The sequence below is a fragment of the Burkholderia sp. Bp9143 genome, from assembly GCF_003853645.1.
In the GTDB taxonomy this organism is placed as follows: Bacteria; Pseudomonadota; Gammaproteobacteria; order Burkholderiales; family Burkholderiaceae; genus Burkholderia.
The window spans coordinates 56,335-114,005 of the sequence record NZ_QTPO01000004.1 but is presented as its reverse complement, the minus strand read 5'-3'; the positions used below and the strand labels follow the sequence as shown (position 1 = coordinate 114,005).

The window sequence follows — 57,671 nt, the reverse complement described above, 5'->3', positions numbered from 1 at the left end:
AGATCAAGGCGCTCGAGAACGAACTCGGCGTGGAACTGTTCAAGCGGACCGCACGCGGCGCGGAACTGACCGTTGCGGGCGAGGTGTTCGCGGAAGAGGCACGGCGCGTGCTCGACGACGCGGAGCGCGCGGCGCGGGCGGCAAAACGGGCCGCGCGCGGGGAAATCGGCCAGCTTCGCGTCGGCTTTACCGGGACGGCGGCCTTCAATTCGAAGGTGGCGGACCTGATTCGCCGCTTTCGCGAAGCGTTTCCGGATACGGAGCTGACGTTGCAGGAGGCGACCTCGGGCGTGCTGCTCGAGGCGCTGGAGGCCGGGCGGCTCGACGTCGCGATCGTGCGTCCGGAGCGTCGTATCGCGGACACGTTGCAGGCAGCGGACTGGGACGAGGAGCCGATGTTCGTCGCGGTGCCGGTCGCGCATCGGCTCGCGCAGCGGCGTCGGATCGATCTGGCGGAGCTGGCCGACGAGGCGTTCGTGCAGGTGCCGCGCGAAGCGGGCAGCGCGCTGTTCGACGACATCGTCGCCGCGTGCAATGCCGCCGGCTTCCAGCCGCGCATGGCGCAGCCCGCGCCGCAAATCGCGTCGGCGGTGACGCTCGTCGCGGCCGGGCTCGGCGTGTCGATCGTGCCGAAGGCGATCACGCAGGTGCAGGTCGCGGGCGTCGTGTATCGGCCGGTCGCGGGCGATGGGCTGCGCGCGCGGCTCGCGATTGCATCGCGGCGCGACGATCCGTCGGCGGTGGTGCGCAATTTTTTGTTGCTGGCTTGGTAGCGCGGGACGGTGGTGTGGGATGCGTCTCGGCCACGCGCATCGCCGCGGCGTGTGGTGAATATTCTGATTGACGAACCGCGTACTTTGTCCGGAACGAACGCCGGCGCGGTTCCGTCACTTCGCGGCCACCCGCGATGCGGGTTTGATTCGTCTGTTCTCCGATGCGGCGTGGACTATAAATGGAGGCGTGTACCGGTGCTTGTCGGGCGCCCGCGCGTCTCGCGCGGGACAGCGCAGCGACTGCCCGGGGGAGGTGCACCGTGGTTCGCCAGACGCTTGCTCGCGCCGTGCTTCGCACCGCGTTGATCGGGGGGGTATTCGCCGTTGTTTTGGCGCCGCCACCGGCCGTTGCCGGGACCGTCGCGCCGCCACCATCCGTGATGAAGAACAGGCCCGCCGCGCGGCCTTACTCGATGCCGGTCGACTTCTCGGCGATCGTCGACCGCTACGGCCCGGCGGTCGTGACCATCATGACAGCTGCGACCGACCAGCAGGCAGGCGGTCCGTCCTTCGTGTACCTCGATCCCGACGATCCGCTTTCCGCGTTCTTCCGCCGAGGCGCGCCGCTGCCGCCCGTGCAAGGCGCACAGGCGCCTGTGCCCGATACGTCGCCGCGCGCGATCGCGGGCCTCGGCTCGGGCTTCATCGTCAGCGCCGACGGGGTGATCCTGACTTCCGCGCATGTCGTGGCGGATGCGACTGACGTGACGGTGCGACTGGCCGATCATCGTGAGTTGAAGGCGACGGTGGTGACCGTCGATCCGCAGAGCGACGTCGCCGTGCTGCACGTCGACGCGACGAAGCTGCCGGTCGTGCGTATCGGCGATTCGTCGCGGGTGCGTGCCGGCGAACCGGTGATGACGATCGGCGCGCCGGACGGTACGGGCAACACGGTCACGGCCGGCATCGTCAGCGCGACGTCGCATGCGCTGCCGGACGGCAGCGCGTTTCCGTTCTTCCAGACCGACATCGCGGTGAATCCCGACAACTCGGGCGGCCCTGTGTTCAACCGCACGGGCGACGTGATCGGCATCGCGCTACAGGTCTATACGGACGCCGATCGCTATGCGAGCACGACGTTCGCGATTCCGATCGCGCTTGCCGTCAAGGTGCGTGCGCAGGCGCAGGCGCAGATGCGGGCCAATGCGCAGGCGCAGCGCGCGTCGTCCGGCAACGCGCTCGGCGTCGACGTGCAGGATGTCGGCGTCGGGCTGGCCACCGCGTTCGGCCTGCCGCGTCCGGCGGGCGCGCTCGTCAACGGTGTCGATCCCGGCTCGCCTGCCGCCGCGGCCGGCGTGAGGCCCGGCGACGTGATCGTGAAGTTCGGCGGCAAGCCGATCGGCCGGTCGGCCGAGCTGAACGACCTGGCCGCCGCGTTGCCGCCCGGCGGAAAGGCGCCGCTGCGGCTGATCCGCAACCGCACGCCGATGATGCTGACGGTCAAGGGGGTGGGGACCGGCGACGCGATCGACAACGCGGCCGCGACGGGCAGCGCGGGCTCGGTCGGCGCGGCCGGTGCCGCCGGCGTGGCGATAGCCGCGGCACAGCCGGCAGACACCGGCGATCGGCTCGGGCTGACGATGCATCCGCTGAGCGACGCCGAACGGCGTTCGACCGGGCTTGCGGTCGGGATGATGGTGGATGCGGTGCACGGGCCGGCCGCGAGCGCGGGCATCCGACCGGGCGACGTCGTGCTCGAACTGAACGACACGCTGCTCGAAACGCCGGACGACGTGCAGCCGCTCGAAGCGAAAGGCGGCGTGATCGCCGTGCTGATCCAGCGCGACAACGCGCGCAAGTTCGTGTCGGTGCGCGCGCGGTAGGGCGTTGACGGGAGCGGGGGCGCGGTGTGCGTACGAATCTTCGACGCACGCGAACAGGACGCGTGAGCGACGGCACAGGAACGGCCTGCCGATTCGGTGCGATGCCATCGCCTCCTGGATCGGCAGGGCGCGACACGACGCGACGGCCGCCGGATCGACGGCGCGTCGCGTGAGCCTGGGCAACCCCTTACGGCTTCACCCCCATCACGAACTCGAACGTCGCCACGCCATCGACCCCTCCCGTCACGCGATCGCCCGGCTGCAGCGCACCGACGCCGGCCGGCGTGCCGGTGAAGATCAAATCCCCGGCCTTCAGCTCGACCGAGCGCGACACGTACGCGATCACGTCCGGCACGGCCCAGATCATGTCGGCGAGATCGCCTTGCTGGCGCGTTTCGCCGTTGACCGCGAGCCAGATCCGGCCGCTTGCCGGATGGCCGGTGGCGGTCGCCGCGCGCAGCGCGGTCACGGGGCCCGACGCGTCGAAGCCCTTCGCCCAGTCCCACGGGCGGCTCAGCTTCTTCGCCTCGGCCTGCAGGTCGCGGCGCGTGAGGTCGACGCCGACGCCGTAGCCCCACACGTGCGACAGCGCATCGGCCGGGTCGATCGAGCGGCCGTCCTTGCCGATCGCGACGACCAGCTCGATTTCGTGATGGAGGTCGCTGGTCAGCGGCGGATACGGGACGGTGCCGCCGGCCGGGACGATCGCGTCGGCCGGCTTCGTGAAGAAAAACGGCGGTTCGCGGTCGGGATCGGCGCCCATTTCGCGCGCGTGGTCGGCGTAGTTGCGGCCGACGCAGAAGACGCGGCGCACCGGAAAGCGCGCGGACGACTGTTCGACTTCGACGGAAGGACGCTCGGAAGCGTCGATGACGTATGCGGACATCGGATGGCCTCGTTCGATGAAAAGACGGATGCCGTTGCCCGCGCAATGCACCGCGGGCCGGCATGCATGGAACGATACCCGACGCTTGCGCGCCCGGATGCGACGCAACTGCGCTTTAACCGGACAAAACTACGCGTCGCCGGCCGCCGGCGCTTCGTCGGCGGCCGGCAGCGCGGCGTTCGCGTCCCGGTACGCCTTCGGCGACACGCCGACCCGCGCGCGGAAGCGCCGCGCGAAATACCCTTCGTCGCGGAAGCCGACCGAGCGCGCGATGTCGGCAATGCGCCGGCTCGTATGCGCGAGCAGCGATTGCGCGAGCGCGATCCGGCGCTCGGTCACGAGATCGGTGAAGGTGCTGCCGGTTTCCTTGCGCACCAGGTGCGCGAGGTAGTTCGGCGACAGGAACGCGGCCTCGGCGGTGGCCGCGAGCGTCAGGTCCTCGCGGGTCAGGTTCGCGCGCACGTGGCGCAGCACGCGCGCGAGCGCGTCGCGCCGGCCCGCCCGCTGGGCGCCGCGCTGCGCGAGCTTGTCGAGCGCGCCGGCGTACTGCGTGCAGACGAGCCCGATCAGCTGCAGCAGGTAGCCGCGCAGCAACGTGGTCGAGCCGAAGGTGCGCACGCGATCGGCATCGAGCATGCACAGCGCGAGGCGGCGTGCCTCGTCGAACGCGTCGCCGGTCAGGATGAAGTCGAGATGTTCCTGGAAGCGGAACGGCGACAGCTCCGGAAAGCGCTGCGCGGGGACATCCTCGAGATCGAGCGGATCGACGTCGAGGTCGGCGCGCAGGAACGCCTGGCTGAAGTTGATCACGATGAAGTGCGCGCCTTCCGGATGCGGAATCAGATGCTCGCGGTGCGGTAGCACGAACGCGAGCGCGCCGCGCGGGAACGGGCGCGTGACGCCGCCGATCCGCTGCTCGGTGTCGCCGCCGAGGTTGAACTGGATCTGGAAATACGCGTGCCGGTGCGGCTCGGTGATCGCCTGGCGCGACGCCTGGTCGCGGATGTAGAAATCGAGCCGGTCGCTGCGTTCGGGCATCCCGTACAGGCGCGGCGGGGCGGTGGAGGGCATGAAGGATTCTGCTGTTCGTGACGCGGTTGAGCCGCGATGGTACAGCGAACCGGGCGCGGCCGGAATCCGCGGGCAGATCCGCGGGCCGATCCGCGCAGGCCGGACGGGCGTGCCGGGCAGGGGCGTGCCCGCCCGGCGACCGGGCAATCAGACGGCCGGATGAAAGCCCAGGTAGCGGCAGCTCGCGCCGGCCTCGTCGGTGGCGAGCCGGCTGGATGCGCCGATCGATCGGAGCGTGTCGGCGGTCGCGGTGCGATTCGTGAGGAGCGTCCATGCCGTCGGCGCGGGCTCGGCGGACGCCGTCGCGCGCGCATCGTCGAGTGCGCTCAGCGCGGCCAGCAGCCTGTCGGCGGGCGGCGCATGAATCGCGAAGCCTTCGTTCGCGACGGCTGCCGTATCGATGCCGAGCGCCGCGCACAGTCGCGCGCGCAACGGCGTCTCGGCCGCGCTCGCGGCCCGCGCGCGCACGATGTTCTCGCGCGTGAGCGCATCGACGATCGTGCCGCCGCGGGCGAGCGGCGCCTGCTGCCATGCGTCGGGCGGGCACTGCTTGCCGTCCGGCATCAGCGGTACGAACGGATTGACCTCGGCCGGGTAGATCCGGCACACCAGCGGCCGTTCGTCGTAGATCCCGCAGCGCAGGTCGTCGAGCAGGTTCGGGCACGGCCCGGCATGCGATGCGGTGATCAGGGCGGTGATGCGTACCGGCAGCGTGCCGCTGAGCGCGGGCGACGAACGTGCCCGCTTGTACGCGGCGAACGCGTCGTCGGGGGGCGGTTCGACGGGCCATGGCACGGCGTCGCACAACAGTTCCACGTGGCCGCCGCGCCGCAGCCATGCAGTGGCCTCGGCGACGGTCAGCGGAATGCGCAGGTCGTGGCAGCAACGGCCGCAGCCGGTGCATGAAAAGTCGATGTCGTTCTGAGTCATTCGGATACGGAGCGGGATGCGACCGGCGTCGTCAGCCGGCGATCAGCGGCGCGACGCGCCGGCGCAGTTCCGGCACGACCTCTGCGTCGAACCACGGATGGTGCTTGAACCATGCCTGGTTGCGCGGCGACGGATGCGGCAGCGGCAAAACGTCGGGGCCGTAGTCGCGCCATGCCTGCACGGTGTCGGTCAGCGTTGCCTTGCGCGTGTCGCGCAGGAAATGCCGCTGCGCGTACTGGCCGATCAGCAGCGTCAGGCGGATCGACGGCAATTCGGCGAGCAACCGGTCGAGCCACAGGGGTGCGCATTCGGGGCGCGGCGGATTGTCGCCGCTCGCGCCGCGGCCCGGGTAGCAGAAGCCCATCGGCACGATCGCGAAGCGCGACGCGTCGTAGAACGTGTCGGCGTCGACACCGAGCCAGTCGCGCAGCCGCTTGCCGCTCGCATCGTCCCACGGGATGCCGCTCGCATGGACGCGGGCGCCGGGCGCCTGCCCGACGATCAGGATGCGGGCGTCGCGATGGGCGCGCACGACCGGGCGCGGGCCGAGCGGCAGATCGGCTTCGCACGCGCGGCACGCGCGGATTTCGGTGAGCAGCACGTCGAGCGGCGTGCGCATTCGTTTCGGCATCGATTCTGAACGGGGACGGAGTGGCGGCACGGATGCAAATGCGTCCTCGCGGCGCGGTGGGCCGCCGTGGACCGGCGCATCGCGTCAGGCGTTCCGCCGGGCGCGGCATGGCGCCGCGCGGCGGCCCCGGCATCCCGTGCCGGGATCACCCGCCCGCCGCACCGCCTTCGGCGACCGCAGCATCATACAACGCCGTCTGCGCGATCGCCGCGGCGATCGCCGCGTCGTCGTGCGTGCCGTCGAGCATGCCCCAGCGCCGGTATTGCGACAGGAACCACCGGCCTTCGTGCGGATCCGGCCGGTTCACGGCGCCGCCGTCGTGGAACCGGATCGGCAGCGGCGGCTGCGCGAACGGCCCCGCGCCGTAGTCGCCGAGCAGGCGCGGCGCGATCAGCCGCGCCGGCACGCCGAGCGCATCTGGCGATGCGAGCCAGCCGGCCGCGTCGCGGCGGTGCGCGGCATCGTCGAGCCACGCGCACGCATCGACGAGCGTGCGGATCAGCGCGCGCGCGGTGGCCGGATACAGCGCGACGAAATCGCGCCGGGTCGCGAGCACCTTCTCCGGATGATCGGGCCAGACCTCGCTGGTGACGGCGACGGTCCGGCCCGCGCCGCAGGCTTCGGCCACCGCGTGCCACGGCTCGCCCGCGCAGAAGCCGTCGAGCTCGCCGCTCGCGAGCGCCGCGACCATCTCGGGCGGCGGAATCACGACGCTGCGCACGTCGCGCAGCGGATCGACGCCGTGCGACGCGAGCCAGTGGTTCAGCCACATCGCATGCGTGCCGGTCGGGAAGGTCTGCGCGAGCAGCGGCTTGCGGCCGAGCGTCGCGAGGGCCGCGCGGACGTCGCCGCTGTCGCGGTACGCGTCGGCGAGGCCGCGGGCAAACGTGATCGCCTGGCCGTTGCGGTTCAGCACCATCAGCGCGGCCATGTCGGCCTGCGGGCCGCCGATGCCGAGCTGCAGCCCGCACACGAGCCCGTACAGCGCGTGCGCGGCGTCGAGTTCGCCGGTCAGCAGCTTGTCGCGCACGGCGGCCCACGACGGCTGGCGGCTCAGCTCCAGGGTGAGGCCATGGCGCGCGCCGAGATTCAGCTGTTGCGCGACGATCAGCGGGGCCGCGTCGCTCAGCGCGACGAACCCGAGACGAAGATGCGCGCGTTCCGGCGCGGCGGGAGGCGAAGGTTTCATGGCATTCATGACGGGTGGGTCGCATCGAGCAGTTGGCGCGCGACGTCGACGATGCGCAGGCCCTGATCCATCGCGCGCTTGCGCAGCAACGCATACGCATCGTGCTCGGACAGCCTGCGCTGATCCATCAGCAGGCGCTTCGCGCGGTCGATCAGTTTGCGTTCGGCGAGCTCGCGCTCGACATCGGCGAGCCGGCGGCGCAGCGCATCGTCGTGCGAGAAGCGTGCGAGCGCGACTTCGAGGATCGGTGCGAGGCGCTCGGCCGACAGCCCTTCGACGAGATACGCGCTGACGCCGGCGCCGACCGCCGCGTGAATCAGCGCCTGGTCGGCGTCGTGGCTGAACATCAGCACGGGGCGCGGCGCGGTCGCGTGCATCACGGCCAGTTGCTCGAGCGTGTCGCGCGACGGCGAATCGGTATCGATGATCACGACGTCGGGGCGCTGCTCCTCGACGGCGGCCGGCAGGCGCGCGGGCGTCGCGACGTCGTTGAGCATCTCGTAGCCGAGGCGCGCGAGCGCGTCGCCGAGCTCGCCGATCGGCTTGTCGGTGTCGGTGACGAGCAGCACGCGCAGGCGCAGGGGTGGAGCAGGCGTACTCATGAGGCAAACGGCGGCGGCAAAATCGTGGCGCGATACGCGGAGCGGGAGCCGTGGCCCCGTGCGGACATCGTGTCGGCACCGCGCGCGGCGCTCAGGCGGCCGGTGCGAGCCGCGCCGCTGCTTTCATGATAGATGGGCGGGCGGTGCCGCGTGGTGTCACGCATGCTACGCGGCCCGGGACAAGGTCGTTTCGACCGCGGCACCCGCGTCCGGCACGGCGTGCACGGCCGCTTCCCCGATCGCGCCGCCGACGAGTATCACGGCCGGGCTGCCGAGCCGTGCTGCCTCGATGCCGCGCGCGAGATTGCCGAGCGTGCCGGTCCAGCGGCGTTCGTCGGGCGTGCCGGCCCATTGCACGGCAGCCGCCGGTGTCGAGGCGGGCAATGCGGCGAGCAGGCCCGCCGCGATGCTGTCGACGCGGCTCATGCCCATATAGATCGCGAGCGTGGTGCCGGTCGCCGCGAGCGCCGCCCAGTCGGGCTCGCCGTGATCCTGGCGATGCGCGGTGACGAACGTGACGCCCTGACAGTGCTCGCGGTGCGTGAGCGAGACGCCGAGGCTCGCGGCGGCCGCGAAACCAGACGAAATGCCGTTGATGATGTCGACCGGAATCGCGGCGGCGCGCAGCGTCGCGAGTTCCTCGCCGGCGCGGCCGAACAGCAGCGCATCGCCGCCCTTGACGCGCACGACGTGCGCGCCGCGCAGCGCGTAGCGGCGCATCAGTTTCTCGATGAAGGCCTGCGGCGTGGAGCGGCAGCCGCCGCGCTTGCCGACGCGGATCACGCGCGCGTGCGGCGCAAGTTCCACGATGCCGGGCGCGACGAGATCGTCGAGCAGCAGCACGTCGGCGGCCGCCAGCGCCTTCACGGCCTTCAGCGTGAGGAGATCGGGATCGCCGGGGCCGGCGCCCAGCAGCGTGACTTTGCCAGTCGTCATGTCGTATTCCAGTGCCGCGTGAGTGCGGCGGTCGATAACGCGTTGTTGCTTGCGGCGGCGGCGGGCGGTCGAAGCGATCGCGACATCCGGCCGTGCCGCGCACGGGGGGACGTCGTTGTCCTGGTCTGCTGCGCCCGCCTGCGACGGCGGGCCTGATTTGCTGGGACTGCCCACCGGCGCCGTTGCCGGTGTTTGGACGGAGTTCAGCAATATCCGGGCCAACCTGCGCGAACCCGGCGGCGAGCGGGGCGATATGCGCGGCGATATGCACGGCGCGACGGCCACGACGGTTGCCGACCCGCATGCGGCCGAGGGGGGCGCGGCGCACGCGATGCCACATCGGCGTGCATCGCACCCCATCAGCGCGCACCGCGATGTCGCACGGCGACAGTGCTGCAGCGCACCACATCTGTGCCTCGCTGCCTCCCGACGCATCGTGCACGGCGCACCGCAGCGATGCGTGCGACGGTCGGCGAGCCTTGTGCGGCGGGGCTGCGCGTGCGATTCGGGCCGACATGGCACGGCGTTTGCGTAAGCTGGTTCGGGCGGATCAACGACGATTCGTCCGCAGTACCGATTACAGACGCGCCCGGCAACGGGCTTCATGGGCAACGGCGTCCTACACATCGGGTCTCGACGAGACCGGGTGTGCAGGACGCCGTTTTTCGTTTGGCGGATGACATGACCGACAAAGCTACCCGTATCGATCTCTTCAGCTTCCGCACCGCGCCGATGCGCGCGTTCCACATGACGTGGATGGCGTTTTTCGTGTGCTTCTTTGCGTGGTTCGCGTGCGCGCCGCTGATGCCGCTGATCGCGCGCGAATTCCACCTCACCGCGGCACAGGTCGCGAACATCAACATCGCCGCGGTGGCCGCGACGATCGCCGTGCGGCTGCTGGTCGGCCCGATGTGCGACCGCTTCGGCCCGCGCCGCGTGTATGCCGGGCTGCTCGTGCTCGGCGCGATTCCCGTGTTCGCGGTGTCGTTCTCGCACGACTACCTGACGTTCCTGATCTGCCGGCTCGGCATCGGCGCGATCGGCGCGGGCTTCGTGATCACGCAGTACCACACGTCGGTGATGTTCGCGCCGAACGTGGTCGGCACCGCGAACGCGACGACGGCCGGCTGGGGCAACGCGGGCGCGGGCGCGACGCAGGCGATGATGCCGCTGCTCGTCGCCGCCGGCCTGATGCTCGGCTTCGGCGACGACGCGTCGTGGCGCGTCGCGCTCGTCGTGCCGGGCGTCGCGATGCTCGCGATGGCCTGGGCGTACTGGCGCTTCACGCAGGACTGCCCGCAAGGCGACTTCGTCGCGCTGCGCAAGCAGGGCGTGACGGTCGACAGCGGCAAGAAGGGCGGCTGGGCGAGCTTCTTCGCCGCATGCGGCAACTATCGCGTGTGGATGCTGTTCGTCACGTACGGCGCGTGCTTCGGCGTCGAGGTGTTCATCCACAACATCGCGGCGTTGTACTACGTCGATCACTTCCAGTTGTCGCTGAAGGACGCCGGTTTCGCGGTCGGCCTGTTCGGGCTGCTCGCGCTGTTCGCCCGCGCCCTCGGCGGCTGGCTGTCGGACAAGATCGCCGCACGCCGCAGCCTCGACGTGCGCGCGACGCTGCTGTGCGCGCTGATCATCGGCGAAGGGCTCGGTCTGGTCTGGTTCTCACATGCGCAAGGCATCGGCATGGCGCTCGTCGCGATGCTGACCTTCGGCCTCTTCACGCACATGGCGTGCGGCGCGACCTATGCGCTGGTGCCGTTCATCGACCGCAAGGCGCTCGGCGGCGTCGCGGGGATCGTCGGCGCGGGCGGCAACGTCGGCGCGGTGGCCGCGGCCTTCCTGCTGAAGGGCGTCGGCGACGTGCAGCACACGCTGAGCCTGCTCGGGCTCGCCGTCACCGCGACCGCATTGTGCGCGATGGCCGTGCGCTTCAGCGAAGAACACAAGGCACGCGAGGCCGAGCTGCGCGACCGTGCGCTGGCCGCCGCGAACGCCGCGAACTGATCGACCGAAGGAAACGTCACCATGAAACTCATCGTCATCGGCCACGGGATGGTCGGCCACAAGCTCCTCGAATGCGTCGCCGCGCAAGCCGGCGCGGCGGGCGCGCTGCAGGTCACGGTGCTCGGCGAGGAACCGCGCCCGGCGTACGACCGCGTGCACCTGTCGGAATTCTTCGCGGGCAAGTCGGCGGACGATCTGTCGCTCGTCGAACCCGGCTTCTTCGAGCGTCATCCGCAGTTCGACCTGCGCCTGAACGCCCAGGTCGCGTCGATCGATCGTGCCGCGCACACGGTCACGCTCGCGTCCGGCGAAATGCTCGCGTACGACAAGCTGGTGCTCGCGACGGGCTCGCGTCCGTTCGTGCCGCCGGTGCCGGGCCGCGATCGCGCGGGCTGCTTCGTGTACCGGACGATCGAGGATCTCGAGGCGATGCAGGCGTGCGGCACCCACGCGAAGCGCGGCGTGGTGATCGGCGGCGGGCTGCTCGGCCTCGAATGCGCGAAGGCACTGCGCGACATGGGGCTCGACACGCACGTCGTCGAATTCGCGCCGCGGCTGATGGCGGTGCAAGTCGACGACGGCGGCGGCCAGATGCTGCGCGCGAAGATCGAGGCGCTCGGCGTGACCGTGCATACGGGCAAGAACACGCTGGAGATTGTCGACGGCGAGGAAGGCACGCACCGGATGGCGTTCGCCGACGGCTCGCATCTCGACACCGACATGATCGTGTTCTCGGCCGGCATCCGCGCACGCGACGAGCTGGCGCGTGCGTGCGGCCTCGAAATCGGCCCGCGCGGCGGCGTCGCGATCGACGACGCGTGCCGCACGAGCGACGCCGACATCTACGCGATCGGCGAATGCGCGGCCTGGAACGGGATGGTGTACGGCCTCGTCGCGCCGGGCTACGACATGGCACGCGTGGTCGCGAAGCAACTCGGTGGCGACGTCGCCGATGCGGCCGACGCCGCGTTCGCCGGTGCCGACATGAGCACCAAGCTGAAGCTGATGGGCGTGGACGTCGCGAGCATCGGCGACGCGCATGGCGCGACGGCCGGCAGCCGCACCTACCAGTACGCGGACGAGCGCCGCCAGGTCTACAAGAAGCTGGTGGTGTCGGACTGCGGCAAGTTCCTGCACGGCGCGGTGATGGTCGGCGACGCGGCCGAATACGGCACGCTGCTGCAGATGATGCTGAACCGCATCGAGCTGCCCGAGTCGCCGGAATTCCTGATCCTGCCGTCGTCGGACGGCGCGGCGAAGCCCGCGATCGGTGTCGACGCGCTGCCGGAAGGCGCGCAGATCTGCTCGTGCAACAACGTGTCGAAGTCGCAGATCTGCGCGGCGGTGGCCGACGGCGCGACGAGCCTCGGCGCACTGAAGTCGTGCACGGGCGCGGGTACGTCGTGCGGCGGCTGCGTGCCGCTGGTCACGCAGATCATGAAGGCCGAGATGAAGAAGCAGGGTCTCGCGGTCAACAACCATCTGTGCGAGCACTTCCCGCATTCGCGCCAGGAGCTGTTCCACCTGATCCGCGTCGAGCGCATCACGACGTTCGACGAACTGCTCGCGAAGCATGGCCACGGGCTCGGCTGCGACGTGTGCAAGCCGGCCGTCGCGGGCATCCTCGCGTCGTGCTTCAACGAGTTCGTGCTGAAGAAGGAGCATGCGGGGCTGCAGGATTCGAACGACTACTACCTCGCGAACATCCAGCGCGACGGCACGTACTCCGTCGTGCCGCGCATGCCGGGCGGCGAGGTGACGCCGGAAGGGCTGATCGCCGTCGGCCAGGTCGCGCAGAAGTACGGGCTCTACACGAAGATCACCGGCGGCCAGCGTGTCGACCTGTTCGGCGCGCGCGTCGAGCAGCTGCCGTCGATCTGGGAAGAGCTGATCGCCGCCGGCTTCGAATCGGGGCATGCGTACGGCAAGTCGGTGCGCACCGTGAAGTCGTGCGTCGGCTCGACGTGGTGCCGCTATGGCGTCGACGATTCGGTCGGCCTCGCGATCGACATCGAGAACCGCTACAAGGGCTTGCGCGCGCCGCACAAGATCAAGTTCGGCGTGTCGGGCTGCACGCGCGAGTGCGCGGAAGCGCAGGGCAAGGACATCGGGATCATCGCGACCGAGAAGGGCTGGAACCTGTACGTGTGCGGCAACGGCGGGATGAAGCCGCGCCACGCGGAACTGCTCGCGTCCGATCTCGACCGTGACACGCTGATCCGCTACATCGACCGCTTCCTGATGTTCTACGTGCGCACGGCCGACCGGCTGCAGCGCACCAGCGTGTGGCGCGACAACCTCGAAGGCGGGCTCGACTACCTGACCGACGTCGTCGTGCACGACAAGCTCGGGATCGCGGCCGAACTCGAGGCCGACATGCAGCACGTGGTCGACACCTACGAATGCGAATGGAAGAAGGCCGTCACCGATCCGGAAACGCGCAAGCGCTTCCGCCACTTCGTGAACAGCGACGCGCCCGACGCGACCATCGCGTTCGTCGAGACGCGCGGCCAGATCCGTCCCGCGACGCCCGACGAGCGCGTGGGCGGCAAGCCCGTTTCGATTCCCGTCGTCGCCGAACCTGCAACCGTCTGACCCTGACCGACACCAGCGTCTTTTCCAAGGAGCCCATCATGAACGATCGTCTTCCCCTGTCCTGGACCCGCGTGTGCCCGCTCGACGACATCGTGCCGAACACCGGTGTGTGCGCGCTCGTCAACGGCGAGCAGGTCGCGGTGTTTCACGTCGCGCATGCCGAAGAAGGCGGCGTGTTCGCGATCGACAACGTCGATCCGGTGTCGCAGGCGGCCGTGATGTCGCGCGGGCTGATCGGCAGCCTCGGCGAGCGCGTCGTCGTCGCGTCGCCGCTGTACAAGCAGCATTTCGACCTGCGGACCGGCGAATGCCTCGAATCGCCCGAGAAGTCGGTGAGCGCGTATCCGTCGCGGGTCGAGGACGGTTTCGTGTGGATCGCCGCCTGAACGCCCCGGAGCACGCATGACCGCCACCCCCGTCAAGAGCGTGTGCCCGTACTGCGGCGTCGGCTGCGGGATGGTGCTGCACGTCGAGGATGACGAAGTCGTCAAGGTATCCGGCGACTCCGACCATCCGACCAACTTCGGGCGGCTGTGCACGAAGGGCTCGTCGGCGCACGTCGCGTTGCGCCGTTCCGGGCGGCTCGACCGTGCGTTCGTGCGGCGTGCGCGCGAGGACGACCTCGTGCCGCTGCCGGCCCGTGACGCGATCGCCGAGACCGCGCGGCGGCTGCGCGCGGTGCTCGACGCGCACGGGCCCGATGCGCTGTCGTTCTACGTGTCGGGGCAGATGTCGATCGAGGCGCAATACCTCGTCAACAAGCTCGCGAAGGGCTTCGTCGGCACCAACAACATCGAGTCGAACTCGCGCCTGTGCATGGCGAGCGCGAGCACCGGCTACAAGCAGTCGCTCGGCGCGGACGGCCCGCCCGGGTCGTACCAGGACTTCGATCGCGCGAACCTGTTCTTCGTGATCGGCGCGAACATGGCCGACTGCCACCCGATCCTGTTCCTGCGGATGATGGATCGCGTGAAGGCCGGCGCGAAGCTGATCGTCGTCGATCCGCGCCGCACCGGCACCGCCGACAAGGCCGACCTGTTCCTGCAGATCCGGCCGGGCACCGATCTCGCGCTGACGAACGGATTGCTGCACCTGCTGCACGCGAACGGCCGCACCGACGCCGCGTTCATCGATGCGTACACCGAAGGCTGGGACGCGATGCCCGCGTTCCTCGCCGACTACACGCCCGAACGCGTCGCGGAAATCACCGGGCTCGCGGAAGCTGACATCCGCACGGCCGCGCAATGGATCGGCGACGCGCAGGAATGGATGAGCTGCTGGACCATGGGGCTCAACCAGAGCACGCACGGCGTGTGGAACACCAACGCGATCTGCAACCTGCATCTCGCGACGGGCAAGATCTGCCGCACCGGCAGCGGGCCGTTCTCGCTGACGGGCCAGCCGAACGCGATGGGCGGGCGCGAGATGGGCTACATGGGGCCCGGCCTGCCGGGCCAGCGCTCGGTACTGTCCGACGACGACCGGCGCTTCGTCGAGCACCTGTGGCGCGTGCCGGCCGGCACGCTGCGCAAGGATACCGGCAACGGCACGGTCGACCTGTTCGAACGCATGGCGGCCGGCGACATCAAGGCGTGCTGGATCGTCTGCACGAATCCGGTCGCGACCGTGCCGAACCGGCGGAACGTGATCGCGGGGCTGCAGGCCGCGGAGCTCGTGATCGCGCAGGATGCGTTCCTCGACACCGAGACCAACCGCTACGCGGACATCCTGCTGCCCGGCGCGCTATGGGCCGAGGGCGACGGCGTGATGATCAACTCCGAGCGCAACATGACGCTGATGCGCGCCGCGATCGCGCCGCCCGGCGACGCGCTGCCGGACTGGCGCATCGTCGCGGAAGTCGCGCGCGCGATGGGTTTCGGCGATGCGTTCGACTATGCGTCGGCGGCCGACGTGTTCGACGAGATCGTGCGCTTTTCGAATCCGGCGACCGGCTACGACCTGCGCGGCGCGAGCCATGCGGCGCTGCGCGAGGGCCCGGTGCAATGGCCGGTCGCGCCCGGCACCGCGCGCGAGCGGCACCCGATCCGCTACCTGAACGACGGCGTGAGCCAGACGCCGCGGCCGGCGGCCGACGGGCACGATGCGCCGCGCATCGCGTTCCCGACGCCGTCGGGCAAGGCGCGCTTCTTCGCGCGGCCGCACGTCGCGCCGGCCGAACTGCCGGACGACACGTTCCCGATCGTGCTGAACACCGGGCGGCTGCAGCATCAATGGCACACGATGACGAAGACGGGCAAGGTCGCGATGCTGAACAAGCTGAACCCGCGCCCGTTCGTCGAACTGCATCCGGACGACGCGAGCGCGCTCGGCATCGCCACGAAGGACAGCGTCGAGATTCGCTCGGCGCGCGGCCGCGCGGTGCTGCCGGCCGTCGTGACCGAGCGCGTGCGGCGCGGCAACTGCTTCGCGCCGATGCACTGGAATGACGTGTACGGCGACGACCTGTGCATCAACGCGGTGACGAACGACGCGATCGATCCGGAATCGCAGCAACCCGAACTGAAATATTGCGCGGTCGCGCTGACGCGTGTCGACACGGACGCGTTCGCGTCCGCCGACGACGACACGGCGCGACCCGATGCATCCGCTGCCGACGCGCGGCCCGCGCCGGCGACGGTGCAGATCGCGGCTTCACAGGAATCCGACATGGCAGACCTCGACACTTTCGCGGCCGCGCTCGGCGTGGCTGATCTCGCGCCGCCGCCGCTCTCCGATGCGGAGCGCCTGTACGTGGCCGGCCTCGTCAGCGGGCTGAAGGCGAGCGCCGGCCGGCGCGAAGGCAGCGTACCGGTGCTGCCGGCCGGCGCGCCGCTCGCGCCGCCGGTGCGGTTCTGGCTCGACGGGATGCTCGCGGGGCTGTTCAGCCGCTCGGTGCCCACCCACACGGCGGATGGCGCGGCGCCCGCGCTGCCGGCCGAGGCCGCCGCGCCCGGCGGCGTGCGGATCGTGCGCACGCGTCCGAAGGTCGTGCTGCTGTGGGCGTCGCAGACCGGCAACATCGAATCGCTGACCGAGGACTACGCGACGCAGTTGATGAACGCGGGCTTCGAGATCCGCACCGCGTGCATGTCCGACTATCCGGTCGCGTCGCTGGCCGGCGCGCAATACGTGCTGCTGATGACGAGCACGTTCGGCGACGGCGACGCGCCCGACAACGGCAGCGAGTTCTGGGATGCGCTGCAGGCCGGCAGCGCCGCGCGCCTCGACGGCGTGCATTTCGCGGTGCTCGCGTTCGGCGACCGCAACTACGACCAGTTCTGCGGGCACGGCCGCCGACTCGATGCCCGGCTCGCGGAACTCGGCGCGGCGCGCCTGTGCGCGCGCGTCGATTGCGACGTCGAATTCCAGCGCGATGCCGACCAGTGGCTCGAACGCGTGGTCGCCCGGATCAAGGAAGCGGATGCGGCACTGCACGCGGTGCCGAGCGCCGGATTGAGCCCGTCGGGGCTGCTGCCGACCAAGGCGCATCCGGCGCCGTCGAAGCTCGTCGCGAACCTGCGGCTCAACCGGCCGGGCGCCGCCAAGGACACGCGCTACGTGTCGCTGTCGACCGAGGGCGCGAACCTCGAATACGAAACCGGCGACGCGCTTGGCGTGTGGCCGACCAACTGCCCGGAGCTGGTCGACGAACTGCTGTCGGTCACCGCGCTGAAGGCCGACGCACCGGTGTCGGTCGCGGGTGTCGGCGACGTGCGACTCGGCGATGCGCTGGCGCGCCACTTCGACATCACGCGCCCGCACCCCGACACGCTCGCGTTCATCGCGTCGCGCAGCGCGAACGGCGCGCTGAAGGTGCTGCTCGGCGACGATCGCAAGGCCGACCTGAAGCAATGGTTGTGGGGGCAACAGCTCGCGGACGTGCTGCACGAGTTCCCGGTCGATCTGTCGGGCACGGAGCTGGTCGGGATGCTGAAGCGGCTGCAGCCGCGCCTGTATTCGATCGCGTCGAGCCCGAGCGCGCACCAGGGCGAGATCCACCTGACCGTGTCGGCTGTGCGCTATCACAACGGCCGGCGCGCGCGCAAAGGCGTCGCGTCGACGTTCCTCGCCGATCGCGCGGACGACGGCCGCGTGCCGGTGTTCGTGCAGAAGTCCGCGCATTTCCGGCCGCCGGTGAACGGCGACGTGCCGGTCGTGATGGTGGGGCCCGGCACCGGCGTCGCGCCGTTCCGCGGCTTCCTGCACGAGCGGCAGGCGCGCGGCGCGCGCGGGCGCAACTGGCTGTTCTTCGGCGAGCAGCATGCGCAGACCGACTTCTACTACGGCGACGAACTGAGCGCGATGCGCGACAGCGGCTTCCTGACGCGGCTCGATCTCGCGTTCTCGCGCGACCAGGCCGACAAGATCTACGTGCAGGACCGGATGCGCGAGCAGGGCGCCGAACTGTACAAGTGGCTGGAGGAGGGCGCGCACTTCTACGTGTGCGGCGACGCCGCGCGGATGGCCAAGGACGTCGATACCGCGCTGAAGGCCGTCGTCGCCGAGCACGGCGGGATGTCGGACGAAGCCGCGAACGACTACGTCGCGAAGCTCTCGAAGGCGCGGCGTTACATGCGGGACGTGTACTGACCGCGCGGGCGATGGGCGCCGTGGGGCGCTCGCCGCTCCGCCGGCAGCTTGGAAACGCTAACGAAATGAATGGCGGGGGCTGTTGACCCGTCGCGCGCTCTGTGAACCCATGCGTTGTTTCGCTGACGAGGAGGCCATGGCCAAACCGATACGCAATGACGAACCGTGGTCACTCATCCAACCGCTGTTGCAATCACCGAAGCCGTGTGGGCTTTTGACCTAGACGAACGCGGGCCACATAGTGTCCAGATGGATCGAGTGTCCACAGCAAGGCACGCAGGCGTCGTAGCCAGGACATCACCGTCGCTCGCGTGACGCACATTTCGGCGGCGACCGAATCGAGCGGATATTGATGCGCCAGATAGGGTAGGAATTCGAACAACTTCTCCTTGTTTTGCAGATTTTGAATTGACGTGCCGTGAAGGCGCGTGAAGGTTCGGTTGCAAGCGGCACAGCAAAACGTGGGAACAGGATGATGCCCGCTGCTGCGATAAACGAGCCACGTGTTGTCGCTTGCGCACCTGGGACAGCGGGGCGGGGTGGGATCATCGGACAGGATCTGTCGAATGGCGCGCGTGAGAAACGCTGTCAACTCGGGATCGTTCATGCGGTGCAGCGAGGCATCGCTCGCCTCCGTTCCGAAGCGGTGCCGAAAATGCCGGCTCACGTCATCCAGACTGATTGACCACTGACTCATGAGGTCAGTGATCTGATCCAGCGGACCACCCACTTCCCGTTTGCGAACGGTCCGAATTTCCGCGTCGAGGCGATCGAGTTCGCTCCGCAGTTCTGCTACTGTCTTCGTCATCTCATTCGCCCAACAGCGTGCCGAATATCGGGCCTTGGCCCCTGCTGCCCAGCGGTCCGCACTGTGTTGTTCACTCGTGCCATGTAGCGGCTGTCCGTTGCTATCCGCCGTTCTCGGTTTCTTCCCACTGCGCCAGAAGCTCGGCTGGAATCGCCGTGACGACCTCAGCGTAAGGCTTGCCGACGAAGCGCTCCGCACGTTTGAGCAACACGGGAATCGGGCTGCTGGGTTCGTGAGTCTCGAACCACGTTCGCGCCGTACGAATCAGAGTGAGCGCGGCCTGGCGGTCCGCCGGTGCGGATTTCGGTTGGGCCGTTATGCGGTCGGTGGCGGCAACCGTGCTGTCATTCACCGGTTCGAGTTGCACTGACGCATCGCTCTCTGACGATTCGTTGTCGGCTAGCGCGGGATCGCGGGCTTCTTCCATCTGTTCGATTGTGTTCGCCGACGCGGGGACACTCAGCTTGCCGAGGAGTCGCGTGAGCGACGACAGGTCCGGCAGGTACCCTTCGAGATGCATGGCGCACCACGCATCGATCACAGCGAAATGCGCAAGCGCATCGTCGAAACCCGCCATTACCTCGGGATGCTGCGCGCGCACATCCAGCAACTGCTGCGCCACGGACTCGGGCGCGAGGGCATCCGTGGGGCGAGGATGCGCAAAGGCACGCTCGACGTCGCGCACCTGCAGTCGTGCGAGTGTCGACTTCGACAGCACGATCTCGCGCACGTCAGCGAGCAATCCTTCCGGATCGGCGAGCGCCTGTATGGCATTCATCCGCATTTCACGTGCGGCGTCGCGCCCGCCGTCGACATCGGGCTGTGGATGCACCTGCTCGGCAAACGCATCGAGCCAGGCGGCCAGCAATCCTGTGCCATCTGCAAGACCGATGGCACCAGCGAGCCGCGTGCGGCACCGCGTATACAGGACAGCCGCCCGAATATCCTTCGTCCGCAGCATGAGCCGCTGGCAATCGCGTTCGAGTTCGCTCCAGTTGACGGGATCGGGCGCGCCGACGAACGCGCCGTACTGCACGTCCTGCCTGGGTGCCGCACTCGCGAACAGCACGACGAAGTCGTGGTCATATTCGAGGTCGGGGCCGCAGGGCATGGAATCGCTCACGGGCGCGAGCCAGTCGTGATGCGGCGTGTCTTTCGCGGTACCTTTACCGGATAAGGACTGTCGGGGTGACTGCTTTTTACTCATGGTCGGTTGTCGGATTCAGTAGTGCGCCGTTCGAAATGCCGTACGTAACGCTCGGGCTCGAACCGCATGCCGGTAATCGGCCGGTCGGGTCTCGGGTGCCCCAGCCATCCGGACCATCCCATGCGTTGCTGGCCGCCCATCACGGCCGGCGGCGCGCTTTCGGGCTTGATGCGCAGTTCGAGTTCCCATTCCAGTTCGTAGCCGACGAATGCACGCACCCATTCGACGAGACGCGGCAGATCCTCGCCCTGGGGCGTGAAGCGCAGATACGCGTCGAGATCGATGGGGCCGATCACGATGCGGAACCGGTGCTGACGGTCCGGCGCCACGCGGCCGAGCATCGCGGCTTGTCCCATCGTCGCGGCGGGGCCCGGCCAGCCCATGCGTCCCTGATCGGCTGGGTCGATAGCGATCCAGTGGAACACGTTCTCCTCGATCGCGACCGGCACGCCGAAGTAGTGCTCGAGTGTGGCGCGAAGCCCGTCCGAGTTGCGCGACTCGCGTACGAGATGCGGGGACGCCGCCAGTCGCGCATGCGAGGGCACGGAGCGACGCCCGATTTCGGCGGTGTCGTGGCCCGTGAGGCTCGCGATGTAGAACGAAAACCGCTCGTCGTCTTTCCGGTCGAGGCCGGCTGTTGACTGGGCCGATGCCCACGCGCGATAGAACAGCGTCAGGAACCGGTGATGGAAGATGTCGAAGAAGTCGACCGTCGTCGTGTCACGACGGCCCTCTTCGCGCTCGCGCGCCCATTCGGTCACATGGATCGGCAGTGGCCCGTTCGGTCCGAGCATGCCGAGACCGAAGAGCCGCACCTTGAGCCGTCCTGCCGCTTCCTGGACGCTGGCGATTTCGCGCGGCGCGAAAGCGAGACTCGGTTGTTGTCCGAGCCGGAACGGCTCGGCCCGCGGTCGTCGCGCGGTGCCGATCGGGTCGACCGCGGGGTTCGCGCCGACGCGTCGCAGCAGTGACAGGAACCCGAAGCGCCACGGCTCCATTTGAAGACGTTCCAGCAGGTCGGGCGAAAGCGCGCTGTCGCGCACGAGCGCCGGCAGGGTGGCACGTTTCATCACAGCACTCCTCGTGTCCCGGTGCGCACGGGCCAGCGTGCGATCCGGCCGCGCTGCATCGAATGCAATTCAGTTTGCGTGAAGCTGTTGATCGACACGTGCCGTGCCAGCCAGTGCTCGAGAATCGTACCGAACAGATAGGGGCTCACGCCGGAGAAACCGGTCTCGTCGACCGTTACCGCACACTCGATGCCACGCCCGAACGTCATCGGGCCGGTGCCTGGCAGCTTGCGTGTTACCGGGCGCGTCTTGACGCCGACGAGGCTTTCGACTTGCCGCAGATGTTCGTTGTTGTCGTTCGAAAGGGTCAGGCGCAGCAGGTCGCGTAGTCCCTGACCGCCGTCACGATGATCGAGGCCTTCGAGCGGCAGGTAGTTGAAGTTGAGCTGGCGGATCAGGCGCCATGCCATCTCTCGCTCCGCATACGGCGCTTTCGGCGGACTCGGCGGGCGAATGAGACCGATACTCTCGATTGGCGCGGACTCCTCTGTCGCCAGGTCACGCACGCCGTTGCGAGGCACGAGCGTGGCGAGATCCCGGTTTGTCAGCAGCGCAACGACTGACAGGAAACGGATGTCCTCGCCATAAGGGGCCTCGTTCTGGTCAACCAGCGAGAGAAACACTTCGGTGCCGACGTAGGGGGTGCGCGTGCCGTAACGGCGCGCCGAATCGGACACGAGCCGCCGTTCCCGTCGTGTCGAGAAATACCGCCCGTGATTGCCTTCGTCGTTGTTCAGCGTCTGATAGAGCGGACGGAATTCCAGTTCGTCCGAGGTTGCCGCGACCTGCCCATGCACGGTCTCCACCGAGAACACTTCGTAATCGAGTGGGGCAAGTCGCGCAGGCACCAGGTGAAACTCTGTTTCTCGCGCCGAGATCTCGATCCGATCGGTGTGCCGTTTGAAGAGGTTGATGACGGGCGTACAGAACAGCGCGAAGCGCGACGCGTCGACGAGGTTCGCGAGTTGGCCCGGCGTCCGGTCGAGCAGCACGACGATTTCGACCTCGTGACCGTTCACGCGGGATAGTCCTTCGGCAAGACCGTTGAGTGCGAAGAACCAGAACCTTGCCGGGCACGCGAAGTATTCGTGCAGCAGGTTGTGCCCGTGAAACTTCGTCCAGGTGAGCGGCAGCAAGTTCTGATCGGTGCGCAAGCCCTCGTGTTCGACCGCACCGTGAGTCACGGCGGCGGGAGAACGGCCCGGTACGCCGAATTCGCCGGGAGCGGCAATCACGGATGCGACGCCGGCGACGTGCAGCAGCTCGAACAGGTGTGAGGCGACCTGTTCGTCGCCGGCCAGATACACGGGCAGCCGATCGAGCCCCTTCAGATCGGCGATGCGCACATCGCCTGTCGTCGCTAGCCGCAGCCGCAATGCACCGCGCACCTGTCGGTCGGGCGGAACATAGCGATCGAGCGCCGGGATGTCGGGCGGAATGCCCGTCAGGCGCGCATCGGTGATCGTGAGCGGCCAGAGCGTGACGTCCTGTCCGCTCGTAAACTGGCAAGCGGTTTTTTCGCCATCCGGAACCCGCGCCTTGAACGCCGTGCCGCGCGCGATACGGTAGCCCGCGGCCAGATTGCCTTCGGCCTGACCGGGATACAGGCGCGCGACCGCGATCGACGGCGTGGGCGCGACGTAATTCGGGTAGATCACTTCCAGCAGCCGCCCCGTGAAGCGCGGAAACTCCGCATCGAGCTTGAGTTGCATGCGTGCGGCCATGAAGCAGAACGACTCGATCAGGCGCTCGACGTAGGGGTCCGCCACTTCGCCGGCCTGCATGCCGAGCCGGCGCGCGATTTTCGGGTGCGCCTGCGCGAACTCGGTGGCGAGCTCGCGCATGTAGATGAGTTCCTGGTTGTAATAGTCGAGTAGTCGCGGGTCCATCGGAAAGGTCTCGTTTTGTCGTTATGCCGTGCCTACCCGGAGCGCATGCCGGTGATCTGGATCTCGCTCGTCTCGAGATCGAGCGAGCTCTGCACCATGAATTCGAGCGGATACGGGTCCATGTGAACCAGGCCGCGCACTTCGAACGCGAGCACATTGTGATGGCCGCTGGCGTCGTCATCTTGACGGGGCGACACCACCAGCGAATCGGGGATCAGCCGCGGCTCGAAGTCGGTGATGGCCCGCCGGATCATCCGCTCGATGTCGTTCCACTGGCGCGACGCGAGAAAGGTGCCGGCGAGCGGCGGCACGCCGAAATTGACCGTGGACGCGGCCGCCTGCGGGTGGCGTTCGCGCTCGATCCGGTCTTCGATGCTCGTCGTGTTGAGCAGATACGCGAGATCGCGCTGGACGATGTCGCGCATCTGCTTGCGTGTGACGGAATATTCTTCGGGGGCTTCGACGAGTCGATGCGGCGCGTCGTCCCGCAGCCGGTCGAGCAGGGTCGGCATCAGATGCGCGTTTGCCCGCCGCGGCGGGCGCGCGACGAGCGAGTCGCCCCGCGAAGGAGGCCGCTTGCGCTCAGTCATCGACCGGCTCTCCGGTGATGGCGCCGTCCGCAACACGCAAGCCGAACTGCGCGTCGGCCAGTTCGAATAGACTGAAATCGCCCCGATCCGTTGTCCAGGTTTTTTGTCCATGCGCGATGACGGCGGTACGTCCAGCCTCATGCCAGGCCGTTTCGCGCCCCAGACGCAGTGCATCGGTCGCGGCTTCCGAGCCGGGGTAGCGGGCAGGCATGAAGCCGCGCACGGTACTGCCGTCGCTCAGTGTCAGCACACATGGCGCCCAGACGAGATCGATGAGGTTCGCAGGCGGCGCAATGCGCCACGCGGCGAGATCGGCGAACGGTACCCAGCGGTAGTGCCCTGCCGTGATGACTTCACATACCGGGCCGAAACGCGAATCGCTGTCGGCGATCCAGCGTGTGACACCCTGGGGCGTGCGTGCCGCAACGAGCGGCGCCGCGTCGAGTGCTTTTTCTCGCGCATCATCGGCGTATTCGCGTTGCCCGTCTCCAGCAAGTTGCAGTGCGAATGCCAGTTCCATGACCCACGGAGCGGGTTCGAGGACGAACCCAGGGCGCTCGAATCCCGCGACAACCTTCTGTCGCCAGCGCTCGGCCCGGATCAGGTCACGAAAAACCTGGGCGGCCTGCGCCTGTTGCGGCTCGAGCTTTGCCCACGTCTGCAGTTGCATCACGGCGCGTGTCCAGTCGCCCGTTACGCACAGCCACTGGAGCAGCGCCCACCGATGGGCGGCGAAAGTCGGCTGCGCGCGAATATGCGATTCGATCCGCTCGATCTGCGCGGCGATCGGCAGGTCGTCCAGGCCGCTGCCAGACGGCTCTCCGATAGCAAATGGCATGTTCATGCGTCGTCCTTGCGTACAGGTGCGGCCAGCGGACTATCGACCGACAGCGCGTGATGCTCGCGCCGGGTGAGCGCGGGCGGTAGGGCCGGCGCCCGGCGGGCTTCGGCCGCATGGAATTCGGGGGGCGCAAAGAGGCGCAGGACTTCGGACACGGGTTCGATCTCGAGCTCGGGAGTGCAGCTAGTGTCCAGGTGGCCGAACGCGTCCTCGAGGTTGCGCTCGCCTGACAGCATCACTTCGATCGAACCGGAGGCGCCTGCGTTTGTCGGTGTTGGCCAGAGGTCGTGCGATTCGGGCATGACTGAGGCAAGCGGTGTCGCGGGCGAGTCCAACTGTTCGCCCCATGAGCCGGAAAGGGCGGTGTGTGGATCCGTCAGCGCGCGCCAGTATTGCGCGTGAAGCGATTCGACGAGGTCGTCGGTGCGCTCAGGAAACGGCATCTCCTGCGACCCGGTGCCGTCGCGCTTCTCCCGCGCGGCATCCGCAGTCACGCCGTGGCTGCCGATCAGATCGAGGATCGACGTATTGCTGCCCGCGCGATCTGATGATTCGAACAGGAGAAAGTCCGCGCCGTCCTCCTGCTTCTTGGGACTGCACGGCTCGTTGCGCAGCTCGGGAGCGGGAAGCGAGGTGTCGGGTCGGCGGTGCCACGGCAAGCGGAATGAGCGCATGGAAGAGGCAGTGATGACGGAATGCGCATTTTACCCATGAGAGTGTGCAATTAAATGGGGTGCCTTTATTTGAAAATATTATCGAGATTAAGTCTCGAAATAATTAATTGATTGGTGTCTGCCGGGATGGATGAATATCAAGATAGTGTCTCGAAAATCACGAATTGTTAAAAAACGTTTGCATTTATGGTGTAATTTATAAATTAAAACAACGACTTGTGTGCCGTAATGCTTGTGGAATTTGTGCGCGTGCTGCGCGGTTGGTGATTCCTGCGCCCCTTGATTGGCGCGAAGTTCCAAGGGTGGTTCAGTGCGCGTTTCTGCCCATTTGCATGGGTTGACGGCGACGTGAATTAATTGGAATAATGCGCGGCCTGAGAGGACTTCACTTTATTTGTGTGTGAAATGCGGCAATAGGCCAATGCTGCCTGAATAGGATTCCTGATCGCTCTGCCCAGAGCCAGGAACATACCGAATCAACAACAAGAAGGTTCGCATGACGATTTCACGCCAGGCGCTGTTCGGCAAGCTCGGGGTTCAGCTCTACCGCAGCATCGAATCGGCGACACAGTTCTGCAAGCTGCGCGGCAATCCGTACGTGGAGCTCGTCCACTGGTTGCATCAGCTCCTGCAGCAACCCGATAGTGACCTGCATCGCATCGTGCGGCACGCTGGCATCGACCGCGACGCACTGGATCGGGATTTCGCAAGAGCGTTGGCCGCGCTGCCGGCCGGCGCCAGTTCGATCAGCGATTTCTCGTGGCACATCGAGATGGCGATCGAACGCGCGTGGGTGCTCGCGACGCTGAGTCATGGCGATCGCCGTGTGCGCGGCGCATGGCTCGTCGCTGCGCTTGTCTCGACGCCCGAGTTGCGGCGCGTTCTGCTGTCAATCTCCCCCGCGTTTGGCAAGATCCCTGTCGACGGGCTGGGCGATGAGTTGCCCGCATGGATCGACGGCTCGCCCGAAGCCGCCGATGCGCCGTACGACCACAGCGACTGTTCGGCGGCAACGCCGGGCGAGGCGTCCGGCGCGATTCCAGTCGCATCGAAGGGTGGTTCGCTCGACCAGTACTGTGCAGACCTGACAGCGCGCGCTCGCGCGGGCGAGATCGATCCGGTCATCGGCCGTGAACTCGAGATTCGCACGATGATCGACGTGCTGCTGCGCCGTCGGCAGAACAACCCGCTCGTAACGGGGGAGGCCGGTGTCGGCAAAACGGCCGTCGTGGAAGGACTGGCGCGCGCGATTGCATCGGGCAATGTGCCGCCGAAGCTCGCCGACGTGCGGCTGCTGTCGCTCGACGTCGGCGCATTGCTCGCCGGCGCGAGCATGAAAGGGGAGTTCGAGGCGCGTCTGAAAGGGCTGCTCGAAGCCGCTGCAAAATCGCCGGTGCCGGTGATCCTCTTCATTGACGAGATTCACACGCTGATTGGCGCCGGCGGACAGGCGGGCACGGGCGATGCCGCCAATCTGCTGAAACCCGCGCTTGCGCGTGGCACGATCCGTACGATCGGTGCGACGACCTGGGCCGAGTACAAGCGTCACATCGAAAAGGATCCGGCGCTCACGCGACGCTTCCAGGTGCTGCAGATCGCGGAGCCGTCCGAGGCTGCTGCCGTCGATATGGTGCGCGGGCTCGTACAAACGTTTTCCCGGCATCACGGCGTCGTGGTGCTTGACGAAGCGATTCGTGCGGCGGTAACGCTGTCGCACCGTTACATTCCGTCGCGTCAGTTGCCGGACAAGGCCATCAGCCTGCTTGACACCGCCTGTGCGCGCGTGGCGCTGTCGCAGCATGCCGCGCCACGCGAACTGGACGACGTGCGCCAGCGTTTAGCGGCCGCGCGCGCCGAGGAAGCATTGCTCGTGCAGGAGGCCCGTATCGGGCTGGATACCGACAGGGCGTTGACGTCCGTGCGAACGCGCATCGATACATTGGCGACCGAAGAGGCTGCGGTCGAGCATCGATGGCGCGCTCAGGCGGCCGCCGCGCAGGCGTTGCTGGCCGCGCGCGAGGCCATTGGACCCCGCGACGACGAATCCCCACGGGACGAGGCGGCGGCGCTTCCGAAGCTGCGCGAACTCGAACACGCGCTCGCTGCGCTGCAAGGCGATGCGCCGCTCGTATTCCCCGAGGTCGACGAGGCGATCGTCGCGGAAATCGTATCCGATTGGACCGGCATCCCTGTCGGCCGCATGGTGACCGATGAGGTCGCCGCGGTGCGCACGCTCCCCGACACGCTCGAGGCACGCGTGATTGGCCAGACCGACGCGCTGCGTCAAATTGGCGAACGTGTGCAGACCGCACGCGCGGGCCTCACGGACCCGAAGAAACCGCTCGGCGTATTCCTGCTTGCCGGTCCCTCGGGCGTCGGCAAGACGGAAACCGCGCTGGCGCTGGCCGAAGCGCTGTACGGCGGTGAACAGAACCTGATCACGATCAACATGAGCGAGTATCAGGAGGCACACACCGTTTCGGGCCTGAAGGGCGCGCCTCCGGGTTATGTCGGCTACGGCGAGGGCGGGGTGCTGACCGAAGCGGTGCGCCGCCGTCCGTATTCGGTCGTATTGCTCGACGAGATCGAGAAGGCCCACCGCGACGTGCACGAGATGTTCTTCCAGGTATTCGACAAGGGCTACATGGAGGACGGCGACGGCCGCTACATCGATTTCCGCAATACGACGATCCTGCTCACGAGCAACGTCGGTTCCGAACTGAGCACGAGTCTCTGTGCCGATCTGTCGATCGCGCCGAATCAGGATGGCCTGCGGGAAGCACTGACGCCCGAACTACTCAAGGCTTTCCCGGCGGCATTCGTCGGGCGCGTGACCGTCGTGCCCTACCGGCCGCTCGCCGACAGTGCGCTCGCCAGCATCGTGCGCCTGCATCTGGGGCGCGTCGTCCAGCGTATGGCCGCCAGCCACGACATCGCGCTGACGTACGACGACGCGGTCGTCGATTACATCGTCGGCCGCTGTCTCGTGCAGGAGACCGGCGCACGCGTGCTGATCGGATTCATCGAGCAGCACGTGCTGCCCCGCTTGTCCGCGCTGTGGCTCGATGCCTTCGCGTCGAAGCAGACCCTGTCGCGTATTGCGATCGGCGTGGTCGACCCGTCCGACGCACCGGCGCAGGCCCTCGCGTTCGAGGCGACCGCCCTTCATTCAGACGAGCCGGTTCGCTGAGCTTGCCGTCCCACCACCACCGTTCAGGAGTTTCATCCATGGCCGCTTCCAGCAGTTCGCAGAAATTCATTGCGCGCAACCGTGCGCCGCGTGTGCAGATCGAGTACGACGTCGAGGTCTACGGCTCGGAGAAGAAGGTCGAGCTGCCGTTCGTGATGGGCGTGCTCGCCGATCTGTCGGGAAAGCATCCGGTCGAGCCGCTGCCGGCGGTATCGGACCGGCGCTTTCTCGAGATCGACATCGACAACTTCGACGAGCGCATGAAGGCGATCCGGCCGCGCGTCGCGTTCGCCGTGCCGAATACGCTGACGGGCGACGGCCAGATGATGGTCGACATGACCTTCGAGAGTATGGAGGATTTTTCGCCTGCCGCGATCGCGCGCAAGGTCGAGCCGCTGCGCCAACTGCTGGAAGCGCGTACGCAACTCGCCAATCTGCAGACCTACATGGATGGCAAGTCGGGTGCCGAGGCGCTCGTCACGCAGTTGCTGCAAGACCCGGCGCTGCTCAAATCGCTGGCCGCCGCCCAGAAGCCCGAGCGGCAAGCGGACGAAACTGCCGATCAAGACGGCGCGAACTGATCGACGAACCGATAAAGGATGACCATCATGGCGAAACAGGAAGCCCGGGCCGCAGTTGTGCAGACAGCCACCGAGTCCGATTTCACTCAGCTGCTGGAGCGCGAGTTCCGCCCCAAGACCGACGACGCGCGCGAAGCCGTCGAACTGGCCGTTCAGTCGCTCGCCGAGCAGGCGCTGGCTCAAACGGCGACGATCAGTGACGATGCATACAAGAGCATTGCGGCGATCATCGCACAGATCGATCACAAGCTCTCCGAGCAGATCAACCTGATCCTGCATCACGCGGATTACCAGGCGCTCGAATCCGCCTGGCGCGGCCTGAATCACCTCGTGTCGAACACCGAAATCGACGAACACCTGAAGATTCGCTTCATGGATGTCTCGAAGGCCGAGCTGCATCGCACGATGCGCCGCTACAAGGGCCTTGCCTGGGATCAGAGCCCGCTCTTCAAGCAGATCTACGAACAGGAGTACGGCCAGCTTGGCGGCGAGCCGTACGGGTGCCTCGTTGCAGACTACTACTTCGACCATACGCCGCCGGACGTCGATCTGCTCGGCTCGATCGCGAAGGTCTCGGCTGCCGCGCACACACCGTTTATCACCGGCGCCGCACCGTCAGTTCTGCAGATGGAGTCGTGGCAGGAACTCGCGAACCCGCGTGACCTGACGAAGATTTTCACGCAGAACCTCGAATACACCGCGTGGAACTCGATGCGCAACACCGAGGACGCGCGCTATGTCGGGCTCGCGATGCCGCGATTCCTCGCGCGCCTGCCGTATGGCGCGAAAACCAACCCGGTCGACGAATTCGATTTCGAGGAAGACACGAACGGTTCGGACCATGGGCGCTATGGCTGGGCGAACGCGGCGTACGCGATGGGCGTCAACATCAACCGCTCGTTCAAGCAGTACGGCTGGTGCTCGCTGATTCGCGGCGTCGAATCGGGCGGCACGGTCGAGAATCTGCCGACCCACACGTTCCCGACCGACGATGGCGGCGTCGACATGAAGTGTCCGACCGAAATCGCGATCTCGGACCGGCGCGAGGCCGAGCTGTCGAAGAACGGCTTCATTCCGCTCGTACACCGCAAGAACACCGATCACGCGACCTTCATCGGCGCCCAATCGCTGCAGAAGCCTGCCGAGTATCACGATGCGGACGCGACGGCCAACGCGAACCTGTCCGCGCGCCTGCCATATCTGTTCGCGTGCTCGCGCTTCGCGCACTACCTGAAGTGCATCGTGCGCGACAAGATCGGCGCGTTCAAGGAGCGCGAAGACATGCAGCGGTGGCTGAACGAATGGATCATGCATTACGTCGATGCCGATCCGACCAACTCGTCGCAGGAGACGAAGGCGCGCCGGCCGCTCGCGGCCGCTGAAGTGCTCGTCGAGGAGGTCGAGGGCAACCCCGGCTACTACAACTCGAAATTCTTCCTGCGTCCGCACTTCCAGCTCGAAGGGCTGACCGTCTCGCTGCGGCTCGTGACGAAGCTGCCGTCGATCAAGGAAGCGGCGTAAGCGAATTGAGCCTCTCGGGCCGCGCGTTGGACCAACTTCTCTCGTGGTGAGCGGCCTTTTTTTATTCAAACAAGGAGCATTGACATGGCACAAGATATTTTCCTGAAGATCGACGGCATCAACGGCGAGTCGCTTGACGACAAGCACAAGGACGAAATCGAGGTTCTGAACTGGGAGTGGGACATCCAGCAGGAATCGACGATGCACGCCGGCAGCGGCGGCGGTGCCGGCAAGGCGACCGTCAAGGATCTGACGTTCGACCACAACATCGACCGCGCCAGCCCGAACCTGATGAAGTACGCGCTCACGGGCAAGCACATCGACCAGGCAACGCTGGTGATGCGCAAGGCCGGCGGCAACCCGCTGGAATATCTGAAGCTCACGATGAGCGACGTGATCGTCACGCGCGTGAAGCCGTCGGGCAGCAAGAACGACGCGGAAAAGAGCCGTGAATCGGTGTCGCTGTCGTTCGCGAAGGTCAAGCAAGAGTACGTCGTGCAGAACGCGCAGGGCGGCAGCGGTGGCGCCGTGACCGCGAGCTTCGACATCAAGGGCAACAAGGAAGCGTAATCGCGCGGATGCCCCACAACCGGCGCAGGCGCATCGTCTCCGCCGGTTGTGGGGCGTCCCACACAGTGAATAAGGGTTCATAGCCGGATGCGTTCGATACCGACCGTCGCCACGCTGGCCTGTTTGCTTGCGCTTTCCGCCTGCGCGAGCAGTGGCGAGCCGAAGCCGAAGGAGCCGATCCGGCTCGACATGCGCGTGAACGCGCTGCCCGATGTCAATCCGGACGACCGGGGAAGGGCTGCGCCGATCGTCGTGCGCATTTACGAACTGAAGAACGACGGTGCCTTCGAGGCAGCCGACTTTTTCACGCTGCAGACCCAGGATAAAACGGTGCTGGCCGACGACGTTGCGAAACGCGACGAGTTGCAGTTGCGCCCTGGCGAGCACCAGACGTTCGTACGCCGGCCCGATCCGGCCACGAAGACCATCGGCGTGATCGCGGCTTATCGTGACTTGCCGAACGCGGTGTGGCGCGCGGCCTATGCGATGCCGGCCGCACCGGACAAGGCGTGGTATCGCTTGTTCACGCCGAAGCTGAAACTGACCATCGATCTCGAGGCCAAGGCCGTCAAGATCACGGAAGCCAAGAAATGAAACACGTCGCGCAACAAAACGGACGGCACGCATGAGCTGGTACGCCAAGGTCGCCTGGCAGGAAGGGCTGTTCTTCCGTCCGCAGCTGTTCCAGCAGCAGGACCGCTATTTCGAGAAATACGCGCATCAGCGCGCGGCGCCGCTGTCGCCGTTCTTTTTCGGTTTCACGCACTTTGCGCTGGACATCGAGGCGCTCGCACTTGGCAAGGTCATCGTCAAGTCGGCCGCGGGCGTGTTCGCCGACGGCACGCCGTTCGATGCACCGGGCAACACGCCGTTGCCGCCGCCGTTGACGATTCGGCAGGAGCATCTCGACCAGGTCATCTATCTGGCCGTGCCCGTCCGGTTGCCGAATTGCGAGGAGACCACCTTCGACAACACGTCCGATTCGCTCGCACGCTATCAGGTGTTCGACACCGAGCTGCGCGACACGAACTCGATCGGTCTTGCGCCCGAGTCGGTGCAACTGTCGAACTTGCGAGTACGCCTGCTGCCGGAGAAGGAACTGGGCGATGCCTGGATCGGTCTCGCACTCACGTGCGTGAAGACGATCCGCGCGGACGGCAGCATCGTGCTCGACGACACGCTCGTGCCGCCGGTATCCGGTTACGGCGCGAGCGGCCTGCTCACGCGCTGGGTCACGAAGATTCATGATCTCGCGCGCCTGCGCGCGAATGCGCTGGCGCAGCGGCTCGCCGGCACTGATGACACGACCGCGAGCGCGGCAACGGTTACCGATTACCTGCTGCTGCAGATTCTGAACCGCTACGAGCCGCTGCTGCAGCATCTGCTGCGGGTGCCAGCGACGTCGCCGGCGGATGTGTATGCGCTCTTGATCGGCATGGCGGGCGAGCTATCGACGCATTTGCGCACCGACACGCGCCGGCCGCTCGAAACGCACCCGCCGTATCAGCATACGACGCCGCACGTGTGTCTGAAGCCGGTCGTCGACGACTCGCACCGGTTGCTTAACGCCGTGTTGGTGCGCAGCGCGCAGAGCATCGTGCTGGAGGATCGCGGTCACGGCATGCGTAACGCGGTGGTCGATCCGGTTGATATGCAAGGGTTCACCGCACTGGTGCTGGCCGTGCATGCGGCGATGCCGCAGGATGTGCTGCAGCAGCAGTTTCTGGCGCAGGCGAAGGCGGGGCCGTCGGACAAGCTGCCGAGCCTCGTGCGCAGTCACTTGCCGGGTATCGGCCTGCAAGCGCTGCCGGTGCCGCCGCGGCAGATTCCATTCAACGCGGGATACATCTATTACGAACTGACCCAGGGCGGGCCGCTTTGGGAGGAAGTCGCGCGGCATGGTGGCGTTGCGCTGCACGTGGCGGGGGAGTTTCCGTCGCTCAAGCTCGAGTTGTGGGGCGTACGCGCATAAGCGCGGTCACGCGAAGAAGCGAATCACCTCAAAAAGGAAATCTGATGATCGACCGTTCAGCTCAACAGCCTTCGTTTGCATTCGTTGCAGCCTCATGGGGCGCGCTGCTTGCGGGCGCATGTGCATACCTGATTGGCCTGTGGAACTCAGACATGCAGCTCAACGAGCGGGGGTATTACTTCACGGTGCTGGCGTACGGACTCTACGCGGCTATTTCGTTGCAGAAGAGCGTTCGCGATCGCGTCGAGGGGATTCCGGTCACCGGGATCTACTACGGCCTGAGCTGGACGTCGCTCATCCTCGCGATTCTGCTGCTCTGCGTCGGGCTGTTCAATGCAACGCTCGCGCTGAGCGAAAAGGGCTTCTATGCCATGGCGTTTGTGCTCGGTCTCTTCGGTGCGGTAGCTGTCCAGAAGAATACTCGCGATATTCAGGCCGTCCGATCAGCATTTCCGGAGTCGAATACGACATTCGAGATTCAAGATTCAGACAGCAGAGTTTGATCCATCGGCATCGGACTCGAGATGTGAATTGATGTCGCGGCGAAGCCGCTCGATTCGAGCTGATTGACACATACGTGACCGTATTGATTTGGCTCGAGAGCAATGGGAATTTCAATCCACGTTGGTCCAGCGACGCTGAAATGACCAATCTCGGCGCCGGCTTCGTCAGACACATGTATTGAGTTAACCAGGAGATCAAAGAGGGTGAAAATTTCCATCATTGCGTCGTGCGGACGCGGTCGAGTTGCCGCTCGCCTTGCATTCGCGGTCTCCATTCTCGTTGGCGCGGGTAATTTGAGCGCCGGTGAAGAGACTGTTGATACATCCCCGTGGTCGTTTAGGTTGGTTGTCCTCGATCCTCCACGTCACACGAATGCGGCGGCTTGTATTGCGGCGTCGGCTGACGGACGCGTGATTGCCGGGTTCCGGTCGGATGAGTCAAGTGAAACATCAAGGGCGGTTCGCTGGACCGCTCAAACGGGGTTCCAGTATCTACGTATACCCGGCTCAAAAGTAACGCGTGCTTATAACCTCTCTGCGGATGGATCGACAATCAGCGGAGCGACTCGTAGTGAGGGGCGCGGAGCACAAGGGTTTCGGTGGACAAAAAAGGGAGGGGTGAGGAAGTTTGGGGTGGGTTGGCGTCAGGTCGAAACGTCGGGTATTTCGGATAACGGCACGGTCGTTGTGGGCACGTCGTGGGAGCGAGACTTCGATCCGAAAGCGTTCTATTGGACCGAACAGGAGGGAGTGCAGTCGCTTGCAGACAATTCGGTATTCAATGCTTTAAATCTGACCGATAGTGCAGCGCTTGGCGTTTCCGGTGACGGTTCAACGATTGTGGGGTGGGCTTCCGATTTTTATCGGAATCACGCATCGGTCTTTTACTGGACCAAGACGGCGGGCATGCAGATTATCGGTTACGCGGGAGGGAAAGACAACTTCCCTCGATGGATGGGCGTATCACGAGATGGCTCAGTTGTTGTCGGCACCACGTTTGACGGCCCCAATCGAAGAGATGCAAGCCACGTATTTCGTTGGACTGCGAAGGAAGGGATGGTGAAGTTGGGCCCGGAAGGAAGCAAGTCCTATGCATTAGGTATGTCGTCCGATGGCTCGGCAGTGTTCGGTATGTATAGCGAGGAAGGTCGCTGGGAATTTTTTGTCTGGTCGAAAGATCGAGGTTGGCGCGGGACGGGGATGGACGAATCCTTCTTGCGTAGTTATCAGTTTCTAGTTACAGATCGGGAAATTCTTTTGGTCAGTTTTCGCGATCAGAATTCGAGGCAACATAAGTGATGAAATATGTTCAAGAAGGCCGCGGTCACGATCGCTTATTTAATCTTCCAGGCGATATTGTCGGGTTGTCTTCACGTGAATAGTTGGAAGTAAGGTAGGGCATCCGTCACGTGCCGAATACATGACAGACGATCAATGATCCAATCGATTCAACGGAGATCCCGGAATGGCTTTGTTTGATGCACCACGGACGTTGTCGGCTTCCGGCGCCGCGCTGCCGATGTACGGTGGACAGTCGATCCTCACTCCGGTGAAGCTGATCGGCGGCGAAGCCATCGGAGAACTGTTCGAGTACACGCTCGAACTGAAAACGCCGGATGCACTCGGGTTTTCGCAGAGCATCGCGGCGAACGTCAAACTCGACACGCTGATCGGCACGGAAGTGACCGTATCGATTCAGCTCGAGGGCAAGGGCCGCTTCATTCCCGGCTTGGCCGGCAACGCCGGAATGGCCAATCTAGGTGCGGGCGCACGCGAGATCACCGGTATCGTGAGCCATGCGATGATCGTGCGTGAAGACGGTCGTTCGATCGTGTATGCACTCACGCTGCGGCCGTGGCTCTGGCATGCGACCAAGAATTGTGACTGCCGAATCTTTCAGGATATGTCCGTGGTCGAGATCACCGATGCGGTGCTCTCGTCCTATCCGTTCCCTGTCGAAAAGCGTCTCACGACACCGCGACCGAACAAGGCATGGCCCAAGCGTGACATTCAACGCCAGCACCTCGAAAGCGACTGGACGTTCCTGCAGCGCCTATGGGAAGAGTGGGGAATCTACTACTTCTTCGAGCATAGCGAAGGCAAGCATCGGCTCGTGCTATGCGACTCGATGGGTGCGCTCAAACCGCTTGGTGACGCTTATGCCGCGCTTCGCTACGAGCCGCCGACCGGTCGACGGCTTGACGAGGAACACATTCAGGACTTCTCGGTCTCGCATGCGCTGACCACGGGCGCGGTGACGAGCGTCGACTACGACTATACGTTGCCGCGTGCGGACCTGAAGGTGATGCACGAAGACCCTCGCGACACGGGGCTCGCCCACCAGGAGCATTACACATGGGGCGATTACGCGCAGCCGCAAGCTGGCGCGGCTGGGCTCTCGGGTGATCACAACGAGCCACGCACGGAAGCGGAGTACCTGACGCTGGTGCAGATGGAGGCTTGGCGTTGTCAGGGGCTGAGGGCCTACGGCACAGGCAACCTGCGTGGCGTGGTGACCGGCCAGACGTTCGTGCTGTCGCATTATCCGCAGGATGCGGCGAATCGCGAGTATGTGGTGATCGCCTGCAAGCTGACGATCGAGGAGATTGGCGAAGCGTCGGGATCCGGCCAGCGATACCGTTGCGAAGCGGATTTTACGGTGCAGCCGACTAATGAACCGTTCCGGCTGCTGCGTACGATTGCAAAGCCACGTATGAAAGGCGTCGAATATGCCGTCGTGACGTGTCCGGAGAATCAGGAAATCTGGACCGATGCATATGGCCGGGTGAAGCTCCAGTTTCTTTGGGACCGGCTTGGCAATAACGACGAGCGTTCAAGTTGCTGGGTGCGCGTGGCCGGTGCGTGGCATGGCGATCAATTCGGCGGAATCTTTCTGCCGCGCCGTGGGCATGAGGTCGAAGTCGCTTTCGTCAACGGCGATCCGGACTTGCCGATCATCGTAGGTAGTGCGACCAATGCGTTCAACATGCCGCCGTTCGCATTGCCGGAAAACCAGACGCTGGCCGGCTATCGCAGCCGGGAGGTCGGCGGTCGTCGGGCGAATACGCTCGCCTTCGACGATACGAACGGAAAAATCCAAGCGCATCTGTCGAGTGACGAAGGCGCCTCGCAGTTGAATCTCGGGTATATCACGCGCATTGCCGGGAATGCGGGGCGGCAGGATGAGCGCGGTCGCGGGGCTGAATTGCGCACGGATGGTCATGGCGTATTTCGTGCCGGGCAGGGCATGCTGCTCACGACTGAAGTTCGGCAAAACGCGCAGGCCCATGTGACCGACATGGGTGAAACGACCGCCCGACTCGAAGAGGCCGAGCGTTGGCAGACGATGATCGCGCAACTGGCGCAGCAGGCGACGGCTCAGGACGCGAACAGTCATCAGGAGGAAGTCGCCAAGACTCTCGCCAAACAGAACGCTGCGATAGGCGGATCGCAAGGCGCCGCCGCCGATGGTTTTTTTGAATTCGGCGCGCCGCATGTCGTTATCGCGGGCGCTGCCGGTATCCAGACCACGACGCCAGCGACAACGCATATCGCGAGTGGTCAGCACGTCGCGCTGACGAGCGGGGAGCACATCGCGGCGTCGGCGAACGGCAGTGTCCTCATCAGCGCACAGGATACGCTGCGCCAGTTTGCTGCGCGTGGCGGCATGAAATCCGTCGCGGCAGACGGGGACATTGACATTCACGCGCTTAAGAAGGCGATCAATCTGCTCGCCCTGCTTGAAGTCAACGTGACCAGCGACACGATTCATATCAGCGCGAAGAAGAAGCTGGTGTTGAACGGGGGCGGCAGCTATCTCGAGCTTGAACAGGGAAGTATCAAGAGTGGCACCAGCGGTGCCTGGCTTGCGCACGCCGCGAACCACTATTTCCCGCAGCCAGACGAGGTGCCTGTCGAGCTTCACGTTCCCAAGGTGTGTATCGAGTGCCTGCTGAAAGCCGCGAAGAGCGGCGCATCCGCTGTTCCTCGGCTTTGAGACTTGCTTCATGACAATAGTAGACGGCAACGCAAAACTTTACGGTCTGGTTGATGGTGCTCAGTATCCGGAATCGATGGCTACATGGGTGCTCGAATTCTCGCCAGAAGTGCGATCGCTATTTGAAGGGCTACCGGAGGAGGAAGCCGGAAACGCTGCCCCGATCCTCTTCGAGATCGACGATGCAAAGAGTGAATGGGTTCGCCAAATCGATGAGATGGACCGGTATCGACCGTGCTTCACGGTGGTGCGTAGCGCGTTGAGTATTGATGAGCTCAAGCTGCACCTAAAGCGTTTTCTATTTGTCGACATCGGCGAAGGGATGCAGGCACTGATCCGTTGGTTCGACCCGCGTTCGCTTCCGTCGATTCTGGAAGTATGGGGGAAAGCGGCACAGGCCGAACTAACTCGTCCGTTGACGATGTGGATGTACCGGGGAGGCCGCTCGGAGTGGCAACACGTTGGAATCGACGTGCGTACGTCGGCCGCAGATGCGGGAGAGTTTCCCCTGTCCTTTAGGCAACAGCAACTCGATGAGTTGGAACGGCATGATGAACCTCATGCGCTCATGAGCGAGTTGAGCGATCTTGGATTGATCGATGGGAACCAGTCGTATGCAAAGAGATTCCAGGATTTCCTTCGACGCTATAACCGTGCAGGTGAGTGGGGGCTGACTTCACGCGCGGACCGCCACGCGTTCTGTGTGGCCTCGTACCAGTATGGAGAGTCCTTCGAGCGCCACGATGAAATTCGATTGGCGGTTCGGTCGAGTGTCGCCAGCGGGGCTCCGTTAGTGCAATCGTTCGAAATGGTTCCGGCCTATGTCTGGCGGGAGTTGATGCGTAGCCTCGAGAACAAGACGGCACTTCAAGAACCGGGGGGGGGCGGAATGATCGTGTCTATCTGGAAGCGTTTCGCCGCGCTATTCGTCGTTGGGTTGTTGTTGACACTGGCGGGTTGCTCGGATGCGGACGAGAGTGATCCGTCAGATGTGAGCGGCTACAACTATACCGACTACTACATTGCAGGTTTCCGAGTCGGGAATGAAGGCCAAGATCTTTGGGCGGGAGGGCCAAACATTTTTCCGAAACGGCATGGCGAGTCTCGCTCTGGTGGTGGCGGGGGAATGTGTTGCATCAGTATTCCTTCCAAATGGCGATCTGGCATGAAGCTCGTGGTCAAGTGGCGACGTGACACGCATCCCTACGACGACGATCGAAGCGGTGATCAATGGTACACGGCGACCACGGAAGTTCCGCCGTATGGGCCGCGGACCTATGGCTTTTGGGTGCATTTTCTTCCGGGCGATCGTATTCGCGTTGAAATTCAGGATAAACCACCGATGCCAGTTAAACCAGCTGAACGGGATCCCTACATCGTGCAAGGCGTGCTGGATCCGGAATTGAACCAGAAGTGAGGAGAAGTGCGATGAGTGAAATCCGTTGGCCAGAACCATTCGACGCGCGAGGACGTTTGTCCGAAGGGGCGGCTGCCCGATCAATGGGCAAGAGTGCCTTGGCTGGGGAAACGCCAGGTTGCCCACAGACACTACATGTCAATTTGTTCTTTGACGGCACGAATAACAATCTGGAAGAGGACATAAAGAGCGCGGAGAGGCCCACGCATAGCAACGTCGCAAGGTTATTCAACGCATGTAGTTACAACTACGCGGATGGGGAGTACCGGTTCTACGTGCCCGGTGTTGGTACTCCATTTCGTGAAATCGGTGAGACAGAATTCACGGCGAAGGGTAAGGCATTCGCTGCTGGTTTCGGCATGCGCGTGGCGTGGGGATACACCCGCTTGCTGAACGCGCTGCATCAAGCAATGACAGGTAGCGCGCTGATGGATAACACCGAAGCACGGGGGGTGTGCACGCTGATCGACGATGAGGTCATCGCGTCCAACGGAACTCTGGCTTCAGCCGTCGCTAACATTGCTAAGACCAGCCGCGTTGCAGGAGCGGCGGCAAGTAGTCCTATGTTTTACTACGGATACAAGGTTCGATCGAAGCTTGAGCGAATACATGGGGAGCTGTCGGCGCTTCAAAGGAAGCACAGCAGCCCGGGCGGGCAGCTCAACCGGTCGATTAAGAAGGTGTGGGTTAACGTTTTTGGATTTTCTCGCGGAGCCGCCGGCGCACGGGTGTTCGTGAATCGTCTCATCAACTCGTGGGCACCGGGTGGAATGATTGCCGGTGCGATTCCGTACGAAGTCAATTTCCTGGGGATCTTCGACACAGTCGCATCGGTTGGCATACCCGATACCGCTACTGCGGCGATCGATCGAGCAGAACTAGATGGGCATTGGGCGTGGACATCAAGAGGGGCACTCAACGTTCCCGTATCGGTCAAGAAATGTGTGCACTTCTTCTCAATCCACGAACAGCGGATGAGTTTCCCGCTCGATTCTATTCGGGAGCGGCAGGTATATCCGATAGGCGAACCCCGGAGGATCGAGATTGCCTACCCCGGAGTGCATTCTGACGTCGGCGGTGGTTATCCTGTCGGCGACCAGGGTAAATCGAGAGCGGGAGAGGGTAGTAAGCTCAGTCAGATTGCCTTGCACAATATGTACATTGAGGCGCTGAAGGCTGGGGTGCCGCTGTTGACAAGAAATGATAAAAATCCGCTTCCGAAGGTTGTCGGGCAGGATTTTCGGATTTCTTCAGCAGTCGTCCAAGCCTTTAACGACTGGCTGTCAACCGTCAATCAGAAGCCGCTCGACAGCGTTGAAACAGCGTTGCGTATTGGCATGGGGCAATCTCTCGCGTGGAGGACACTGCGCGCGGATGTAGGCAATTCTCACACGTACATTACGTCGCAGGAATTCTTCCGCCGTGCGCGGGAGGACCATGTCACCCCGTACGGACTGGAAAAGCGCATCGAGCAAAAGGGATCATCAGCTCGGCTTGACGGGCTGAAGCGTGAAAAGCGCGAACTTGAAATTCGGAAGAACACGCTTGAGGCCGCGGCGCTTGGAACGATCCGGAACCCGGTCGAGTCGAATGCGTTTAGAAAACGAGCCGCTCAACTTGCCGAGCAAATCAAGAAGAAGGACAAGGAGATACTTGAGGCCGCCGCAGATAACGGAAAGGAAAGTCGACCTGGAGAGGGGGCGACGGACATCACCACCAATGACAAGACGGACCTTCTCGAGGCGGCCGAGGAATTTCGTCTCCTGTTGGCATATTTGCGCCCCGATCAGCGAACGCGCTTGCAGGTGTACTGGTCGCAGGCGCCTGCGAAAGCAGTCAAGATGGGGAGCGGGCTCTTCTCGGCAGAGATTTTCATTTCACAGAACCCCAACGCCTACTATTTGACCGTCGATCGAAAGGACGCGGGTTCTCACCGACGACAAGGTTCGAACACCGTTTGGTTGGGCGATCGTGATCTCGCCATCCAACTCCTTGGCGCTGTCGCCGCCTACCAGCCGGTCCTGGACTTCGTGCTGGCTCCGGAAACGCAGATGTTGCCGTTTCTACTTGAGCACACGTCAGACGAAGCAGTGCGGAAGCTCTCGCCAGCCGTCGTGCGCCTAATGGACGATTACGTACACGACAGCCGCGCCTGGTTTCGAGTCCCGTATTTTCACGAATACTCACCAGGTGGCTATGGATGGGCGCGCACGTTCTTTGTCGGCAATGACAGGCGTGTCCGTAACCTCGGTCTTACGGATCAAGCCACGGCCGTCGCCGCATCGCTAGAGCAGAAAGCGGCGACGGATCGCGGCAAGTTCGTTGTCGAGCGGTCGAGGACTTTGCCGCCCCCGGTGAAATTCGACTTCAGCAATCTTCCGCGCTAGTAAGCGCGCCAGCCTACGAATAGCACCATGTCAACGAGCATCGCAGTCGTCGGGGATACAACCGACCATGGCGGCCGGATCATTACCGGCTCGGATACCCACAAAATCGGCGGCAAGAAAATAGCCCGCCTGCACGATCTTGTCGATTGTCCGGAAACCTATCCGGACGGACGTCCGCACGGCATCAACAAGATTATCGAAGCCCATCCGACGCTTAGCGTCGGCGGGCGTTACGTGGCATTGCACGGCCACCGCACCGAATGCGGCTGCCGGTTGATTGCCGCTTCGACGGCCAAGGTGGGGCGCTAGCTATGTCGACACCAAGGAAATCCAGTGTGCCGATTGGTGCCGTGCACACTTCCCCGGACGGAGAAGAAACGTTGGACGACGCGCTGAACCGGGAAGAGGATACGCCCGTCAGCCAGGATATTGCGCCTCCCGAAGTTTTCGAGCAGCGCGTGGCCAAGGTCAAGACCGCATCGAATCCTTTGCTCGAGGCATCGCGTGTGTTGCTGCGTGCGCAGGCTGACATGCCGGAAAGGTTTGAGTCGGGAGACGCGGTCATGTTGTTGCGCAGGCTTCTCGTAGAGGAAGTCGGTGTGTTCGAGAGGCTATGCGAACAGACCAATATTCGCCGCGATCACATGATCGGTGCGAGTTACTGCCTGTGCACGGCGCTCGACGAAACAGTAGCGCAAACCGCATGGGGCAAGGAAGGCTCGTCGGCGATCGAATGGATCCAAGGTGGACTCGCGACCACTTTCCACGGAGACCTCAAGGGCGGCGACAAGGTCTACCTGCTGATCGGCCGCTTGCTGGAAGACCCTCACGAGCATCGTGACCTGCTGGAAGTGATCTACCGGATTCTCAGTCTCGGTTTCGAAGGCCGCTACCGAGGCGTGACCGACGGCAAGCGCAAGCACGACGCGATTCGTCAGCGGCTCTATAACGTGATCACGTCGCAGCGCGAACCTGTGCCGCTGACGCTATCGCCCCACTGGCAATCGACCGCGACAGGCAAGCGCCTGTCGTTCACCGATTTTCCGGTATGGATCACCGTCACCGTCCTGTCGGTCATCCTGCTCGGACTGTTCGGATGGTTCAAGTACGAACTGTTCAGTCGCAGCGCGGACGTCCAGAAGCAGATTGCCGACATCGCCCGCATGACACCGCCACCTGCGCCACCACAGCAACTGCACCTCAAACAGTTGCTCAAGGACGAAATCGCTGCCGGCACCGTCAGTGTCGATGAGGATGCCCGCCACAGCGCCGTCACGTTCCGTGGCGACGCGATGTTCAAGCCCGGCGGCGCTTCGGTTCAGGCATCGATGAATCCGCTGATTTCGAAGATCGCGGGAGAGATCGTCAAGGTGCCGGGCAAGGTAACGATCATCGGCTACACAGACAACGTGCCGATTCGCAGCCGGCATTTCGCATCGAATCAGGTGCTGTCGGAAGAGCGCGCCACCCAGGTCATGCAGATGCTGCAAACCGCTGGGGTGGCGGCGAAGCGTCTCGAAGCCGTCGGCAAGGGCGATGCCGATCCGGTCGGAGACAACCGCACCGCGCAGGGGCGCGCACAAAACCGGCGCGTCGAGATCGACGTCGCACGCTAAGCCAGATCCGTTTCCGGAATAACACATGAAGAAGTTTCAGTTCCTGTCGTTTCTGGCCTCGCGCCAGTTCCTCGCGTTCCTCGCACTGATTGTCGTCGCACTGGTGATCTGGTTCGTCGGCCCGTTTTTCGCGTTCGGCGGGCTCAAGCCGTTCGCCGGCGCCGGCATGCGCGTGCTGCTGATCGCGCTGTTGCTCGCCGGCGTGCTGCTCTGGCTCGTGGGCTTGTCGACGAGCGTCGTGTTTGTCGCGTTGCTGTGCCTGCTGATCTGGTATGCGGCGCCGCTGCTGTCGCTCGGCCATACGGCGCCGTTCGAGCCCGTGTCGGCCCGACTCACCGCGATCGCGCTGGTGGTGGCCGTCTTCGTTCTTGTCGGGTTGTTCCGCCTGTGGCGGAAAATGCGCGAAGACGATGCGTTCATGAAGAAGATGTTGCGCCTGGATCGCCGCAAGGATGAATCGCCTGCCGCACCACGCCTGCGGAAAATCGAAGGGATCGTGACGAGCGCGCTCGTGCGGCTGAAATCGATGCGCACCGGCGCACGCGGTCTTGGCAAGCTGTTCCAGGGAAAGCGCTATTTGTACGGGCTGCCTTGGTACATCACGCTCGGTTCGCAAGGGTCCGGCAAGACCAGCGTACTGATGAACGGCGGGTTGGCATTTCCCGTTGCCGAGCAGATGCAGCGCGCGGTCGGGACACCTGTCGGTGACGCTGTTTCGGTGGACTGGTGGCTGACCAATGACGCAGTGTTGATCGACACGGCCGGTTACTACACGCGTCATGGCATGTCGACGGCCGAGGACGTCGATGCGCCCGTCTCGGAAACGGGAAAGCCGGCAACCGGCGTTCCGGGCAAGGACGGCGCCGCTGCTGAGCCGGCTGCGGATGGTGCAGTAGAGGACGCGAAGCAGAATGAGGCGTCGCAATCGAAAGCCGCCGCCACGTCAACGGCCAGCGGCCATGTCGTTCCGCCCGGTCAGGGTACGGGTGAGCGTCGACAGAAGGTCGATCGTGCGGAATGGCTTGGATTTCTGGGCATGCTGCGCCGGCATCGTCCTCGCGCGCCGATCAACGGCGCGTTGCTGACGATCGATCTTGCCACGCTGGCAAGCGCCGACGAACAGGCGCGTGTGGCGGAGGCTGCCGCGTTGCGCGCGCGGCTGGCGGAACTGAGGCAGGAGCTGGGTATTCGTTTTCCTGTCTATGTGATGGTCACGAAGATGGATCGTCTGACAGGTTTCGCCGAGTATTTCGGGGCGCTGACGGCCGAGGGGCGGGCGCAGGCATGGGGCTTCACGCTTCCGTATGGCAAGGAAACGGTCGCGAAGGAAGGGCTGCGCGCGCGCTGCCATACGGAACTTGCCGAACTCGCGCAACGGCTTAGCGGTTCGATCGATACGCATCTGCAAGATGAGTACGATTCGCGCAAGCGCCGATCGCTTGCCGCGTTGCCCGAGGAGTTTGCTGCGCTGCTCGGACCGCTGCTCGACTTGATCGAGCGGGTGTTTCTCGACTCGCGTTACGACGATACCCAGCTCCATTCGACGTTGCGCGGTGTGTACTTCACGAGCGCTCGACAACGGGACGGCGAGTTCGTCGTGGAGCGCAGTACAGTCGTTCAACGTCTTCTGTCGACTCAGGACCACGTTCCCGCTTCGTCCGCGCGTGCCGAGGGCAACCAGGGTTTCTTCCTGCACGACCTCCTGACTCGCGTCGTGTTCCCGGAAGCGCATCTGGTGAGCCCCAACCTGCGCTGGGAATATCGCTACCGGCTTTTGCGCCTGATCGGCCACACATTGGCGCTGCTGTTATTTGTGTGGCTGGCAATCGGACTCCGCGCGAGCTTCGGCCACAACAGCGACTATCTCGATGCGATCGGCCGAAAGGTGCAGGCGCTCACGGCTCGCGTCACCCAGCTCTACAAGGAACCCAAACCGGAAGCCGTGCCGGACCCGCTGACCGACGCGCGCTATCTGCCGACCTTCCCGGGCCTGGACCTGTCGAACCCGGACAGTACGTGGCGCTACGGTCTCTATACGCCAGGGGACATCGCCACCGAAAGCCGCCATGCCTACGACGTGCTCGAGGACAACCTGCTGCTGCCGCAGATCGTGCGCCGCCTGGAAGACGTCATGTCCGGCGCGATCGCCAGTAAGGACCCGAAAGCCGCCTACGATGCGCTGCGTGTATACCTGATGTTGTACGACAAGGCGAAGTTCAATGCAGATGACGTCAAGGCCTGGGTGCTCGACGACTGGGCGAAGACCGACAGCGCGGCGGTTTTCGGTGGACGCGCGTCGATGATCGACCACGTGCAGCAGCTTTTCTCCGGAGAGCGCGTGGTGCAATCGCCGCTGATCCGCAACGATGCCCTGGTGCAGCAGGCGCGCGCGTTTCTCGACGGCAGCAACGCAACCGATCGCCTTTATCAGCGCGCGAAGGCGGCCATGCTCAAGGAGGCGCCCGACGAGTTTACGCTCCTGCGCGCGGTTGGCCCGCAGGCCGGCACGGTGTTCACGCGGGCGAGTGACGCGCCGTTGTCGCGCGGCGTGTCGGGTCTGTTCACGTATGAAGGCTATCGGAACCTGTTCGACAAGCGGTTGCCCGAATTCGTGCAGATCGCGCGAGACGACGATGCGTGGGTGATGGGGCGCTCGTATCTGGCGGGGGTGTCGGATTCGGCTCAAAAAAAAACGGCTGAGAGTGTGAGCAATGCGACGGGCGCGGACGATGCGTTGACCGACGCGGTCCGCCGCGAATACCTGATGGAATACGCCCAGCAGTGGGACGCGTTTCTCGACGACATCCGGACCGTGAGCGGCACGAGCCTTGCGTTCAATCTGAAGGTGCTGCGCAGCTTCGCGGCGCCCGATTCGCCACTCGTGCGGCTTGCCCGCGCAGCCGTGCACGAGACGACGCTCACGCAGCCGATGGCCGCGTCGGACGGTTCGCTGCTGCAGCGGGCCGCCGATCAGCTCAATCAGAAGGCGGACAAGGCGTTGGGCATTCGGGCGTCGGAACGCGTTGAACGGGAACTCGTCGACAATCACTTTGCGGCGCTGCGCGAGGTCGTGACAGGGAGCGTGGATGCGCAATCCGATACGCAACCGGCCGCCACGCAGGCGGACAAGACGGGGCTGGACGGCGTCACCAACCTGCTGAACGACTATTACACGACGCTCACCGTTGCCGACAATGCGCTGTCGAACAACAGCATGCCACCGGCGAGCGACGTAGCCGCGAAACTGAAAATGACGGCCGACACGATGCCCGCGCCATTCCGCGCGGTATTGCTGCAGCTCGCCGCCGATGGTTCGCGCGAAGTCAACCAGGGCATCGGTCAGCTATTGTCGCGCCAGATGCAGGCAGTGGTCGGCGACACCTGCCGGCTGACGATCGAGGGCAATTATCCGTTCTCGCCCGACAGCAAGCGCGACGTCAGCATCGACGACTTTACGCGCGTGTTCGCGCAGGGCGGCGTGATCGACGACTTCTTCGCAAAAACGCTTGCACCGTTCGTCGATACGGCCGCGAAGCCTTGGCGCTACCGGACGCTTCCGGGCGCGACCGAACCCGTGCAGGGGCCGGACCTGGAGCCGTTCGAGCATGCGAAGGCAATCCGCGACGTCTTCTTCAATGATCCCGGCCACAAGCAGATGACGTGGAAGGCCGACATCCGGATTCCCGAGCTCGATCCGACGATCATGAGCCTGTCGCTCGACATCGATGGACAGACGACGCTTTATCAACACGGTCCGGTCGCGCCTTTCACGGTCACGTGGCCGGGACCGCGTGGCGGCGTCCACACGGAAATCACGGCCAATCCGCGGATTCGGCCGGACACGTCGACGATCGTAGCGGACGGGCCTTGGGCGGTGATGCGCCTGCTCCAGAAAGGTCGTGTGGTGGAGACGGCGACGCCGGGCCGCACGCGCGTCGCGTTCAATTTCGACGGTCGTCAAGCGGCGCTCGACGTCGCGAGCACGGGGAGTGTCGCGAATCCGCTGACGAGCGACGTGCTGAAGACATTCCAGTGTCCCAGCACGATGTCTGTGTTCAACCTGCCGGATAGTGGCCCGCCGCCGGGATTGCCGCGAGGCATGTTGCCGGCGAGCGCGGTAAGCGCTTTCCGCTGAACCGGGAGGGATCGATCAGGATGACTCTATCGACAACCGATCCGCAGGGCGATGCAGGAGCCGTGGTGTCGCCGCCCGTTGCCGCACGGCTCAAGGCCGCGGAGCAGGCGGTCAACCCGCTGCTCGAAGCGTCGCGCGTTCTGTTGCAGGCGTTGGCCAATACGCCCGAAACGCTCGATGCCGACGCTGTTGCACGGTGGCGTCGATGGTTGGGGCAGGAAGTTCGTCTCTTCACCCGGATCTGCAGTGAGCTTCAGGTCCGCCACGAGCATGTCCGGTGCGCAAGCTATTGTCTGTGCTCCGCGCTCGACGAGGCGGCGATGCAGACGCCCTGGGGAAAGGGCGAAACAACCGGCGTCGAATGGCAGGACAACAGCCTGGCGAGTGCGTTGGGACATGATCGTCAGGGCGGCGACCGTGTTTTCCGGCTGATCGACGAGGCAATGCGCCATCCGCGCGAGAACCTCGATCTGATCGAGTTGTACCAGAACGTGCTCGATCTCGGGTTTCGTGGGCGATACCGATTTGAAGCAGGTGGTCAAAAGCGCTTGCAGGTCATTCGCGAACACGTACACGACGTGGTCATGACGGGTGGACAGAGCGTGAGTCGCGTCAGCGAGCCGCTTAAACGTCCGCGACAGACGATCGATCCGTGGGTACGTCCGGCGGCGGTGCGTCGGTCGCGAGCGAGGTTCGTAGGAGGTCTCGCCGTTGCGTTGCTGCTGGGAGCCGGGGGGTATGCCGCCGTAGACCGTTCGGTTCGCACGAAGGAGAGGCTCCGGGCGTCGCCGCTCGATGCGCTGGCTCGCAATCTGGAACTGCGCCTTCGCGATGAAGTTGCTGCAGGGAATGTCGAACTGATCCGCGACTCCGGGCGCAATGCCTTGACGCTCCGATTCAGCGGAATGTTTGGGCCCGGGGAAGCAACGGTGGCGCCGTGGGGTGCTTCGGTGGCGGCTTCGGCCGGCCGGGAAATCGCGGCGGTGACCGAGGGCGCGACCGTCCGGGTGGCGGGATACGCGGATAGCACACCGATCAGTTCGACACGTCAGGCATCTAACCAGGCGCTTTCCGAAGTGCGAGCCCGGCACGTGGCCCAAATTCTCGTTGCGGCTGGCGTATCGGCGCCACGTATCAGTGTCGCGGGAAACGGCGATGCCGATTCGCTGGCGGACAACGGTACCGCGTCGGGAAGGGCGAGAAATCGTCGCGTCGAAGTGACCATCACGGATTGACGTTCGATTGCGAGCGATAATTTCGGCCTTGAACAGGCGCGATGACGGAGCGATGAAGAGCCCGTGAGGCGGGCGCAACGATCTGTCCCCATTCCAGAATCCCGCGCCCGGTCGCGGTTTTGCCCTCGCTGGCTTGGCCGGACCGGGAGAATTTCTCCCAAATGCGTCACAAGTCATTCATCTGATGAAAAATCCCCGGCGGTTCCCGGTATGATGCGCACCTTGCGCATGAATTTGATGCGTCGTTGATGCGACCGCCGCGCCCAAACCGCCCTGTGCACGATCGAAAGATTCTGTAATATAAAATCCGTATACTCGTAATTTTCTGATCCAGGCGCCGCCTGCCTTCGTCCCAGGCCGACCGCCCACGCAGAACAACCAGATTCGTCGCCGCCAGGCCACCTTGCGCCGCGACACGCTATGTACCACCACTGAACAATCTATGTCTTCCCGCCACCCTGGTCCGCCCGGCCGTGCCGCGGCGGCGATCGCCCGTGTCTCGACGCTGATCCGCAACGAGCGCGTGCTGTCGCCGCTGCTCGCGCTCGGCATCGGCCTGCTGCTGATCGTGGTTTTCCAGCACTTGTCCGAATCCGTCGACTACCGGTCGGTGATCCGCCAGCTGCGCCACATGTCCGCGGTCGAATGGGGCGCATCGCTGGCCGCGACGGCCCTCAGCTATCTCGCGCTCGTCGCCCGGGATGCGATCGGCCTGCGCTACGTCGCCGCGAAGGTGCCGCGCGCCGCGCTGTGGACCGGCGCGATCGCCGGCTCGGCGCTCGGCAATGCGACCGGCTTCGGCGCGCTGACGGGCGGCGCGGTGCGCGCGCGCGTGTACGGCGTGTCGGGCGTCACGCCCGCGCAGATCGGCCGGATGACGGTATTCACCAGCGGCACGCTCGCGCTCGCGCTGGTCCTGATGACGGCGGTCGGCATGGTTTGCGTGCCGCAGACGCTCGCCGCGATGCTGCATGTCGCGCCCGGTGTGCTCACGTGGAGCGGTGCCGCGCTGCTCGTGGTGCTGGCCGTGATGACGATGATGTGCGGCAACACCGCCCGCCCGGTCGTCACACGCTTCAAATGGCTCGCGTTCGACGTGCCGGCACGGCGCGACCTCGTCGCACAGGTCGTCTATGCGGTGCTCGACGTGGTGGCCGCGGGCCTGACGCTGTGGGTGTTGCTGCCGGCCGCGCCGGTCGGCTTCCCGACCTTCATCACCGTGTACGCGGCCGCGCTGCTGCTCGGGATGATCGGCCATACGCCGGGCGGGATCGGCGTGTTCGAGGCCGCGATGGTCTTCACGCTGGGCCGCGAAGTGCCGGCGCACGCGATGGTCGCCGCACTGATCGCCTATCGGGCGATCTACTTCGGCGTGCCGCTCGTGCTGTCGGCGGGCCTGCTGGCCGGGTTCGAGGGCCGCGCGCTGCGCCGCCGGCTCGTGTCGCGGCAGGCCGCGCGCGTGTCGCAACTGGCGCCGCTGTTCCTGAGCCTCGTGACCTTCGCGGTCGGCGGGATGCTGGTGATCTCGAGCGCGACGCCCGCGTTCTGGCACCGGATCGCGATCCTGCGCAACCTCGTGCCGCTGTGGGTGCTCGAAGGCTCGCAGGTGATCTGCAGCGTGCTGGGCGTCGCGTTGCTGTTCGTCGCGCGCGGGCTGCTGCGCCGCCTGGACGGCGCCTGGTGGATGACCTTCGCGCTGACGCTCGCGAGCCTCGCGCTGTCGCTGGCGAAGGGCCTCGCGTTCGTCGAGGCCGGCGTGCTCGGCACGCTGCTGGTGCTGCTGCTCGTCAGCCGCCGCCGTTTCAACCGGCATTCGTCGCTGCTCGCCGAGCGCTTCACGGTGAGCTGGTTCGTGTCGGTGACGATGGTGCTCGTGCTCGCCGTGTGGGTGCTGTGCTTCGCGTTCCGCGACGTGCCGTACACGCGCGATCTGTGGTCGCATTTCGCGTTCGACGAGCGCGCGCCGCGGGCGTTGCGCGCGACGCTGGCGGCCGGCGTGTTCGTCGCGATGTTCGCGCTGTGGCAACTGCTGCGCCCGGCGCCCGGTCGTTTCGTGACGCCCGTCGCGCAAGACCTGCTCGATGCCGAGCAGATCATCCGCGCGCAGGAATGCAGCGATGCGGGCCTCGCGCTGATGGGCGACAAGTCGTTCCTGTTCTCCGAGTCGCGTCGCGCGTTCCTGATGTACGCGAAACACGGCCGCACGTGGGCCGCGCTGCACGATCCGGTCGGCCCGCGCGAGGAATGGCCGGCGCTGATCGGCAAGTTCATCGCGCTGGCGCACGCGCACAGCGGGCGCGCGGCGTTCTACCAGGTACGCGCGAACGCGCTGCCGCTGTATCTCGACGCCGGGCTCACGCTGATGAAGCTCGGCGAGGAAGCGCACATCGCGCTCGACCGGTTCGACCTGAAGGGCTCGAATCGTTCCCACCTGCGCTACGCGCTGCGCCGCGGTGACAAGGACGCGCTGACGGTCGAGGTGATCGCGCCGCCCGACGTGCCGGCCGCGCTGCCGTCGCTGCGCGACATTTCCGACGGCTGGCTCGACAGCCGCGACGCGCGCGAGAAGAGCTTCTCGGTGGCCGCGTTCCACGACGGCTATCTCGCGACGCAGTCGGTGATGCTCGTGCGCCAGGCCGACAAGCCGATCGCCTTCGTCACGTTCATGACGACCGACCTCAACACCGAGGCGACGGTCGGCGTGATGCGCCATCTGCCGGACGCGTCGCCGTATGCGATGGAGTATCTGTTTACGCAGCTCGCGCTGCACCTGAAGGAAGCGGGATTCCGCAAGCTGAGCCTGGGCATCGCGCCGTTCTCGGGAATGGGGGCGGCGAAGATGCCGTCGCCGTGGCACCGGTTCGGGCTGATGGTCTGGCGCTTCGGCGGCCGTTTCTACAACTTCCGTGGCTTGCGTGCATTCAAGAGCAAGTTCGAGCCGCACTGGGAGCCGCGCTATCTCGCGGCCTCGGGCTCGGTCGGCGTGTTTGTCACGCTCGCGGATCTGTCCCTGCTGGCTGGAGGTCGGCGTTCATGATGTTGAAGAAGCGTATCGCGCAGGCGGCAGTCGCCTGCGCGGGAATGATGCTGGCCGGCGCCGCGCTCGCGGCGCAGCCGGCGGCGGCGAAACCGGAAACCGTGTCGGGCGGCCGCTACGGCCCCGTGACCGTGACGAAGCCGAGCGGCCCGCTGCGCGGCTTCGTCGTGCTGTTCTCGCGTGAGCGCGGCTGGGGCGCCGCCGACCAGCAGGCGGCCGACGCACTCGCGAAAGCGGGGGCGATGACGGTCGGCGTGGATTCGGAGCGCTACGCGGCGAACCTCGCCGCGAAGCAGGAAACCTGTCACCACCTCGACGGCGACGCCGAGGCGGTCAGCCACCAGCTCGAACGCCTCGCGCAATCGGCGCGTTACTACACGCCGATCGTCGCGGGCGTGGGCCAGGGCGGCGCGATCGCGAAGCAGATCCTGTCGATGGCGCCGGAGAACACGATCGCCGGCGTCGTGTCGGTCGATCCGGCGGCGAAGCTCGATGCGCGCTTCAAGCCGTGCCCGCCCGATCCGACGATCGTGCGCCGCGCGATGCCGGGCTTCGTCGAAACGGCCGCGGCCGGCGACACCGCGAAGCTCGTGTCGCTCGTCACGTCGCACCTGCACGACACCAGCAGCAGCGACGAGCTCGACGTGTCGGACCTGCCGCTCGTCGAGCTGCCGGCCAAGGGCGGCAGCGACCGCCTCGCGATCGTGATCTCGGGTGACGGCGGCTGGCGCGATCTCGACAAGACGATCGCCGAGGCGCTGCAGCGCGACGGCGTGGCGGTGGTCGGCATCGACAGCCTGCGCTACTTCTGGAGCGAGAAGCCGCCCGCACAGGTGAGCCGCGACCTGGCGCGCGTGATTCGCACGTACATGGCGCGCTGGCATGCGAACCGCGTGGCGCTGGTCGGCTACTCGTTCGGCGCCGACGTGATGCCGTTCGCGTACAACCGGCTGCCGGCCGACCTGCGCGACAAGGTTTCGGTGATGTCGCTGCTCGGCTTCGCGCCGGCGGCGGATTTCCAGATCCGCGTGACGGGCTGGCTCGGGATGCCGGCGAGCGACAACGCGATGAAGGTCGCGCCGGAAATCGCGAAGGTGCCGCCGCGGCTCGTGCAGTGCTTCTACGGCGCGGAAGAGAAGGACACGATGTGTCCGGCGCTCGCGAACACCGGCGTCGACGTGATCAAGACGGGGGGCGACCACCACTTCGGCCACGACTACATCGCGCTCGAGAAGAAGATCCTCGGCGCGTTCGGCAAGCCGGTGGCGGCGCGCTGAACGCCGGCGCCCGCTTCGCGGCGGGCGCGGCGCTTGCGGTACATCGGACGGGCGGCCTGCGGGCCGCCCGTTTTCATTTCCCGGCGGTCATTTCGACTTGCGTCGCCGCGTCCTGCCGCGGCGTTACCGTTCTCGCATCGCGTTGATAGAAGCCCGGGAACCGGTCAAGCTGCCGGCGCGCGGCAGCGAGATCGGCATCGGCGCCGAGCACCGCGCTCGAAAACCCGGTGCGCTCCATCAACAGCAGCTGGTCGATCAGCACGTCGCCCGTCGCGCGCAGGTCGCCGGCGAACCCGAAGCGCTTGCGCAGCAGATAGGCCTGGCTGTACGCGCGGCCGTCGGTGAAGGACGGGAAGTGCAGGTCGATGCGCGCGGCCTGCGCGATTCGTGCGGCGAGCGGCGGCAGTTCCTCGTCGTTGCCGATCGTCAGGGTCGTGAGCGTCGCGGTGTCGGGCGCGTGTGTATCGTCGGCGTGTTCGGCCGGCGTCAGCAGCCGGATGCGTGCGTTCGTGCGCGCGTTCACTGTTTCGTCGGTCGGTTTCATGCGTGCTCCGGCTGGTGACGTGCGTCGTTCGCCGCGACCTTGAAGGGCTCGGCGCCGATGCGGCGCACCGTGTCGATGAATCGTTCGCCGCGGCCGTCGCCATCGAGCCGCGCGTCGAGATACACGTTGACGAGCGCGTCCACGACATCGACGATCTCGTCCGCCGAGAACGACGGGCCGATCACCTTGCCCGGCCGCGCGGGGCCGCTCGCGCTCGAACCGTCCGAGCCGCCGAGCGTCACCTGGTACCACTCCGCGCCGTCCTTGTCGACGCCGAGGATGCCGATGTGCCCGCTGTGATGGTGGCCGCACGAGTTGATGCAGCCGCTGATGTGCAGGTCGATGTCGCCGACGTCGTGCAGCATGTCGAGATCCTGGAACCGCTCGGCGATCGCGTCGGCGATCGGAATCGAGCGCGCGTTCGCGAGCGCGCAGAAATCGCCGCCCGGGCACGCGATCATGTCGGTCAGGAGTCCGACGTTCGCACTGGCAAGACCGATCGCGCGCGCATGCTCCCACAGCAGGAACAGGTCGTCGACGTGTACCCACGGCAGCACGACGTTCTGCGCGTGCGTCACGCGCGCCTCGCCGGCCGAGAAGCGGTCGACGAGTTCGGCCAGCGCGTCGAGCTGCTCGGGCGATGCGTCGCCGGGCGCCTGCAGGCGGCGCTTGAACGACAGCGTGACGATGCGCAGCGCCGGGTCGCGGTGCGCGGCGACGTTGCGCGCGAGCCAGCGCGCGAAGGCCGGATGGCGATTGGCGTGGGCTGTCATGCGTGCTTCGGCATCCTCGAGGTCGAGCGTGCGCGACTTCAGCCGCGGCGGCACGAACGATGCCGCGATGCGATCGAATTCGGCCTGCGGAATCGTGTGCGGGCCGCCGTCATGCTCGACGATCTGGCGGAACTCTTCCTCGACGTCGTCGATGTAGCGCTGCCCCTCGCTCTTCACGAGGATCTTGATGCGTGCCTTGTACTTGTTGTCGCGGCGTCCGTAGCGGTTGTACACGCGGACGATCGCCTCGATGTAGTTCATCACGTGCTGCCACGGCAGGAACGCGCGTAGCAGCGTCGCGATCAGCGGTGTGCGGCCCATGCCGCCGCCGGCGCTCACGCGAAAGCCGAGCTCGCCCGCGTCGTTGCGCACGAGCTTCAGCCCGACGTCGTGCCAGTCGGTCGCCGCGCGGTCCTCGGCCGCGCCGGTGATCGCGATCTTGAACTTGCGCGGCAGGAACGCGAATTCGGGGTGCAGCGTCGTCCACTGGCGCATCACCTCGGCGAACGGCCGCGGATCGGCGATCTCGTCCGACGCGACGCCCGCGCGCTCGTCGCACGAAATGTTGCGGATGCAATTGCCGCTCGTCTGGATCCCGTGCATGTCGACGGTGGCGAGCAGGTCCATCACGTCGGCCGCCTTCGCGAGCGGAATCCAGTTGAACTGCACGTTGGTGCGGGTCGTGAAGTGCGCGTTGCGGGTCGGCAGACGCAGCGTGCCGAGCAGCGCCTGCGCGTCGCAGGCGGCGCGATAGGTTGCGTCGTCGGGCACGTCGTAGTCGCGTGCGATCCGGGCGAGCACGCGAAGCTGCGCGCTCGACAATTCGCCGTACGGCACGGCCACGCGCAGCATCGGCGCATGGCGCTGCACGTACCAGCCGTTCTGCAGGCGCAACGGCCGGAACGCGTCCTCGCTCAGCGTGCCGTGCTGCCAGCGTTCGAGCTGGTCGCGGAACTGGGCGGCGCGGCTGTGCACGAGCGCCCGGTCGAAATCGGTATATCGGTACATGAAGTGATACGCGAGAGGAGCGGCGGCGCAGGGGGCGCGCGCCGCTCGGGAGGGGACGTTGCGACGGGTGTCAGGCAACAGGGGACAGCGTAGGGAACGCGGGGCGGCGGGACAAGCAGCAGATCGGGACGAAAAGGGCGCAGCAGATCGACGGCGCGCCGGCGAACGCCGGGCATGCGCCGCGCATGCCCGCGTCTGGCTCAGGCTTACGCTTACGCTTGCGCGTCGACGATCAACGCCGGATCGAGCGCGCGGATGCGCTGGTCGATGAAGTAGCCGCCGCCTTCCTGATAGCGCAGATACAGCCGGCCGCACGACACGCAGCGACTGACGTTGCAGCGGTTGTACGGAAAGTGGCGCGGCGCGATCGGCGCGTCGTCGGATCCGTAACGCGTGCGGTCCGGATGGTATTCGTCGTAGGTCGGCTCGGGGTCGTCGGGCGGCGCGAGCGTCGCCACTTCGACGAGCTGCGTGTCCCGCAGCGACAGCGGCAGGCTCGTCCAGCCGGCAAGCGGGGTTTTCGTGCAGGTGCACGGCTGCGTGACGCCGGCAGCTTCGGCCGCGAGCGTCAGCAGCGCGGCGTGATCGAGGTAGGGCAATGCACTCATGAGATGGGAGGCGTGCGAAGGAGCGAAGAGGCTTGCAATGTAACCCGTGTGCGCGTCGGCTGCACGGCGGCGACGGGTGGCCGCCGAGCGGCTCAACCGGCCTTGCGTACCGCCGGCTCGGCGACCAGCTCGCCGAGCACGCGGATCGCGCGTTCGATGTCGCGGCTCCACGGATGGCCGAAGTTTACGCGCACGCAGCGCTCGAAGCCGTGCGCGGCCGAAAACAGCGGGCCCGGCGCGAAGCTGATGCCGCGCGCGATCGCCTGGCGGTGCAGTTCCATCGCGTCGATCGCATCGGGAAACGACAGCCACAGGAAATACCCGCCGTCCGGTCGTACCCATTCGACGCCGGCCGGCAGCCAGCGCCGCAGCGCGTCGTCCATGCGGGCGAGTTGCGCCTGCAGTGCGCCGCGCAGCTTGCGCAGGTGACGATCGTAGCCGCCGTGCTCCAGATAGTTCGCGATGCCGGCCTGCGCGGGAATGCTCGCCGACAGCGTGGTCATCAGCTTGAGCCGCTGCACCTTTTCCGCGAACCGGCCGGCGGCGGCCCAGCCGATCCGGTAGCCGGGCGCGAGCGTCTTCGAGAACGAACTGCAATGCATCACGAGGCCGTGCCGGTCGAAGGCGCGCGCGGGCAGCGGGTAGTCGGGGCCGAAATGGAGCTCGCCGTACACGTCGTCCTCGATCAGCGGCACCTCGCGCGCGGCAAGCATCTCCACGAGCGCGCGTTTCCTGTCGAGCGACAGCGTGACGCCGGTCGGATTCTGGAAATTGGTCATGAACCAGCACGCGCGGATGTCGTGCCGGTCGAGCGCGTTCGCGAGCGCATCGAGATCGAGGCCCGTACGCGGATCGACGGGAATCTCGACCGCGCGCAGGTCGAGCCGCTCGATCGCCTGCAGTGCCGCATAGAAGCCGGGCGATTCGACCGCCACGACGTCGCCGGGCCGCGTGACGGCCATCAGGCACAGGTTCAGCGCTTCGAGCGCGCCGTTCGTGACGACGATCTCGTCGACGGGCTGTGCGACGCCGGTCGCCAGATAGCGCCGCGCGATCTGCTGGCGCAGCGCCTCGTTGCCGGGCGGCAGGTCGACGACCGTGCTCCACGGGCTGACGAGCCGGGTCGCCTGCGCGAGCGATTTCGCGAGGCGCGGTAGCGGAAACAGCTGCGGCGACGGGAAGGCGGAGCCGAGCGGCACGATGCCGGGCTGCGTCGCGGCGTCGAGCACCGAGAACACGAGATCGCTGATGTCGACCTTGCGCGTCGCGCCGGCGCGGCTCGCGCGGCGTTTCGCGGGCGGGTTCGCCGCCGGGGCCGCGCCCGGCGCGACGTAATAGCCGGAGCGTTCGCGTGCGCGGATCAGCCCCCACTGTTCGAGCAGGTAGTACGCGCGAAATACCGTCGACTGGCTCACGCCATGCTGCGCGATGATCTGCCGCAGCGACGGCAGGCGCGTGCCGACCACGAGGTTGCCGTTGCGGATTTCGTCGGCGATCGTGTGGGCGAGGGTTTCGTAGCGTTTCATCGATGCGGACGGGAGCACGTGTCCGCCGCGCGCGGGGCCGGTGCGGCGCCGCGCCGGCGGGCGCGGGCCATTGTCCGACGGGCGGCCTGAAAAGGAAAGTGCGACGGCCGCGGCCGGCCGCGCTTTCGGGGCGATGCCGGTGCTTGCGCCGCGTCAGTCCGCGTTTGGCTCCGCGGTGCGTTCGTTCGCGCCGTCCCATTCTCCTGGAAGCGTCCAGCGCCAACGTCGCGTAACGACTTTCTCCTGATCATTCCTTGTTCGCGCATGCGCATTCGTCTGCTCGTGACGACATGCGATCGAACGATTGCACGCATGTCGTCCTCCGCATGGGCTGACAAGCTGCGCGTGCGGCTTGTTCCAATTGCGCCGCGATATTTTTTATGGTCTTGTTGCACGATAACGCGTCGACTCGAAAAAGGACGGCGGATGCAGTCGGGCCAATCGTACGGGGTCCCTTTGATCAGGGGAATTGGCGCGCGCGAGCGTGGGCTTCGTGCCGTCTGTCGATTGCTCGTCCTGTTGGCGGTGGGCTTGTCATGCGTGCCCGCGTTCGCCGCTTCTCCCGAAACTGCAAGTGACGTCGTGCTGCGTGTGCTCGCGTGGCCCGGCTACGCGGACAACGATGTCGTCAATGCATTTGAGACGCAATTCCATGTGCGCGT

The 57,671-nt window shown here is 65.6% G+C and carries 42 protein-coding genes and 1 pseudogene (2 of these 43 only partly in view); 25 read left to right on the top strand and 18 right to left on the bottom strand.

Going from position 1 to position 57,671, the window contains the following annotated elements; translation table 11 throughout:
• Together DIE23_RS04225 and DIE23_RS04220 are read left to right on the top strand one after the other, a co-directional pair.
• Positions 1 to 773, top strand: partial view of a LysR family transcriptional regulator gene (locus tag DIE23_RS04225; protein ID WP_124611040.1) — the 3' portion only. 103 nt of this gene lie to the left of the window's left edge; the window shows 773 of its 876 coding nt (coding positions 104–876); its start codon lies beyond the left edge, outside the window; it ends in the stop codon at positions 771 to 773.
• A 260-nt stretch (positions 774 to 1,033) separates the two neighbouring features.
• The gene (locus DIE23_RS04220; RefSeq protein WP_185646380.1) at positions 1,034 to 2,596 is read left to right on the top strand and encodes a trypsin-like peptidase domain-containing protein; all 1,563 of its coding nucleotides are present in this window, start codon (positions 1,034 to 1,036) and stop codon (positions 2,594 to 2,596) included.
• Positions 2,597 to 2,783: 187 nt separating this feature from the next.
• Here DIE23_RS04220 and DIE23_RS04215 read toward each other — a convergent pair whose 3' ends face one another.
• From DIE23_RS04215 to cobA, 7 genes are all read right to left on the bottom strand, one after another.
• A complete protein-coding gene (locus tag DIE23_RS04215) occupies positions 2,784 to 3,482 on the bottom strand; it encodes a fumarylacetoacetate hydrolase family protein (protein ID WP_124610947.1) in 699 nt (232 codons plus the stop codon).
• Positions 3,483 to 3,611: 129 nt separating this feature from the next.
• Positions 3,612 to 4,553, bottom strand: coding sequence for a helix-turn-helix transcriptional regulator (locus tag DIE23_RS04210; RefSeq protein WP_124610946.1), 942 nt, complete (start codon positions 4,551 to 4,553; stop codon positions 3,612 to 3,614).
• A gap of 147 nt (positions 4,554 to 4,700) precedes the next feature.
• Positions 4,701 to 5,483 carry a YkgJ family cysteine cluster protein gene (locus DIE23_RS04205; RefSeq protein WP_124610945.1) on the bottom strand — a complete coding sequence of 261 codons (783 nt, stop codon included), beginning with the start codon at positions 5,481 to 5,483 and terminating at the stop codon, positions 4,701 to 4,703.
• A gap of 31 nt (positions 5,484 to 5,514) precedes the next feature.
• Positions 5,515 to 6,114 carry a uracil-DNA glycosylase family protein gene (locus DIE23_RS04200; RefSeq protein ID WP_124610944.1) on the bottom strand — a complete coding sequence of 200 codons (600 nt, stop codon included), beginning with the start codon at positions 6,112 to 6,114 and terminating at the stop codon, positions 5,515 to 5,517.
• Between the two features lie 145 nt (positions 6,115 to 6,259).
• Positions 6,260 to 7,303: a CmpA/NrtA family ABC transporter substrate-binding protein gene (locus tag DIE23_RS04195; RefSeq protein ID WP_124610943.1), complete on the bottom strand. Its 1,044-nt coding sequence runs from the start codon at positions 7,301 to 7,303 to the stop codon at positions 6,260 to 6,262.
• Between the two features lie 5 nt (positions 7,304 to 7,308).
• Positions 7,309 to 7,905, bottom strand: coding sequence for an ANTAR domain-containing response regulator (locus tag DIE23_RS04190; protein ID WP_124610942.1), 597 nt, complete (start codon positions 7,903 to 7,905; stop codon positions 7,309 to 7,311).
• Between the two features lie 165 nt (positions 7,906 to 8,070).
• Entirely contained in the window at positions 8,071 to 8,841 is a 771-nt protein-coding gene (cobA, locus tag DIE23_RS04185; RefSeq protein WP_124610941.1) for a uroporphyrinogen-III C-methyltransferase, read from the bottom strand.
• A 681-nt stretch (positions 8,842 to 9,522) separates the two neighbouring features.
• Between cobA and DIE23_RS04175 the strand changes: the two genes are divergently transcribed.
• The 4 genes from DIE23_RS04175 to DIE23_RS04160 are packed head-to-tail and all read left to right on the top strand — an operon-like array spanning position 9,523 to position 18,033.
• Positions 9,523 to 10,848 carry an MFS transporter gene (locus DIE23_RS04175; protein ID WP_124610940.1) on the top strand — a complete coding sequence of 442 codons (1,326 nt, stop codon included), beginning with the start codon at positions 9,523 to 9,525 and terminating at the stop codon, positions 10,846 to 10,848.
• A 21-nt stretch (positions 10,849 to 10,869) separates the two neighbouring features.
• On the top strand, positions 10,870 to 13,443 hold the full coding sequence (gene nirB / locus DIE23_RS04170; protein ID WP_124610939.1) for a nitrite reductase large subunit NirB: 2,574 nt from the start codon (positions 10,870 to 10,872) through the stop codon (positions 13,441 to 13,443).
• A gap of 38 nt (positions 13,444 to 13,481) precedes the next feature.
• A complete protein-coding gene (gene nirD, locus DIE23_RS04165; RefSeq protein ID WP_057925008.1) occupies positions 13,482 to 13,829 on the top strand; it encodes a nitrite reductase small subunit NirD in 348 nt (115 codons plus the stop codon).
• Between the two features lie 16 nt (positions 13,830 to 13,845).
• Positions 13,846 to 18,033: a bifunctional nitrate reductase/sulfite reductase flavoprotein subunit alpha gene (locus DIE23_RS04160; RefSeq protein ID WP_124610938.1), complete on the top strand. Its 4,188-nt coding sequence runs from the start codon at positions 13,846 to 13,848 to the stop codon at positions 18,031 to 18,033.
• A 193-nt stretch (positions 18,034 to 18,226) separates the two neighbouring features.
• Here the strand turns inward: DIE23_RS04160 and DIE23_RS04155 are convergent, their stop codons facing one another.
• The 7 genes from DIE23_RS04155 to DIE23_RS04125 all read right to left on the bottom strand — a co-directional run bounded on the left by DIE23_RS04155 (position 18,227) and on the right by DIE23_RS04125 (position 25,112).
• Positions 18,227 to 18,841 (bottom strand): DUF746 domain-containing protein, encoded by a 615-nt coding sequence (locus DIE23_RS04155; protein WP_124610937.1) that lies wholly within the window; start codon positions 18,839 to 18,841, stop codon positions 18,227 to 18,229.
• Between the two features lie 100 nt (positions 18,842 to 18,941).
• Positions 18,942 to 20,048 (bottom strand): ImpA family type VI secretion system protein, encoded by a 1,107-nt coding sequence (locus tag DIE23_RS04150; protein WP_124610936.1) that lies wholly within the window; start codon positions 20,046 to 20,048, stop codon positions 18,942 to 18,944.
• Positions 20,045 to 21,118 carry a type VI secretion system baseplate subunit TssG gene (gene tssG / locus DIE23_RS04145; protein ID WP_124610935.1) on the bottom strand — a complete coding sequence of 358 codons (1,074 nt, stop codon included), beginning with the start codon at positions 21,116 to 21,118 and terminating at the stop codon, positions 20,045 to 20,047. The genes DIE23_RS04150 and tssG overlap by 4 nt, the downstream gene beginning before the upstream one ends.
• A complete protein-coding gene (gene tssF / locus DIE23_RS04140; RefSeq protein ID WP_124610934.1) occupies positions 21,118 to 23,007 on the bottom strand; it encodes a type VI secretion system baseplate subunit TssF in 1,890 nt (629 codons plus the stop codon). Before tssF ends, tssG begins: the two co-directional genes overlap by 1 nt.
• Before the next feature lie 32 nt (positions 23,008 to 23,039).
• A complete protein-coding gene (gene tssE, locus DIE23_RS04135) occupies positions 23,040 to 23,597 on the bottom strand; it encodes a type VI secretion system baseplate subunit TssE (protein ID WP_124610933.1) in 558 nt (185 codons plus the stop codon).
• The gene (locus DIE23_RS04130; RefSeq protein WP_124610932.1) at positions 23,590 to 24,441 is read right to left on the bottom strand and encodes a type VI secretion system accessory protein TagJ; all 852 of its coding nucleotides are present in this window, start codon (positions 24,439 to 24,441) and stop codon (positions 23,590 to 23,592) included. Before DIE23_RS04130 ends, tssE begins: the two co-directional genes overlap by 8 nt.
• Positions 24,438 to 25,112 carry a TagK domain-containing protein gene (locus tag DIE23_RS04125; protein ID WP_124610931.1) on the bottom strand — a complete coding sequence of 225 codons (675 nt, stop codon included), beginning with the start codon at positions 25,110 to 25,112 and terminating at the stop codon, positions 24,438 to 24,440. Before DIE23_RS04125 ends, DIE23_RS04130 begins: the two co-directional genes overlap by 4 nt.
• Positions 25,113 to 25,608: 496 nt before the next feature.
• Between DIE23_RS04125 and tssH the strand changes: the two genes are divergently transcribed.
• From tssH to DIE23_RS04035, 18 genes and pseudogenes are all read left to right on the top strand, one after another.
• On the top strand, positions 25,609 to 28,302 hold the full coding sequence (tssH, locus tag DIE23_RS04120) for a type VI secretion system ATPase TssH (protein WP_124610930.1): 2,694 nt from the start codon (positions 25,609 to 25,611) through the stop codon (positions 28,300 to 28,302).
• Between the two features lie 38 nt (positions 28,303 to 28,340).
• Positions 28,341 to 28,883, top strand: a complete 543-nt coding sequence (gene tssB, locus DIE23_RS04115; protein ID WP_124610929.1) for a type VI secretion system contractile sheath small subunit — start codon at positions 28,341 to 28,343, stop codon at positions 28,881 to 28,883.
• Between the two features lie 27 nt (positions 28,884 to 28,910).
• Entirely contained in the window at positions 28,911 to 30,404 is a 1,494-nt protein-coding gene (gene tssC, locus DIE23_RS04110) for a type VI secretion system contractile sheath large subunit (protein ID WP_124610928.1), read from the top strand.
• A gap of 84 nt (positions 30,405 to 30,488) precedes the next feature.
• Positions 30,489 to 30,974: an Hcp family type VI secretion system effector gene (locus DIE23_RS04105; RefSeq protein ID WP_057925018.1), complete on the top strand. Its 486-nt coding sequence runs from the start codon at positions 30,489 to 30,491 to the stop codon at positions 30,972 to 30,974.
• Between the two features lie 87 nt (positions 30,975 to 31,061).
• Positions 31,062 to 31,568 carry a type VI secretion system lipoprotein TssJ gene (gene tssJ / locus DIE23_RS04100; protein ID WP_124610927.1) on the top strand — a complete coding sequence of 169 codons (507 nt, stop codon included), beginning with the start codon at positions 31,062 to 31,064 and terminating at the stop codon, positions 31,566 to 31,568.
• A gap of 31 nt (positions 31,569 to 31,599) precedes the next feature.
• A complete protein-coding gene (tssK, locus tag DIE23_RS04095; protein ID WP_124610926.1) occupies positions 31,600 to 32,946 on the top strand; it encodes a type VI secretion system baseplate subunit TssK in 1,347 nt (448 codons plus the stop codon).
• Positions 32,947 to 32,990: 44 nt separating this feature from the next.
• Positions 32,991 to 33,449, top strand: coding sequence for an inner membrane protein YiaA (gene yiaA / locus DIE23_RS04090; RefSeq protein ID WP_124610925.1), 459 nt, complete (start codon positions 32,991 to 32,993; stop codon positions 33,447 to 33,449).
• 204 nt (positions 33,450 to 33,653) lie between these two features.
• Entirely contained in the window at positions 33,654 to 34,748 is a 1,095-nt protein-coding gene (locus DIE23_RS04085; RefSeq protein WP_185646379.1) for a hypothetical protein, read from the top strand.
• Positions 34,749 to 34,914: 166 nt separating this feature from the next.
• A complete protein-coding gene (locus tag DIE23_RS04080) occupies positions 34,915 to 37,446 on the top strand; it encodes a type VI secretion system Vgr family protein (RefSeq protein WP_124610923.1) in 2,532 nt (843 codons plus the stop codon).
• Between the two features lie 10 nt (positions 37,447 to 37,456).
• A pseudogene (locus DIE23_RS39990) lies at positions 37,457 to 37,828 on the top strand (DUF4123 domain-containing protein); the annotation flags it as partial.
• A 507-nt stretch (positions 37,829 to 38,335) separates the two neighbouring features.
• Complete coding sequence (locus DIE23_RS04070) at positions 38,336 to 38,863, top strand: DUF3304 domain-containing protein (RefSeq protein ID WP_124611039.1); 528 nt, start codon at positions 38,336 to 38,338, stop codon at positions 38,861 to 38,863.
• Positions 38,864 to 38,874: 11 nt separating this feature from the next.
• The gene (locus DIE23_RS04065; RefSeq protein ID WP_124610922.1) at positions 38,875 to 41,250 is read left to right on the top strand and encodes a DUF2235 domain-containing protein; all 2,376 of its coding nucleotides are present in this window, start codon (positions 38,875 to 38,877) and stop codon (positions 41,248 to 41,250) included.
• 27 nt (positions 41,251 to 41,277) lie between these two features.
• Positions 41,278 to 41,559, top strand: coding sequence for a PAAR domain-containing protein (locus DIE23_RS04060; RefSeq protein ID WP_082664606.1), 282 nt, complete (start codon positions 41,278 to 41,280; stop codon positions 41,557 to 41,559).
• 2 nt (positions 41,560 to 41,561) lie between these two features.
• Complete coding sequence (gene tssL, locus DIE23_RS04055; RefSeq protein WP_124610921.1) at positions 41,562 to 42,866, top strand: type VI secretion system protein TssL, long form; 1,305 nt, start codon at positions 41,562 to 41,564, stop codon at positions 42,864 to 42,866.
• Positions 42,867 to 42,891: 25 nt separating this feature from the next.
• Positions 42,892 to 47,001: a type VI secretion system membrane subunit TssM gene (tssM, locus tag DIE23_RS04050; RefSeq protein WP_124610920.1), complete on the top strand. Its 4,110-nt coding sequence runs from the start codon at positions 42,892 to 42,894 to the stop codon at positions 46,999 to 47,001.
• A gap of 20 nt (positions 47,002 to 47,021) precedes the next feature.
• Positions 47,022 to 48,236: a type IVB secretion system protein IcmH/DotU gene (gene icmH, locus DIE23_RS04045; protein ID WP_124610919.1), complete on the top strand. Its 1,215-nt coding sequence runs from the start codon at positions 47,022 to 47,024 to the stop codon at positions 48,234 to 48,236.
• A 442-nt stretch (positions 48,237 to 48,678) separates the two neighbouring features.
• Complete coding sequence (gene mprF / locus DIE23_RS04040; RefSeq protein WP_124610918.1) at positions 48,679 to 51,273, top strand: bifunctional lysylphosphatidylglycerol flippase/synthetase MprF; 2,595 nt, start codon at positions 48,679 to 48,681, stop codon at positions 51,271 to 51,273.
• Entirely contained in the window at positions 51,270 to 52,550 is a 1,281-nt protein-coding gene (locus tag DIE23_RS04035; RefSeq protein WP_124610917.1) for a virulence factor family protein, read from the top strand. Before mprF ends, DIE23_RS04035 begins: the two co-directional genes overlap by 4 nt.
• A gap of 73 nt (positions 52,551 to 52,623) precedes the next feature.
• On the opposite strand, the gene DIE23_RS04030 is transcribed toward DIE23_RS04035, so the two are convergent.
• The 4 genes from DIE23_RS04030 to DIE23_RS04015 form a co-directional block, all read right to left on the bottom strand.
• Complete coding sequence (locus DIE23_RS04030; RefSeq protein WP_124610916.1) at positions 52,624 to 53,094, bottom strand: DUF934 domain-containing protein; 471 nt, start codon at positions 53,092 to 53,094, stop codon at positions 52,624 to 52,626.
• Positions 53,091 to 54,875, bottom strand: coding sequence for a nitrite/sulfite reductase (locus tag DIE23_RS04025; protein ID WP_124610915.1), 1,785 nt, complete (start codon positions 54,873 to 54,875; stop codon positions 53,091 to 53,093). Before DIE23_RS04025 ends, DIE23_RS04030 begins: the two co-directional genes overlap by 4 nt.
• 212 nt (positions 54,876 to 55,087) lie before the next feature.
• A complete protein-coding gene (locus DIE23_RS04020) occupies positions 55,088 to 55,483 on the bottom strand; it encodes a hypothetical protein (protein WP_124610914.1) in 396 nt (131 codons plus the stop codon).
• A 92-nt stretch (positions 55,484 to 55,575) separates the two neighbouring features.
• Positions 55,576 to 57,009, bottom strand: coding sequence for a PLP-dependent aminotransferase family protein (locus DIE23_RS04015; protein ID WP_124610913.1), 1,434 nt, complete (start codon positions 57,007 to 57,009; stop codon positions 55,576 to 55,578).
• A gap of 426 nt (positions 57,010 to 57,435) precedes the next feature.
• Between DIE23_RS04015 and DIE23_RS04010 the strand changes: the two genes are divergently transcribed.
• Positions 57,436 to 57,671, top strand: partial view of an extracellular solute-binding protein gene (locus DIE23_RS04010; RefSeq protein ID WP_124610912.1) — the 5' portion only. It continues 889 nt past the right edge of the window; only the first 236 of its 1,125 coding nucleotides appear in the window; the start codon lies at positions 57,436 to 57,438; the stop codon falls past the right edge of the window.

What these genes read in the sequence shown, in the direction of transcription:
- tssF (WP_124610934.1), bottom strand. Translation starts at nt 23,007, where the DNA reads ATGGACCCGCGACTACTCGACTATTACAACCAGGAACTCATCTACATG.
- yiaA (WP_124610925.1), top strand. Translation starts at nt 32,991, where the DNA reads ATGATCGACCGTTCAGCTCAACAGCCTTCGTTTGCATTCGTTGCAGCC.
- tssG (WP_124610935.1), bottom strand. Translation starts at nt 21,118, where the DNA reads ATGAAACGTGCCACCCTGCCGGCGCTCGTGCGCGACAGCGCGCTTTCG.
- DIE23_RS04205 (WP_124610945.1), bottom strand. Translation starts at nt 5,483, where the DNA reads ATGACTCAGAACGACATCGACTTTTCATGCACCGGCTGCGGCCGTTGC.
- icmH (WP_124610919.1), top strand. Translation starts at nt 47,022, where the DNA reads ATGACTCTATCGACAACCGATCCGCAGGGCGATGCAGGAGCCGTGGTG.
- DIE23_RS04200 (WP_124610944.1), bottom strand. Translation starts at nt 6,114, where the DNA reads ATGCCGAAACGAATGCGCACGCCGCTCGACGTGCTGCTCACCGAAATC.
- DIE23_RS04175 (WP_124610940.1), top strand. Translation starts at nt 9,523, where the DNA reads ATGACCGACAAAGCTACCCGTATCGATCTCTTCAGCTTCCGCACCGCG.
- tssK (WP_124610926.1), top strand. Translation starts at nt 31,600, where the DNA reads ATGAGCTGGTACGCCAAGGTCGCCTGGCAGGAAGGGCTGTTCTTCCGT.
- DIE23_RS04070 (WP_124611039.1), top strand. Translation starts at nt 38,336, where the DNA reads ATGATCGTGTCTATCTGGAAGCGTTTCGCCGCGCTATTCGTCGTTGGG.
- nirB (WP_124610939.1), top strand. Translation starts at nt 10,870, where the DNA reads ATGAAACTCATCGTCATCGGCCACGGGATGGTCGGCCACAAGCTCCTC.
- tssE (WP_124610933.1), bottom strand. Translation starts at nt 23,597, where the DNA reads ATGACTGAGCGCAAGCGGCCTCCTTCGCGGGGCGACTCGCTCGTCGCG.
- tssM (WP_124610920.1), top strand. Translation starts at nt 42,892, where the DNA reads ATGAAGAAGTTTCAGTTCCTGTCGTTTCTGGCCTCGCGCCAGTTCCTC.
- DIE23_RS04025 (WP_124610915.1), bottom strand. Translation starts at nt 54,875, where the DNA reads ATGTACCGATATACCGATTTCGACCGGGCGCTCGTGCACAGCCGCGCC.
- DIE23_RS04215 (WP_124610947.1), bottom strand. Translation starts at nt 3,482, where the DNA reads ATGTCCGCATACGTCATCGACGCTTCCGAGCGTCCTTCCGTCGAAGTC.
- DIE23_RS04195 (WP_124610943.1), bottom strand. Translation starts at nt 7,303, where the DNA reads ATGAAACCTTCGCCTCCCGCCGCGCCGGAACGCGCGCATCTTCGTCTC.
- DIE23_RS04030 (WP_124610916.1), bottom strand. Translation starts at nt 53,094, where the DNA reads ATGAAACCGACCGACGAAACAGTGAACGCGCGCACGAACGCACGCATC.
- DIE23_RS04190 (WP_124610942.1), bottom strand. Translation starts at nt 7,905, where the DNA reads ATGAGTACGCCTGCTCCACCCCTGCGCCTGCGCGTGCTGCTCGTCACC.
- tssJ (WP_124610927.1), top strand. Translation starts at nt 31,062, where the DNA reads ATGCGTTCGATACCGACCGTCGCCACGCTGGCCTGTTTGCTTGCGCTT.
- DIE23_RS04035 (WP_124610917.1), top strand. Translation starts at nt 51,270, where the DNA reads ATGATGTTGAAGAAGCGTATCGCGCAGGCGGCAGTCGCCTGCGCGGGA.
- DIE23_RS04130 (WP_124610932.1), bottom strand. Translation starts at nt 24,441, where the DNA reads ATGAACATGCCATTTGCTATCGGAGAGCCGTCTGGCAGCGGCCTGGAC.
- DIE23_RS04105 (WP_057925018.1), top strand. Translation starts at nt 30,489, where the DNA reads ATGGCACAAGATATTTTCCTGAAGATCGACGGCATCAACGGCGAGTCG.
- tssC (WP_124610928.1), top strand. Translation starts at nt 28,911, where the DNA reads ATGGCGAAACAGGAAGCCCGGGCCGCAGTTGTGCAGACAGCCACCGAG.
- DIE23_RS04060 (WP_082664606.1), top strand. Translation starts at nt 41,278, where the DNA reads ATGTCAACGAGCATCGCAGTCGTCGGGGATACAACCGACCATGGCGGC.
- DIE23_RS04160 (WP_124610938.1), top strand. Translation starts at nt 13,846, where the DNA reads ATGACCGCCACCCCCGTCAAGAGCGTGTGCCCGTACTGCGGCGTCGGC.
- tssL (WP_124610921.1), top strand. Translation starts at nt 41,562, where the DNA reads ATGTCGACACCAAGGAAATCCAGTGTGCCGATTGGTGCCGTGCACACT.
- DIE23_RS04210 (WP_124610946.1), bottom strand. Translation starts at nt 4,553, where the DNA reads ATGCCCTCCACCGCCCCGCCGCGCCTGTACGGGATGCCCGAACGCAGC.
- DIE23_RS04125 (WP_124610931.1), bottom strand. Translation starts at nt 25,112, where the DNA reads ATGCGCTCATTCCGCTTGCCGTGGCACCGCCGACCCGACACCTCGCTT.
- DIE23_RS04015 (WP_124610913.1), bottom strand. Translation starts at nt 57,009, where the DNA reads ATGAAACGCTACGAAACCCTCGCCCACACGATCGCCGACGAAATCCGC.
- nirD (WP_057925008.1), top strand. Translation starts at nt 13,482, where the DNA reads ATGAACGATCGTCTTCCCCTGTCCTGGACCCGCGTGTGCCCGCTCGAC.
- DIE23_RS04155 (WP_124610937.1), bottom strand. Translation starts at nt 18,841, where the DNA reads ATGACGAAGACAGTAGCAGAACTGCGGAGCGAACTCGATCGCCTCGAC.
- cobA (WP_124610941.1), bottom strand. Translation starts at nt 8,841, where the DNA reads ATGACGACTGGCAAAGTCACGCTGCTGGGCGCCGGCCCCGGCGATCCC.
- DIE23_RS04150 (WP_124610936.1), bottom strand. Translation starts at nt 20,048, where the DNA reads ATGAGTAAAAAGCAGTCACCCCGACAGTCCTTATCCGGTAAAGGTACC.
- DIE23_RS04080 (WP_124610923.1), top strand. Translation starts at nt 34,915, where the DNA reads ATGGCTTTGTTTGATGCACCACGGACGTTGTCGGCTTCCGGCGCCGCG.
- DIE23_RS04020 (WP_124610914.1), bottom strand. Translation starts at nt 55,483, where the DNA reads ATGAGTGCATTGCCCTACCTCGATCACGCCGCGCTGCTGACGCTCGCG.
- DIE23_RS04065 (WP_124610922.1), top strand. Translation starts at nt 38,875, where the DNA reads ATGAGTGAAATCCGTTGGCCAGAACCATTCGACGCGCGAGGACGTTTG.
- tssB (WP_124610929.1), top strand. Translation starts at nt 28,341, where the DNA reads ATGGCCGCTTCCAGCAGTTCGCAGAAATTCATTGCGCGCAACCGTGCG.
- tssH (WP_124610930.1), top strand. Translation starts at nt 25,609, where the DNA reads ATGACGATTTCACGCCAGGCGCTGTTCGGCAAGCTCGGGGTTCAGCTC.
- mprF (WP_124610918.1), top strand. Translation starts at nt 48,679, where the DNA reads ATGTCTTCCCGCCACCCTGGTCCGCCCGGCCGTGCCGCGGCGGCGATC.